This is a genomic window from Pseudomonas sp. EA_65y_Pfl1_P113 (assembly GCF_963970525.1).
In the GTDB taxonomy this organism is placed as follows: Bacteria; Pseudomonadota; Gammaproteobacteria; order Pseudomonadales; family Pseudomonadaceae; genus Aquipseudomonas; species Aquipseudomonas tritici.
On sequence record NZ_CAXAQM010000033.1, the window covers coordinates 1 to 55,806 of the forward strand.

General features: G+C 58.4%; 52 protein-coding genes and 2 pseudogenes. 26 read left to right on the plus strand and 28 right to left on the minus strand.

Going from position 1 to position 55,806, the window contains the following annotated elements; all coding sequences use genetic code 11:
• Window positions 1-218: 218 nt before the first annotated feature.
• Together AACY52_RS22885 and AACY52_RS22890 are read right to left on the minus strand one after the other, a co-directional pair.
• Window positions 219-440, minus strand: a pseudogene (locus AACY52_RS22885) (transposase domain-containing protein); the annotation flags it as partial.
• Between the two features lie 706 nt (window positions 441-1,146).
• On the minus strand, window positions 1,147-1,893 hold the full coding sequence (locus AACY52_RS22890) for a hypothetical protein (RefSeq protein WP_339560808.1): 747 nt from the start codon (window positions 1,891-1,893) through the stop codon (window positions 1,147-1,149).
• 962 nt (window positions 1,894-2,855) lie between these two features.
• Here AACY52_RS22890 and AACY52_RS22895 point away from each other — a divergent pair.
• Window positions 2,856-3,401 (plus strand): sce7726 family protein, encoded by a 546-nt coding sequence (locus AACY52_RS22895; RefSeq protein WP_339560809.1) that lies wholly within the window; start codon window positions 2,856-2,858, stop codon window positions 3,399-3,401.
• Here the strand turns inward: AACY52_RS22895 and AACY52_RS22900 are convergent.
• Window positions 3,398-4,462, minus strand: coding sequence for a hypothetical protein (locus AACY52_RS22900; RefSeq protein WP_339560810.1), 1,065 nt, complete (start codon window positions 4,460-4,462; stop codon window positions 3,398-3,400). The two genes, AACY52_RS22895 and AACY52_RS22900, sit on opposite strands and share 4 nt — an antisense overlap.
• 689 nt (window positions 4,463-5,151) lie before the next feature.
• Here AACY52_RS22900 and AACY52_RS22905 point away from each other — a divergent pair.
• Both AACY52_RS22905 and AACY52_RS22910 read left to right on the plus strand, forming a co-directional pair.
• A complete protein-coding gene (locus AACY52_RS22905; protein WP_339560811.1) occupies window positions 5,152-6,141 on the plus strand; it encodes a hypothetical protein in 990 nt (329 codons plus the stop codon).
• Window positions 6,142-6,599: 458 nt separating this feature from the next.
• On the plus strand, window positions 6,600-7,460 hold the full coding sequence (locus AACY52_RS22910; RefSeq protein WP_339560812.1) for a hypothetical protein: 861 nt from the start codon (window positions 6,600-6,602) through the stop codon (window positions 7,458-7,460).
• A 77-nt stretch (window positions 7,461-7,537) separates the two neighbouring features.
• On the opposite strand, the gene AACY52_RS22915 is transcribed toward AACY52_RS22910, so the two are convergent.
• From AACY52_RS22915 to AACY52_RS22935, 5 genes and pseudogenes are all read right to left on the minus strand, one after another.
• Window positions 7,538-8,443, minus strand: a complete 906-nt coding sequence (locus AACY52_RS22915; RefSeq protein WP_339560813.1) for a bacteriophage abortive infection AbiH family protein — start codon at window positions 8,441-8,443, stop codon at window positions 7,538-7,540.
• Window positions 8,444-8,480: 37 nt separating this feature from the next.
• Window positions 8,481-9,440: a restriction endonuclease gene (locus AACY52_RS22920; RefSeq protein ID WP_339560814.1), complete on the minus strand. Its 960-nt coding sequence runs from the start codon at window positions 9,438-9,440 to the stop codon at window positions 8,481-8,483.
• Window positions 9,441-9,695: 255 nt separating this feature from the next.
• Entirely contained in the window at window positions 9,696-11,141 is a 1,446-nt protein-coding gene (locus AACY52_RS22925) for a hypothetical protein (protein WP_339560815.1), read from the minus strand.
• Between the two features lie 376 nt (window positions 11,142-11,517).
• A pseudogene (locus AACY52_RS22930) lies at window positions 11,518-12,255 on the minus strand (glutamate synthase-related protein); the annotation flags it as partial.
• 28 nt (window positions 12,256-12,283) lie between these two features.
• Window positions 12,284-13,000 carry a LuxR C-terminal-related transcriptional regulator gene (locus tag AACY52_RS22935; RefSeq protein ID WP_339560816.1) on the minus strand — a complete coding sequence of 239 codons (717 nt, stop codon included), beginning with the start codon at window positions 12,998-13,000 and terminating at the stop codon, window positions 12,284-12,286.
• Window positions 13,001-13,141: 141 nt separating this feature from the next.
• On the opposite strand from AACY52_RS22935, the gene AACY52_RS22940 reads away from it, so the two are divergent.
• From AACY52_RS22940 to AACY52_RS22965, 6 genes are all read left to right on the plus strand, one after another.
• Window positions 13,142-13,957: a carbon-nitrogen hydrolase family protein gene (locus AACY52_RS22940; RefSeq protein WP_339417806.1), complete on the plus strand. Its 816-nt coding sequence runs from the start codon at window positions 13,142-13,144 to the stop codon at window positions 13,955-13,957.
• Between the two features lie 92 nt (window positions 13,958-14,049).
• A complete protein-coding gene (locus tag AACY52_RS22945; RefSeq protein ID WP_339417807.1) occupies window positions 14,050-15,375 on the plus strand; it encodes an APC family permease in 1,326 nt (441 codons plus the stop codon).
• A 100-nt stretch (window positions 15,376-15,475) separates the two neighbouring features.
• Window positions 15,476-15,748 (plus strand): type B 50S ribosomal protein L31, encoded by a 273-nt coding sequence (locus tag AACY52_RS22950; RefSeq protein WP_339417808.1) that lies wholly within the window; start codon window positions 15,476-15,478, stop codon window positions 15,746-15,748.
• 166 nt (window positions 15,749-15,914) lie between these two features.
• Window positions 15,915-17,255: an HD domain-containing phosphohydrolase gene (locus tag AACY52_RS22955; RefSeq protein ID WP_339417809.1), complete on the plus strand. Its 1,341-nt coding sequence runs from the start codon at window positions 15,915-15,917 to the stop codon at window positions 17,253-17,255.
• A 128-nt stretch (window positions 17,256-17,383) separates the two neighbouring features.
• Window positions 17,384-17,791, plus strand: coding sequence for an NUDIX domain-containing protein (locus AACY52_RS22960; RefSeq protein WP_339417811.1), 408 nt, complete (start codon window positions 17,384-17,386; stop codon window positions 17,789-17,791).
• Window positions 17,788-18,294 carry a GNAT family N-acetyltransferase gene (locus AACY52_RS22965; RefSeq protein ID WP_339417813.1) on the plus strand — a complete coding sequence of 169 codons (507 nt, stop codon included), beginning with the start codon at window positions 17,788-17,790 and terminating at the stop codon, window positions 18,292-18,294. Before AACY52_RS22960 ends, AACY52_RS22965 begins: the two co-directional genes overlap by 4 nt.
• A 56-nt stretch (window positions 18,295-18,350) precedes the next feature.
• Here AACY52_RS22965 and metR read toward each other — a convergent pair whose 3' ends face one another.
• Window positions 18,351-19,268, minus strand: coding sequence for a transcriptional regulator MetR (metR, locus tag AACY52_RS22970; protein ID WP_049709781.1), 918 nt, complete (start codon window positions 19,266-19,268; stop codon window positions 18,351-18,353).
• Between the two features lie 182 nt (window positions 19,269-19,450).
• Here metR and AACY52_RS22975 point away from each other — a divergent pair, with 182 nt between their 5' ends.
• The 5 genes from AACY52_RS22975 to AACY52_RS22995 all read left to right on the plus strand — a co-directional run bounded on the left by AACY52_RS22975 (window position 19,451) and on the right by AACY52_RS22995 (window position 23,003).
• Entirely contained in the window at window positions 19,451-20,470 is a 1,020-nt protein-coding gene (locus tag AACY52_RS22975; RefSeq protein ID WP_339493592.1) for an alpha/beta hydrolase, read from the plus strand.
• 55 nt (window positions 20,471-20,525) lie between these two features.
• On the plus strand, window positions 20,526-21,179 hold the full coding sequence (locus AACY52_RS22980) for a DsbA family oxidoreductase (protein WP_339417816.1): 654 nt from the start codon (window positions 20,526-20,528) through the stop codon (window positions 21,177-21,179).
• 125 nt (window positions 21,180-21,304) lie between these two features.
• Window positions 21,305-22,225: an arginase gene (locus tag AACY52_RS22985; RefSeq protein ID WP_339427117.1), complete on the plus strand. Its 921-nt coding sequence runs from the start codon at window positions 21,305-21,307 to the stop codon at window positions 22,223-22,225.
• Entirely contained in the window at window positions 22,222-22,602 is a 381-nt protein-coding gene (locus tag AACY52_RS22990; protein ID WP_339417819.1) for a transporter, read from the plus strand. Before AACY52_RS22985 ends, AACY52_RS22990 begins: the two co-directional genes overlap by 4 nt.
• Window positions 22,599-23,003, plus strand: coding sequence for an EamA family transporter (locus tag AACY52_RS22995; RefSeq protein ID WP_339417821.1), 405 nt, complete (start codon window positions 22,599-22,601; stop codon window positions 23,001-23,003). The genes AACY52_RS22990 and AACY52_RS22995 overlap by 4 nt, the downstream gene beginning before the upstream one ends.
• A gap of 25 nt (window positions 23,004-23,028) precedes the next feature.
• Here AACY52_RS22995 and AACY52_RS23000 read toward each other — a convergent pair whose 3' ends face one another.
• A complete protein-coding gene (locus AACY52_RS23000; protein WP_339417823.1) occupies window positions 23,029-23,799 on the minus strand; it encodes a MipA/OmpV family protein in 771 nt (256 codons plus the stop codon).
• A 228-nt stretch (window positions 23,800-24,027) separates the two neighbouring features.
• On the opposite strand from AACY52_RS23000, the gene AACY52_RS23005 reads away from it, so the two are divergent.
• The 6 genes from AACY52_RS23005 to AACY52_RS23030 all read left to right on the plus strand — a co-directional run bounded on the left by AACY52_RS23005 (window position 24,028) and on the right by AACY52_RS23030 (window position 31,390).
• Window positions 24,028-24,732: an MtnX-like HAD-IB family phosphatase gene (locus tag AACY52_RS23005; RefSeq protein WP_339417825.1), complete on the plus strand. Its 705-nt coding sequence runs from the start codon at window positions 24,028-24,030 to the stop codon at window positions 24,730-24,732.
• Window positions 24,725-26,119, plus strand: a complete 1,395-nt coding sequence (locus tag AACY52_RS23010; RefSeq protein WP_049709772.1) for an aspartate aminotransferase family protein — start codon at window positions 24,725-24,727, stop codon at window positions 26,117-26,119. The genes AACY52_RS23005 and AACY52_RS23010 overlap by 8 nt, the downstream gene beginning before the upstream one ends.
• Complete coding sequence (locus AACY52_RS23015) at window positions 26,116-27,024, plus strand: alpha/beta fold hydrolase (protein ID WP_339427115.1); 909 nt, start codon at window positions 26,116-26,118, stop codon at window positions 27,022-27,024. Before AACY52_RS23010 ends, AACY52_RS23015 begins: the two co-directional genes overlap by 4 nt.
• A gap of 85 nt (window positions 27,025-27,109) precedes the next feature.
• Window positions 27,110-28,234, plus strand: coding sequence for a GNAT family N-acetyltransferase (locus AACY52_RS23020; RefSeq protein WP_339437933.1), 1,125 nt, complete (start codon window positions 27,110-27,112; stop codon window positions 28,232-28,234).
• Window positions 28,234-30,003, plus strand: coding sequence for an ATP-binding protein (locus AACY52_RS23025; RefSeq protein WP_339455556.1), 1,770 nt, complete (start codon window positions 28,234-28,236; stop codon window positions 30,001-30,003). The genes AACY52_RS23020 and AACY52_RS23025 overlap by 1 nt, the downstream gene beginning before the upstream one ends.
• Window positions 29,993-31,390: a sigma-54 dependent transcriptional regulator gene (locus AACY52_RS23030; RefSeq protein ID WP_339417834.1), complete on the plus strand. Its 1,398-nt coding sequence runs from the start codon at window positions 29,993-29,995 to the stop codon at window positions 31,388-31,390. The genes AACY52_RS23025 and AACY52_RS23030 overlap by 11 nt, the downstream gene beginning before the upstream one ends.
• A 32-nt stretch (window positions 31,391-31,422) precedes the next feature.
• Here AACY52_RS23030 and AACY52_RS23035 read toward each other — a convergent pair whose 3' ends face one another.
• The 11 genes from AACY52_RS23035 to AACY52_RS23085 form a co-directional block, all read right to left on the minus strand.
• Window positions 31,423-31,761 carry a GlpM family protein gene (locus AACY52_RS23035; RefSeq protein WP_339417835.1) on the minus strand — a complete coding sequence of 113 codons (339 nt, stop codon included), beginning with the start codon at window positions 31,759-31,761 and terminating at the stop codon, window positions 31,423-31,425.
• Entirely contained in the window at window positions 31,761-33,110 is a 1,350-nt protein-coding gene (locus tag AACY52_RS23040; protein WP_339417837.1) for a sigma-54 dependent transcriptional regulator, read from the minus strand. The genes AACY52_RS23035 and AACY52_RS23040 overlap by 1 nt, the downstream gene beginning before the upstream one ends.
• Window positions 33,107-35,008 (minus strand): sensor histidine kinase, encoded by a 1,902-nt coding sequence (locus AACY52_RS23045; protein ID WP_339417838.1) that lies wholly within the window; start codon window positions 35,006-35,008, stop codon window positions 33,107-33,109. The genes AACY52_RS23040 and AACY52_RS23045 overlap by 4 nt, the downstream gene beginning before the upstream one ends.
• Before the next feature lie 107 nt (window positions 35,009-35,115).
• The gene (locus AACY52_RS23050; RefSeq protein ID WP_339417839.1) at window positions 35,116-35,850 is read right to left on the minus strand and encodes an amino acid ABC transporter ATP-binding protein; all 735 of its coding nucleotides are present in this window, start codon (window positions 35,848-35,850) and stop codon (window positions 35,116-35,118) included.
• Window positions 35,847-36,518 (minus strand): ABC transporter permease subunit, encoded by a 672-nt coding sequence (locus tag AACY52_RS23055; RefSeq protein ID WP_339417840.1) that lies wholly within the window; start codon window positions 36,516-36,518, stop codon window positions 35,847-35,849. Before AACY52_RS23055 ends, AACY52_RS23050 begins: the two co-directional genes overlap by 4 nt.
• Window positions 36,518-37,264 carry an amino acid ABC transporter permease gene (locus AACY52_RS23060; RefSeq protein WP_065872525.1) on the minus strand — a complete coding sequence of 249 codons (747 nt, stop codon included), beginning with the start codon at window positions 37,262-37,264 and terminating at the stop codon, window positions 36,518-36,520. Before AACY52_RS23060 ends, AACY52_RS23055 begins: the two co-directional genes overlap by 1 nt.
• A 193-nt stretch (window positions 37,265-37,457) precedes the next feature.
• The gene (locus AACY52_RS23065) at window positions 37,458-38,384 is read right to left on the minus strand and encodes a glutamate/aspartate ABC transporter substrate-binding protein (RefSeq protein ID WP_339417842.1); all 927 of its coding nucleotides are present in this window, start codon (window positions 38,382-38,384) and stop codon (window positions 37,458-37,460) included.
• A 304-nt stretch (window positions 38,385-38,688) separates the two neighbouring features.
• Complete coding sequence (gene glpD, locus AACY52_RS23070; protein WP_339427112.1) at window positions 38,689-40,227, minus strand: glycerol-3-phosphate dehydrogenase; 1,539 nt, start codon at window positions 40,225-40,227, stop codon at window positions 38,689-38,691.
• A 184-nt stretch (window positions 40,228-40,411) separates the two neighbouring features.
• Window positions 40,412-41,167, minus strand: a complete 756-nt coding sequence (locus AACY52_RS23075) for a DeoR/GlpR family transcriptional regulator (protein WP_339417845.1) — start codon at window positions 41,165-41,167, stop codon at window positions 40,412-40,414.
• A 95-nt stretch (window positions 41,168-41,262) separates the two neighbouring features.
• Window positions 41,263-42,768, minus strand: coding sequence for a glycerol kinase GlpK (glpK, locus tag AACY52_RS23080; RefSeq protein WP_339417846.1), 1,506 nt, complete (start codon window positions 42,766-42,768; stop codon window positions 41,263-41,265).
• Between the two features lie 76 nt (window positions 42,769-42,844).
• Window positions 42,845-43,702 (minus strand): MIP/aquaporin family protein, encoded by an 858-nt coding sequence (locus AACY52_RS23085; protein WP_339560817.1) that lies wholly within the window; start codon window positions 43,700-43,702, stop codon window positions 42,845-42,847.
• 327 nt (window positions 43,703-44,029) lie between these two features.
• On the opposite strand from AACY52_RS23085, the gene ybaK reads away from it, so the two are divergent.
• Window positions 44,030-44,500 (plus strand): Cys-tRNA(Pro) deacylase, encoded by a 471-nt coding sequence (gene ybaK, locus AACY52_RS23090; RefSeq protein WP_049709756.1) that lies wholly within the window; start codon window positions 44,030-44,032, stop codon window positions 44,498-44,500.
• Between the two features lie 44 nt (window positions 44,501-44,544).
• Here the strand turns inward: ybaK and AACY52_RS23095 are convergent, their stop codons facing one another.
• Together AACY52_RS23095 and argF are read right to left on the minus strand one after the other, a co-directional pair.
• Complete coding sequence (locus tag AACY52_RS23095) at window positions 44,545-45,654, minus strand: ABC transporter ATP-binding protein (RefSeq protein WP_339417848.1); 1,110 nt, start codon at window positions 45,652-45,654, stop codon at window positions 44,545-44,547.
• Window positions 45,651-46,571, minus strand: a complete 921-nt coding sequence (gene argF, locus AACY52_RS23100) for an ornithine carbamoyltransferase (protein WP_339417850.1) — start codon at window positions 46,569-46,571, stop codon at window positions 45,651-45,653. Before argF ends, AACY52_RS23095 begins: the two co-directional genes overlap by 4 nt.
• Window positions 46,572-47,005: 434 nt before the next feature.
• On the opposite strand from argF, the gene AACY52_RS23105 reads away from it, so the two are divergent.
• A complete protein-coding gene (locus tag AACY52_RS23105) occupies window positions 47,006-49,114 on the plus strand; it encodes a molybdopterin oxidoreductase family protein (protein WP_339437935.1) in 2,109 nt (702 codons plus the stop codon).
• Between the two features lie 77 nt (window positions 49,115-49,191).
• On the plus strand, window positions 49,192-49,530 hold the full coding sequence (gene grxD / locus AACY52_RS23110) for a Grx4 family monothiol glutaredoxin (RefSeq protein ID WP_339417852.1): 339 nt from the start codon (window positions 49,192-49,194) through the stop codon (window positions 49,528-49,530).
• A gap of 154 nt (window positions 49,531-49,684) precedes the next feature.
• Here the strand turns inward: grxD and bfr are convergent, their stop codons facing one another.
• On the minus strand, window positions 49,685-50,155 hold the full coding sequence (gene bfr / locus AACY52_RS23115) for a bacterioferritin (protein WP_065872518.1): 471 nt from the start codon (window positions 50,153-50,155) through the stop codon (window positions 49,685-49,687).
• Window positions 50,156-50,356: 201 nt separating this feature from the next.
• Entirely contained in the window at window positions 50,357-50,575 is a 219-nt protein-coding gene (locus AACY52_RS23120) for a bacterioferritin-associated ferredoxin (protein ID WP_339418292.1), read from the minus strand.
• A 243-nt stretch (window positions 50,576-50,818) separates the two neighbouring features.
• Between AACY52_RS23120 and AACY52_RS23125 the strand changes: the two genes are divergently transcribed.
• Window positions 50,819-51,421, plus strand: a complete 603-nt coding sequence (locus tag AACY52_RS23125; protein ID WP_003172097.1) for a peroxiredoxin — start codon at window positions 50,819-50,821, stop codon at window positions 51,419-51,421.
• A 75-nt stretch (window positions 51,422-51,496) separates the two neighbouring features.
• On the opposite strand, the gene rnt is transcribed toward AACY52_RS23125, so the two are convergent.
• On the minus strand, window positions 51,497-52,168 hold the full coding sequence (rnt, locus tag AACY52_RS23130; protein WP_339418291.1) for a ribonuclease T: 672 nt from the start codon (window positions 52,166-52,168) through the stop codon (window positions 51,497-51,499).
• The gene (pyrC, locus tag AACY52_RS23135) at window positions 52,165-53,211 is read right to left on the minus strand and encodes a dihydroorotase (protein ID WP_339435865.1); all 1,047 of its coding nucleotides are present in this window, start codon (window positions 53,209-53,211) and stop codon (window positions 52,165-52,167) included. The genes rnt and pyrC overlap by 4 nt, the downstream gene beginning before the upstream one ends.
• A gap of 156 nt (window positions 53,212-53,367) precedes the next feature.
• Between pyrC and AACY52_RS23140 the strand changes: the two genes are divergently transcribed.
• The gene (locus AACY52_RS23140; protein ID WP_339418289.1) at window positions 53,368-54,276 is read left to right on the plus strand and encodes an OmpA family protein; all 909 of its coding nucleotides are present in this window, start codon (window positions 53,368-53,370) and stop codon (window positions 54,274-54,276) included.
• Window positions 54,277-54,418: 142 nt separating this feature from the next.
• Window positions 54,419-55,636 carry an argininosuccinate synthase gene (locus tag AACY52_RS23145; RefSeq protein WP_339418288.1) on the plus strand — a complete coding sequence of 406 codons (1,218 nt, stop codon included), beginning with the start codon at window positions 54,419-54,421 and terminating at the stop codon, window positions 55,634-55,636.
• A 56-nt stretch (window positions 55,637-55,692) separates the two neighbouring features.
• On the opposite strand, the gene AACY52_RS23150 is transcribed toward AACY52_RS23145, so the two are convergent.
• Window positions 55,693-55,806: transposase (locus tag AACY52_RS23150; RefSeq protein ID WP_143497295.1), on the minus strand; the 114-nt coding region annotated here is incomplete at its 5' end.

Consider the following 55,806-nt stretch of genomic DNA (forward strand, 5'->3'; position numbering starts at 1 on the left):
CCTGCTCTCGCCGATCAAAGACGTACGGGCAGGAACGGTGGTGGATATCAAGCACAAGAAATAACGGAATGTCGCATCCTGAACGGTTCACCTTTTTTTGAATAGGTGGGGTTTATGGATCAGTTACAGACGTTCAGGAGATAGGGCGAGAATTATGCAGGCCAGCCTCGTCCCGCTTTGCCTTCAGAGTAAGCTTACGGGCAAACCGCTTTGCACGACTAAGCCGGATGCCAACGGTGCTGCAGCAGCTCCGCAATCTCACTGGCCCGTTGCGTCGGCAGGCGCGTCAGCACATCTTTGAGATAGACATGGGGGTCGTGCCCATTGTTACGGGCCGACTGGATCAAGCTCATAATTGCAGCGGCGCGCTTGCCACTGCGCTACGACCCGGCGAAGAGCCAGTTCTTGCGCCCCAGCGGCCACGGCCTTATTTGGTTGTCGGCTAGTCAGGCGCGGCTACCCGAGTCCAACCTCCTAGCGCTGACTGCCGAGCAGGAAATACATGTCTCGATCCGTGCTCGCTGGGCGGTTATGGACATGCTGTTGGCAGTGGCGAGGGACGCCACTGACCCCAACACGGCATTCCAAGCCGCATGGGCGTTACACGGACTTCCAGATAGGGCAGAAGACCCTGGCTTGAGGATGATGCGATTGCCGCCGCCAAGCGTGGGCTGATGGTGGTTAACAGCGTCGGCGGTGCCGTAGAAGAAGGGATGGTTTCCGAAGTCAACGGTGTGCGCATTGAGCTCCCTTGGATGCTCGTCGATAAAGGGTGGCTTCACTGGATTCGAGCTCAGACGGGGATCCAGTACACCCTAAGTCACCTCCGGCCCATGATGCTTGATATCAATGGCTCTCGAAGGCCGAGTGCGAAGATCTATTCCATTGTCACCGACCAGCACGTGATGGATCGCCCTTCAAAGCAGATCGCAAGCACGTCCGTATACAAGATGGCTCAACGTTTTGCTGCAGGTGATCGCTCTGCTTCCAGGGGGGCGGCATTGTGGGCGCTGCGCGTATCTGAGCATCTGTGCGAACATCCCCTGATTGACCTCAATGACTTCCATATTTATCGCCAATGGGGCTATTTCAGAGGCGGTACCCGTGTCCTTCTGCTAGCGAGCGTCTCCGACTGCGGACTGGAACTTATGGTCTTTCCCACTCCAATCTGTAGGAATATCCCGGCTCAGGGTTGTTTAAATTGCATGAAAAAGATTTGGACGTAGCCTCGAAGGGATAATTACCCAGTTTTTCAATGGCTGCCCTATCTCCCTTTTCGATGTTTTTCCGAGTAAGGGTTGCCTGTTTCCCAAAATAGGCAGATTTTGCATGCAAAAGCTCTACCTTGAAAGAAATGAAGTTGATTGGCGCACTTACGATGTGCTCAAGAAATGTTCCGGACTTTTTGTCTGAGTCGTCCAGATTCATTTTAAGATGGATTACCTCGACATCATTAAATACCTTTGCTTTTTTGAACTTCAATTTAATGGAGCTAGTTGTTTCTCCGAGGATTGTGTTGGTTTCTCCTATATCTTGAATGTCTGATTCAATTTCGGGGGGAGTTGAGCCTGTCCAGCTAAATTTATGAATAAAGCTGCCGGTGCATGGGGTTTTTATTTGCATATGACGGAACAGTTCATATATGATCGTGTTACCGTCTGAAGTTACATATCTTAGAAAGCTTGATAGTGGAAGAAAACCGCTAGGGTGCTGAGTTTTCAAATGCCCATTCGCTACACGAAAAACTTGAATGCAGATGTATAGAACGGTCATGGCAACTAGAGCGAGAGCAACCCATGCTTTCTGTGGGTCACTAATTAAAGTTGTCAAACTGACGCCAAGCAGGGTTGCCATCATCGCCAGATAGCCCAGGAACTCTACTAACTTCTTCACGCATGACTCCAATGTCAGGCACAAAAAAGGCGCTAAACTAGCGCCTTTTCATTAATGCATTTGCTGAATTACGATGCGTCGCTACTCATAAAATATCTCCTCTGCTTAGCCAAGTTTCAAAACTTTCACTTCCGCTAGACATCAAGTTTTTTATTGCGTTTACATTGCATCTTCTAGCTACGCATCAATTTTCTCCTTTTTCACCAGCTCGTGTCAACCGGCGCTTGGCCTTACGCCTGGGGCTTGCCGCCTATGCAGGCCCGCATTCCTTGAGACGCCTGCCCCTTGAGAAGCCTAGTCGCTGATGCGTTAAGGTGTGTAGGCAATTCCTACGCCCATCTCATGCTTGTGTGACACCTTCAATCGAGAATATGTATCATCCGTGCCCTCCGCACAGCAACCTGAGTCCGACCTTGCCGCGAATGATCGGCGTCTGGGGCATGGCTCGACAAGCGCTACCTACGCTGAGGCGCCCGCCATAGATGGTTTGATGAGCTCGCTGCAGCGCGCTCGAAGCGGTAATGGAAGGAATCGTGCCACGAATCGTCGCCGTGGATATGACGGGATCTCTTCCCTGTTGGCAGCGATCTTGAGATGCCAGAGGTGTTTGTGGTGAGGCCTAGTCCCCACGGAGGGGCTAGAAAAATCCCAGCTGCTATTTTCCGCAACTTCAGAAGCCGACCTCATCGGCTCGGGAAGCTATCACCCCTGGTGCCGATAGACGGAGCGATTGTCCGCTTACCAACTCTGCGCGAACGCCTTGCCTTGTAAAGCGTGCCCTATAGACTGAGGCCGGCCAGCCTTAGCATGTGAACCTAGGAGAGTCCTGGCTCAAGCTTGGCTGCGCCTCATACCTCTCGCCTTGTGCAAGACAGGCAGCAACGGGGGCCGGCGCTGGAGTGGTCGATGACCGGATGCTTTTTTAGCGTGAGAAGCCTCAACTGTCTGTCTATAATCCGCGCATGTTGAATCCAACCGAAATCCGCCCAATCCTCAAGCAGTGGGTCGCGAAAGCGATGTCCCATGAAGAGAGTGACGTCTTCATCGAGGAGCTGTGCTTCATCGATAAGTCCAGACGCGCCGATCTCGTTCACGCCAATGGGAAGCTGACCGCTTTCGAAATTAAGTCCCATGCCGACACCTTGACACGCTGGGAGGGCCAGCAGCAGGCCTATATGGCGTGCTTTGACGAAGTCTGGCTATGCTGCCATTCAAAGCACTTGGTGAAGGCTCTTGAGTCATGTCTTCCGCATGTTGGCGTACTCGTCGTCGATGACTATTCCGGCATGGCGATGATTCGAAAGGCGAAGCCCAACAAGCTCCAGGATAAATTCCACCTCACAGGATTTTTGTGGCGTAGTGAGTTGGATGCACTCGCGAACCAGCATGGGGTGCCAACGAAAAGTCGCGACCTCATAAAAGAAGTGCGCCGCCAACTCAGCGACGCCCTTCCCATGGATGTGATCAGGTCACATGTATTGGTCAGCCTGAAACAACGTTATCGTTAGAGTAAGTCATCGGCATCGAGGTCATTGAAGCCGTCAGTATCTACGATGGACTGGATCATGGCGCAGATATGTTGATTGATCCTGTATCCATTCCATGTTCCGTTATTCCCGTAGCCGGCTGATGTGGCGACAATTCTGCTGTACTCACGAGTGGCCCAGCAAAAGTCATCACCGTGGTAACCCGGCAGCCCTCTGATTTCTTGGGCGATTTCAATGTATCGCACAAATTCCTTATCCGAACCTTTGCGTCGTTGCCACCATTCCGTCGGCGTGTAATAGCAGGCAAAAGGCAGCACAGGCATGCCTCGTATGTATTCCATCGAGGCGGTTGGATTGGTGGCGGCGTAATCCCCGTAGACAATATCCGAAACTATGCCAGTGGTGTCGACCCTTGCTTGCCATGCAACGTCATAGCACGCAGAGGAGCGGGAGGTATTTGAGGCCGGCTTATCGATAGGAAAGGAGGTGCTCATCAGAACCAGACTCCGTATCTGATAGCTGTTGAGTTGACGCAGGGATACATTGAAATCCGACCCTGAGGCAGTATTGGCCGGAGATGTGGCACCGAAGTCCAAAATCACCGTCGCGGTGTCCGGGCTTTCAAGAGCATCCAGGATCGATAGCAATCTATTCCACGAAGTCGCGGTGGGGTTTTCCGGACAGGTAACCCTGATGGCTATATGGGGGAAGTCGACCTGCAGAGCGAGTGCACTTTGGATGACTGCTCGTTGGGAATCGTCATCAACCCAGGAAACCACCGGTATAACGTTCTGGTTGATGCGTGCCACATCTGAGAAGAAGCGACGTTTGTTCTCAAACGCGGCATGAGGATTGTGCAGGTCATTCGTAGTGATAAAGGCTTCAGCAACGTCCTTGGTCACTCTCGAAACGTCCAAGAAGAAAGGATGTTCAGTCCAGTTCGTCAGGAATGTTTGTAGGTGTCTGTCCTCGTCACCTCGCATGTCCAGCAATGGCACCACTACATCCCGCCTGACGTCTTCCAGGTTTATCAAAGCCTTAACGTCGTTTTGACCAACTCGTAAACAAGCCACGTATTGCATTTTGCGCTCCTTGCATGCTGTGAAAAACGGTTTCGTCGTAATGCTGATGCATAGCGAGTAAATGGCCCCGGCGATCAGTGAGCGTCGACATGCGGTTGCTCACTGCCACTGGCCGACGTCATGCTTCCAGCGAGATGGCAGATGGAGACTGGTAAGATAGCACTTGGCTACTTAATGGTGGCACCTAGCGCCACTCCTAAGACCTCGCTGGTTTTGTGCACAGGGCGATTGCAGGATGCCCAACCTTCCCGTCTCCTTTCTTTGTCTAACCCCCTAGTCTCACATCCATAGGGCAAGCTTACCCTTCGATTTGCCGGTCAGCGTGGAGTGGTGCTTGCGGAATCAGATGTACGCCTCGTATAGCTCTGAGCTCCAGTCCTGCGGATCGAAGGGCCGATTCAGTGGTTCTGTAAACGTCCCGCGTCTCGCTTCTTTCCTGGCAGTCTGCTCGATCGGCCTGATTTTCGAGGGTGTTCGTCAGCCGATTGAGTGTGCAAACGACTCCTTAGCTTCAAGCATTAATCTGCTGATTGCTTCGCTGCCGATCCAGTAGCCAATGCGGCGAAAAGGTTGAAATAGGTGCGTCAATGCTATATATCCAGCTCCGATGAGGGCACTTGGGTCACCCCGGCTGACGCTAGGTCATATCGTGTTTCCTCCCCACCGATTACAGCTATGGGAAGCACACGATGTTTGAGATAGGAAGCCTGCCAGATTGGGACAATATTGCTGGTATTACGAGCGGCGTGCTCGCGCTAGGCGGAGCTCTGCTGGGAGTGATGAAATTCGTCAAGAGGGCTGGGGCAAAAGCCGGTGCTGAGGCGACGGCAGCACGTGAAGAGGCTGCGTCTCACTCGACTTCTGGTAATCAAAGCCCGGTAGTGGCGAATAACACGGGCAACGTCAACGTCAGCTATAACACCACCTACCATAATCACGCGCCAGTAGAGTCGACGCCGCCTAAGTCTGAGCCAGAGTGTGACATTCCAGGGCGTTGGAATCGCCAGCGGGCGATTGAGCTGTGCATGCGGCATCTAAACGCGTCGGATTGGAATGGCTACGATCCTGACCTGGAATTGCCGCTGGAGCACAACGTCATTGATCAGTATTCCTTGCCTTACAGCAATCGTGGGGAAGGGATGGTTATTTTGTTTTACACGAAGACGGAAGGGCATGACTACCACGCATGTGCCCCGCACGTGAGCATTTTCGAATTCGAGAAAGTTGCCAAAGGGTGGAACCTGATTACAGAAGACATCGCCGTCTTCCGGGGAGGCGCTTGGGGTGATCCGCCTCAGGCTAGCGTTCAGCTCATCTCGGGTGAGCGGTACGCCGTGATTTTCCGAGATGGGGACATGCACCAAGGTTGGTGTGTTGAAGCATCAACTATTCTTGCGAAGCTGGGCGACACCTTCACTCGCCTACTCTTCATGATAACGGCACAAAGCGATGCGGACGGTAACGGGTGGTCGAGCGAGCTTACCTTCAAAGACAATGGCGAGGCGTTGCGCGATCTTGAAGTCCGGCGCAAGCCCAATGAAGGCTCCACGAACTTTGTATTTCTTGATGGGCGGGAAGAGCTGAAGCACATGGTGGCCGACTACCACGATAACATCCGCCCGTACGACCTTTTCAAGTTTAACGGCATCTCCTACACACACTCCCCGGCCATCAATTAAAGGCCACGCTCTTCTCCGGAAGGCGAGTGAGAGTGCCGGGCTTGTCTGCGAAATCCTGGACAAAACGGGCTGTCGCCGCCCAGGCTGCATCGAAACTCTCCAGCGCACAGTAGCGCACCCCCAAACCACGCGATCGCTTCTCGATGTCTACGGCAAAGGCCTTGTGTTGGTCTTTCGACGGTACGATGGCAACCATTGCGGCGCAACGACCGGCCAGCCTGGCCCTGTTGTTCCTGCACCAGATACCGCGTGTTCTGAAGTCCTCGGCTGTTGCTGAGTTGTGACGGGCTTATTGTAGCCAAAGGCTATCTGCTAAGCGGGGTGACTCTGCCCGCGCTTGGCTTTGGCAGCTATAGCGGATTGCATAACCCTTGCGTTTTGTCCCGCCTTGGAACTCTTTGTTGGTGATCTGCGCGGGAACAGGCGAAGATTGGAGCTCATAAAAAAGGAGGTGCTAGGTGTCGCTCACAAACAAGGATGTAATCACGGCCTTCATTGAAGACTTCAAGTCGATGCATCGTGACGATCTGCAGCCCGATGTGGTTTGTGATTTTGACGGTGATCCAGCTCCACTGGCCCAGGTCGTAAAAATCGGCGACAAGCCAACCTTGCAGTTCTCCTATCGCTTCGCCGACAGCACCGTGAACGATCACTGCGATTTGTTTTACTGCCTGATCATCGCTGGCCATGAGCTCGCTCATTGGGCGAATGCCCATACCAAGCATCGTGATAAGGACGATCTCGACAGCAAAGCCATCGAGATGTGGGCAGATTTCTTCGGCACCCGACTGGTGTTTACCGCTGTAGCGAGATGCGCAAACATCGCGGGCATCATCCAGCGTTTCTGGACGCCTATCATGGATATTGAAGGTTCGGATGGCCTATTGCCGTCGTACGGAAGGGCTCTGCGTCAGGTTTATGATCGCGTCTTCGTGCCTGCCGGTGAATCGCTGGGATACCCATCGCCTGCTGAGCGTGTCCATATCTGTACCAGTGGAGTCGGTTCGTTTTTTCATCGAAATTTTGGAGTTTTGAACGAGGGAAGGAATCGCTTGGTAATGCAAAGAGTGCTTCTGGAACCGTTCAAAGATGTTCTTAACCAGTTCTCGGAAAGCGTCGATACCCAAGCATATGAAGACCTTGCGTCTCGCAATATAGAGATTCATCTTGGTCTTAAGCAGGGGCAGCCGCTGATTACTCCAGGTATTCGGCCAGAACTCAGCCACTTGGTCGGTACGCATTATCTGGAGCATAGTGAAAGCTTGGCACGCCGGGATGAGATGCGTGACCAGGTTCGTTCGTGGGGCGTTGATATTTAAACTTGGAAACGGTGGCTGTTGCAGCTGATGGGCTCTCATGCCTGAGCAAGCTCCCTCGAACGCCCACGCTGCCAATCCTACAGTTGATCCCATGTTTTGAAACCAATGCGGTTGCTGTACAAGGCCAGTCTCGATACGTTTTCCTTGAGCTCTCTCTCGCCGTCGTCATAGGGTGGGAGAACAAATGTCCAATGAGTAGGGCGGTCACCAAACGTTTGGAGCAGGCTCGAAAAATAGGCGTCATCCACTTCTGACATTGAGTGCCCGAGCACAATCACCTTTTCGATATCAGCAAGACTCTCGAAAAAGCCCGCATTTTCCCGAATGATTTTTTTGCTGGGCTTGAAGGTACTGCTGAAATAATCGTCTAGTATCGAATATGCTTCTAGCAGTCGGTGGTCGGCTGATTCAGGATCAACGCCGTCGTGGAGTGATGGGCGATTTTCATCATCCCATGCGTGCCCTAAGACAATGTCCGAATCTGGATCTGCGGCCTCACCATGGATGTGCAGAATGTTCTCTGGGGGCACGTTGTAGAGGTGGGTCAGGGTGCTGGTGTAATTGAAGGTAAGAAATGTTGCATCGATCTCAAGGTTTACAAGCATACCCAAAACCTCAGTTCTGTTTGGCGTCGGGATAGATCTGACCCAATCCGCGAACTGATGCCGCAACGTATGCGAGAGCCCCGTGGCTATCCGATCCACCTCCAGCTGGAAGTCATGGTGGCCGGAATCGCTCCAGTCGTCAGACGAATACGAACCCAGAAAGCATTCCATGTCCGAGACGACGTTATCGGTGTCCAGGTCAGCAAGGGCCTTTTCTAGATTCGCCCAATTCCCTTCGGCTGGAACGTAGCTCTCTACCCAGTCGTACGTTTCATCATCAGCCTTCGCCAGATACTTTTTGAAATCTGAATAGCCGGTGGGCATGCCGTGGTGCAGGTCGAATCCATTGCCGATTATGTAGAGAGTCTTGGAATTCATGGAGGCCTCCTTGGCTTGTGGGCAGCATGCAGCGGGTTCAATTGAGAATCTTGAGGAATGGCTGCTTGTTGATGATCGCAGCCTGGGACTTTGTCTTCAAAAAGTCCACGAGATCACCTTGGCGCTGCAGGAGCATTACAATTTCCTCCAGCGAGCACAGGAGCATCGTTCTTTGATTCAGAAACTCCGCGCATTGCGTTATGGCGGGCTGGGTAAATCCGCTACTGGAGATGAAGATTCCCGAAGCATCTGCACGGCCCATCACTCTCACCATGTGAGGTGCCAAGTCCTGCACACCCACAGGGTCTTTCAGCCATTTCATTTCTACTACATGGATCCTGTCACCGAAACCGATCACTCCGTCGATCTGCTCCAGCACCGTGGAACCCTCCAGCGGCGTTCGAACAAAGTTTTCTCTGATCTGAATGCCATAAGCTCTAAACAGGTCATTGAGGACGCTTTCGAGGAGCTTCCCACGTTCCTTCGGTGTGTCGTCCATGGCGAACAACCCGAAGAGTCGGGATTTGATGTCATCGATTTCTTTGCGCCTTTTGGTGGCCTGGAGTTGCTCATCGCGATGGCGAGCTTGAACCTGTTCCCGCTCCGCATCTCGCTCATTTTTCATGCGGGTGAAGGCATCCTTCGCATTGACGGCTTCGCGAACGCTTGCTACCAAACCTTTGGCTTTAAGCCTCTCATTCTCCCAGCAGGTCTCGAAACTCTCGAACTGGGTAACCCGCTTAATGATTTCACGCCGGGCCTTGAGGCCACTGTCCTGGCGCCTGTTCAAACGGGTCAGGACGTCACGTGCAATGTCAAATTTGTTGATGGATTGAGAGGTTTTGGCGAGCGTGGAGCGGGCGTCACGCAGGTCAGCTTCATCTACGCCCGCACCTTCAAAAAACAGAATGACGTCTTTCTTGGATTTCACGAGGCGGGGGATAGTCTCAACCAAGAGATCGAAGATGTCGTGCGGGTAGTGGAAGTGGTCAGCCATGACAGATCTCGCAATCCTGATCCAACTGTGGGCTCCGCTGGGAGCCGCCTTCGAAGCATCATGACTCCTGCCAATTACAACGTAAATACCCCCTCTCAGGGTAAGCGTCTGGGGAACTCATCTGCCAAAATTTGAGAGTACAAAGCCACCAGACGCACCCTGACCTGGCAGCAATGTGCCAAATTTGCATATTGCCTCTGTCGTCTGGGATTTATGCTTTGACCAAGTCTGCGGCGAATCCACCTTTAAAAAAAACTAAAGCGGCTCATTGACTCCAGCGACCCTCAACATCGGTCGGATCAGAAGCATTCGAATCAGTTGGTCGCCTGAAGAACCGTAGAGCAGATCTTTGATCTTAAATGCATCTAGCCTTCCTTTTATGTGCTCATGATGCATATCCACAGCAACCTTGAGCATTATATTTTGAAGGATTTTGGAGGCTGCTGGAGCTAACCCGTCATGTTGCGAGTCATCACCTTCGATAAATTTTTCGAGCACTTCAGGCAGTGAAGGGAGTGTTTCGAATAGTTGGCGATAGTGCGCAACGTTCCGGTGAATCAGGTTGAATACAATTTGTCTGCGGGGTTCTAAGATCTTGAGGAAGTCGCTAATGCTTTGAAGGGGTAAGGCTTCAAATGCGCTATGAATTTCTTCCAGGATTTGTGCGACGGCTTTGTCGGCATGCACGAGGTAAATTTTCTTCTGCAATTGCTCCAGCGCCCTTGCGGCGGATCCTGAGTGGATCATGTCGTGAAGTGAAACCCCTTTATCTAGAAGCAGTGGGCTTAGATCTGGCTCGGATACTACAGTGATAGAGTTGACTGCTCTGTCCTCAGTCGGGTCGATAAAAGTTCTAATGTAGCTGTCTACTTTTCCTTGTTGGTTTGGGGTTTGGTTTTCGCTTTGGGTTATGGGCGTGACCGTTCCCAAATCGATCCCGAAGCTCAGGCAAGAGAAGAATGATATATAAGCATAAGCCCGATAGGTGGTCTTGCAAAACCCGACGGCGATTACATGGCCAAACTCGTAGGGATTATCTCCAACTACTGACGAAGGCTCTCTCCCATCCCACCAGACTCTTTCAGCAGGCCAGTGTTCTGGATTAGCCACCAAGTCCAGTTTCAACATATCTTTGAATGCATCAAGTCCAGCTTGGCGAGCTTGTGCTGGGAAGAAGTGGGCAAAGCTGGTGAGCGCGAGGTATCCAACTGACTGAAGAAAATCAACTCCTCCAAAGTTTAAATGTATAGTGGGTCTCTCTGATTGAATATGTTGTTGGATAGTACCAGCGCCCTCAATTTTAAATGTCCACTCAGCGCTTTGATTATGAGCGATCCAGCGCTGTAGAGTCTCACGATCCGTGGCCATCATCGGATACTTTCCACCTTCTCCCACGAGCTTGGGATCGAATGGGGGAGGCAGGTCGAGCTCAATATCGGCTCCTAGCAGTTTGTACTTGGCGCCACCGCTTTCAAACATGAAGGGCTTCGGGCCGTCTTCGCGATCCGGGCGTACTTCCAAGGCCGCGTTCATCATCGCGAGTTGCCGTTGTAGCCGGGTTACCAACTTACCTAAAAGCCTATTGTGAACTTCGCAGTAGATACGGCGATTCGTTCTGCGACCTCCCAGGGCTGCTGGGAATATATGTTCTGCCGAGTCGGCCAACTCGCCACAGATGATGCAGGTTTTCGGTTTGCTCATTGTCGCCCCACAGCGATGCAGTACCTGCTCAATATCTCTGTGTCAGCAGAAACGCGCAAGGCGGGGCGTCCATCGCGAGCTCATTTGGGCTTCCATGGTGATCGTTTGCAACGATCGCTGGAGTGACGATGGGCGTCGTTTGAGGTGCAGGGATTATTGGGTCTGAAGCGCGAAATTGAGCAAGGTCGGAGGATTTGGCGTCGGAAGCGGTGGTGGGATGATGGAGCGGAAGAGTCAACAGTATGGATTTCGGGGCTAGCGGAGTGTTGACTTGGCGGGACAGGGAGAGGACTGTAAAGAGGCCTTATGCTGTAGGGCTCTGGAAGGGAAAAAGTTTGAAGAAAATCAGATCAACGTATTGACAGTATAAGTTTAGGCTCATCTTGATTTCGATCATGCGCACTTGTGGATTCTGCGCCTGCACGGCGAAACGTTCCGGGTCGAAGCGGCCGTCACTGGTGCGGCAGCCGAAATAGCCGCTGCCCAACTCCCAGGTCAGGTCGCCGCCGTTCTCACGGTGGTAGGAGCTGATACTGCCTTCGCCGGTGTCATGGGCGAAGTTGCCCAGTTTGGCACCTTGGTTCAACGCGCGAATTGCGTTGGCGCTCAACGAACCAAAGCTCATTGCCGAGATATTGAACACCGACGCCGAGTACGGTTGCGTGCACTGTGGGCCGCCAACCATCACGCGAAACGCGCTGGGGTCGCTGAGCGGCGCGGGGCGCATGGAGTGGCCGATGAATTCGAAACCTGACTGGTACACGTCGATCAAGGTGCCGAAGGGTTTGTCGGCAGATTCATTCTTGGCGCGCGAATACACCAATGAACGCTGGGCCCGGGAGAAGGGCAGGGCGTCGCTGTCGGACTCCAGCAGGTACTGGCGGATTTCCGGGCGGATGGCTTCTACCAGGTAACGGATATTGCCCAGGATCGGGTAGTTGCGGCGTACGGCGTGGGGGCTTTGCAGCAGGTCGAAAATCCCGATCAGGCTCAACACCCCGGTGACCACCGTGATCGGCCACAGCCATTCATGTTCGATAAAGGGGAGGCTGGCGAGGGTGAAAATGACGCACACGGCAAAGAAAGCGTAACGACTCAGTAGCGACAGGCTCATACGGGTTTCCTGAATTCGGACTCATCGGCTAGGCGTTTTGCGCCTGTAGAAAGATCGAGAACAGCTCTGACTGGGATTTGATCCCTAGCTTGCTGTACATGTGTTTCTTATGGACTTTCACGGTTTCAACAGAGATTTCCAGCTTACGAGCGATTTCTTTGCTGGAGCAACCGCTGAGCATCAAACGGCCCACATCCAGCTCGCGGGCGGTGAGTTGCGCGCCCCACTCATCATTCTGGACCGGCGGCTGCGGGGCGCTGACCTGGTGCAGTTCAAAGGGCAGGCGCTGGCGCAGCAGGCCCAGCACCCAGGGCTGGATCAACGACAGCAGGGCAATCTGCGCCGGGTCAAAGCGCTGCCTGGAGCCCAGTGACAGGCACAGGGTACGCCCATCCGGCTGCTGGCAATTAAATTGGATTTCATCAGCCACCACGTTCAGGCGGAAGTAGCGCTGATAGTACTCGGTGAGTTCGAAGTGCTCCGGCGCCACTTCGGCCAGGCGCAACAGCCCGGTGCGCGAGTGTTCACGGCTGGCGATGTAGAAGGGGTCGAGCAGGTACAGGCCGTTGAGGTAGTCCTGGAACAAATGATCCGGTGTGCCATCGACGCCTGGGCATTCGGCGAATACCAGCGGGCGGTGTTCGCTGCTGAACAGCAATACCACCCAACTGTCGAACGGCACGTATTGGTCCAGCAGGCGGACAAGCTGGGTCCAGAAATTGGGCTGGTCCAGGGCGTCTATCATTTGCCCCACCGAACGGTGTCAGGCGATGTCTTGCAATGACATGGTCATTGTTCTACCCCTATCGGGTTACCCCCGCCGCGTGATTCCCTGGCCGGTTGCGCCTGCGCATACTGCGGCACGTACACAGAACAAGGAATACCCATGAAGGTCGAATTTGCCCAGTTGGCGGGCCGTGATAACGGTACAGCTTACAACCTTGAGCGGGCCTTGGCGGCGATCGCTGCAGCGGCTGCGGACACGCAACTGATCGTCTTCCCGGAAACCCACCTGATGGGCTTCCCCAGCGCCGAGACCGTCGCTGACATCGCTGAGCCGCTGGACGGGCCTACCGTGCAGGCCGTGATCCAGGCCGCCCGCGCGCGCCATATCGCCGTGGTGATCGGCATGGCCGAAAGCGACGACGGCCAATTCTATAACACCACCTTGCTGATCACCCCCGAAGGCATCGCCCTGCGTTATCGCAAGACCCATCTGTGGGCCTCGGATCGCGGTGTATTCGCCCCAGGCGATCGCTACGCCACTTGCCTCTGGAACGGTGTGCGCGTCGGTCTGTTGATCTGCTACGACATTGAGTTCCCGGAAACCGCCCGAGCCAATGCGCAACTGGGCGCCGAATTGCTGATCGTCACCAACGGCAACATGGACCCGTACGGCCCCACGCACCGCACCGCGATCATGGCGCGCGCCCAGGAAAACCAGGCGTTTGCGCTGATGGTCAACCGAGTGGAAGAGGGGGATGGCGGATTGTTGTTTGCCGGTGGCAGTGCGCTGGTGGACCCGTTTGGTACCTTGCTGTTTGAAGCCGGGCGCGACGAAGGGCAATTCACGGTCGAGCTGGATCTCGACCAATTGGCAGCGGCGCGAAAGGACTACCGCTACCTGGATGACCAGCGCTTGAAGTTGCCGGGTGAGGTGATCGAGCACACTGACGGCACGCGCGAACTGCTGATTCCTTAAGCCCGCTCACTACGATCGACATAAGAAAAACGACAACGGCTTCATCGACTTAAGTTCTGCCATAAATCTAATAATTTCGCGGAGAATCGCTCATGGCTCATTTGCAACGCACCCTGTCATTAGGGTCGGTGGTGCTGTTCGGCATCGCCTATATGACGCCGATCATTGTGCTCGGCACCTTCGGTATCCTGGCGCAATCCACTGCGGGTATGGTCCCCGCCGCTTATCTGGCAGCGCTTGTGGCGATGTTCTTCACCGCCATGAGTTACGGGCGCATGGCCTCGGCGTTTCCGGTCGCCGGTTCCGCCTACAGCTACGTGCGCAAAGCCATCAGCCCGAAACTGGGGTTTATCGCCGGCTGGGCAGTGCTGCTCGACTACCTGTTCCTGCCCATGGCGATTTGGCTGATCGGTGCGGCGTACCTCAACTCAGCGTTCCCAGCGCTGGCGCAGTGGATCTGGGTGTTGGCGTTTATCGGCATCACCAGCGCCATCAATATCGTCGGCCTCAAGCTGGCGAACGGCATCAATGCCTTGCTGATGCTGGTGCAGTTCCTGGTGTTGATTGCGTTTGTGGCGCTGTGCATCCACTACATCGGTGGTGATGCTAGTAAGCCTCTATGGACGACCGCTCCGTTCTTCAACGGCCAGATGCAACTTCCGCTGATCATGAGCGGCGCGGCCATCGCTTGCTATTCATTCCTGGGCTTTGACGCGGTCAGCACCCTCACCGAAGAAACCCGCGACCCGCGCCGCACCATCCCACGAGCGATCATGTTGATCACCCTGATTGGCGGGCTGATTTTCGTGGCGGTGTCCTACTTTGTGCAGATCGCGCACCCGTCTTTCGAATTCACCAATGTGGATTCGGCGGCGTATGAAATCGCGCGCAACATCGGTGGCGACTTGTTTGTGTCGATCTTCCTGATCGGCCTGATCGTTGGCCAGTTCGCCTCGGGGCTGTCGGCCCAGGCCAGTGGTTCGCGCTTGTTGTTTGCGATGGGCCGCGACGGCGTGTTGCCCAAGTCGTTCTTTGGCTCCCTGCATGCGCGCTTTGGCACACCGGTCAACAGCATCCTGTTGTGCGCGGTGGTGGCGCTGCTGGCGTTGAAGCTGGACGTGACCACGTCCACATCGTTTATCAACTTCGGCGCCTTCCTGGCGTTCAGTCTGGTGAACCTGTCGGTGATCTTCCATTACTGGATCGGCGCCAAGCAACGGGGTGTGCGTGAGCTGATCCTGTTCCTGGTATTCCCGGCCATCGGCCTGCTGGCGGATTTATGGCTGATGGTCAGCCTCGATCACCTGGCGATTTACCTGGGCTTGGCGTGGTTGGCGATCGGGGTGGTTTACCTGGGCTTCCTCACCCGCGGTTTCTCTCGACAGCCACCGGAAATGGACTTCAAGGAAGCCGCATAGAAGCTACAGGCCTATCCTTATTGCAATCGGTTCTCGTTTGGGCGCATGATTTATGTTACTGTATAACGCATCAAAAGCACCCAGATGCCCCGGAGGCCTTATGAAAGCTGGTATCCATCCCGACTACCGCACCGTGCTGTTCCACGACACCGCCGCCGACGTGTTCTTCCTGATCGGCTCCACCGCCGACAGCGACCGCACCCACACCCATAGCGACGGCAACTCTTACCCCTACATCCCGCTGGACGTATCCAGCGCCTCGCACCCGATCTACACCGGCCAACAGCGCAAGACCCAGGTCGAAGGCCGGATTGCCGGGTTCAACAAGCGTTTTGCTTCGTTTGGTTCGAGCCCGAAAAACGCTGAAGCGTGAGGCATGTTGGTTTCCCCTCGAAGGCTGCTCTGGTTTCCGGAGCGGCTTTTTTATGCGTTGATGTCGGAAAGCTATCACCTTTTACCAAACCTACTAAACTACTCAGTAATGGCCAGGAAGGCACACCCCAACCTAAGGACCGCACACCGACGATCCGAGGTGTCTCATGGGAGAGTCAGTTACGTTCACCGATACCGACCGCGCCGTGGTGCTGTTGATTGATGCGCATCCGGAGGTTCTCCACAGCCTCACGCACCTGTTGCGTCTGGAACCTTTCGACCTGCACAGCGCCACTTGCGCTGCCGAAGCTTTGGTCATCCTGGCCAGCCAACCCGTCGACCTGGTGATGAGCGCCGCGCGCCTGCCGGACATGGACGGTGCTTCGCTGCTGGCTCATGTCCACCAGCGCTATCCCCACACCGTGCGCATTCTGCTGACAGGCGAGACCGACCTGACGCTGATCGTCAAAGCCATCAATGAAGGCGAGATCTACCGCTACCTGAGCAAACCCTGGAAAGATGAGGAGTTACTGCTGGCGCTGCGCCAATCCCTGGCCCACCAGCATTCCGAGCTTGAACGCCTGCGCCTCGAACAACTGATCCAGCAGCAGAACGATGAACTCAAGCAGCTCAACGCCACCCTGGAAAAACGTGTGGCCTCGCGTACCAGCGAGCTGCAACAGACCGCCGACATGCTCGACCTGGCCTACGAAGAACTCAAGCACAGCTACGCCACCGGCACGGAGGTGTTCTCGCTGTTGGCCAACCTGCGCCTGCCCCGCGCCAAGCAGACCAATCGGCAAATCATCGAACTGGTACGCACCTGGTGTGTGGCCCATGGTGTGGACGAGGCCAGCAACCGTGACCTGACCATGGCCGCCGCGCTTTACAACATCGGCAAGCTGAGCTGGAGCGACAGCATGATGGCTTCACCCTCGGACCTGCTGCACGGCAGCGACCGTGAACGCTATCGCGCCTACGCCACCCAGAGTGAATCACTGCTGATGACCCTGGACCCGATGAAGGATGCCGCGCGGCTGATCCGCCATCACCAGGAACGCTGGGACGGCAGCGGCTTCCCTGACCACCTCAAGGGTGAAGCGATTCCCGCCGGCTCCCGTCTGCTGAAACTTGCGGTGGATTTTATTGAGCTGCAAAAAGGTCTGATCCTGGAGCGGCAGATGAACAGCGACGAGGCGCTGCTGTACATCCGCAAATACGCTGGGCGGCTGTATGACCCGGTGATGGTCGAAGATTTTGTAATGGTCTGCGCCATCTACCTCAAAGACGTGACCTTGGGCGACCCCAGCGTCAAAGTCCTTGGCACCCGCGAGTTGGAGGAGGGAATGGTACTGGCGCGCAACCTCAATGCTGACAACGGCATGCTGTTGCTTAACGCCGGCAAGGTGTTGAACCTGCCGTTGGTGGACAAGTTGATTGCGTTCGAGGCCATGGAAGGCGCGCGCTACAGCTTGTTTATCAAGGAGCAAACTGCGCCCCCCGGCTGAGCGCGTTAAAGGATGTGGGAGCTGGCTTCAGTCAAACCGCTATCGCAGGCAAGCCAGCTCTCACATTGATTGCGGTGTGCCCGGGCGCATGTGATCCTTACGGCTTTTACCGCCAAGGACGACTTTTCATGACCTCCACGATCCGCATCGCCGCTGCCCTCCTGATCGGCGCTGACGGCCAGACCCTGCTGGTGCGCAAGCGCGGCACCCAGGCCTTCATGCAACCCGGCGGCAAGATCGACGCTGGCGAGCAACCCGCCGAGGCCTTGGCTCGTGAGTTGCACGAAGAGCTGAACCTGCGTATCGAGCCGAGCGAAGCCGTGTACCTCGGGACGTTCACGGCGCCGGCCGCCAACGAGCCGGGGTTCACCGTGGAAGCCGAGTTGTTCCAGGTGCAGATCGACGTTGTGGTAACCCCCGCCGCCGAAATCGAAGAGGTACGCTGGATTGACCCTGCCGGCGACGGAGGCCTGCAGTTGGCGCCCTTGACGCGCGATTTGATCCTGCCATTTTACCGCTCGTCCCTGAACGCATGATGGTTCGCACGCTGGGGACGCATGACGCCGAGGCCTATCGTGCATTGATGCTTGAGGCCTATGGCGCCTATCCCCAGGCGTTCACCTCCAGCGTGGCGGAGCGTGCCGCGATGCCGTTGAGCGGGTGGGAAAAACGCTTGAGCAGTCCGCTGGACCGGCTGCTCGGTGCTTTCGAAGGGGATGAACTGGCCGGCATTGTCGGCCTGGCGTTTGAAGCGCGAGAGAAAGCGCGGCACAAGGTGACGCTGTTCGGCATGTATGTGAACGCGGCCCACCAGCAAAAAGGGCTGGGCCGTCAGTTGGTCGAGGCGGCATTGGAAGAAGCGCGCAAACAGCCGCGCCTCAAGGTGATCCAGCTGACCGTCACGGCCGGTAATGACGCGGCGTTTGCCTTGTACCAACGCTGCGGTTTTATCCAATACGGCCTGGAGCCATTGGCGGTGCGCGTCGGCATCGAATACTTCGACAAGATCCACATGTGGCGCGAACTGGAAGATCACTGATGTTCAATGTGGGAGCTGGCTTGCCTGCTCCCACACGGGATCGCAGTGTTCTTAAGTCAGCGAACCGCACTCACCCCATCCAACGTTGAAAACGACGTGTCCTTGGCCGTCAGCAAAAAATCGCGCATATACGGCGCGTCCAGCATGTCCGCGCGAATCCCCGCGTACAGCGTCGCAAACAAGCCTTTCTCGCCCAGGCGCTTGGCCTTCACGTAGCCGCGCGAGCTGTATTCATGCAGCGCCCAATGCGGCATGCCGCACACGCCACGTCCGCTGGCGACCAGTTGCATCATCATCACTGTCAGTTCCGAGGTGCGCACTTGAGCGGGTTCCACGTCGGCCGGTTCCAGGAAGCGGGTGAAGATGTCCAGCCGGTCGCGTTCCACCGGGTAGGTGATCAGCGTTTCGGTCAGCAGGTCTTCCGGCACGATGTACGCCTTGTTCGCCAGCGCGTGCTGGTTGGCCACTGCTAGCATGGCTTCGTAGGTGAACAGCGGCACATAAGTGATGCCCGGCAGTTCCAGCGGGTCGGAGGTCACCACCAGGTCGAGGTCGCCGCGCGCCAGGGCCGGTAGCGGCGCGAAGGCGAAACCGGACGCCAGGTCCAGCTCGACTTCCGGCCAGGCATCGCGGAACTGGTCGATGGTCGGCATCAGCCACTGGAAGCAGCTGTGGCATTCAATCGCCATGTGCAAACGCCCCGCAGTGCCGCCGGCCAAGCGCGCGATGTCCCGCTCGGCGCCGCGCAGCAAGGGCAGGGTTGCGTCGGCCAGTTGCAACAGGCGCAAGCCGGCGCTGGTGAAACGCAGCGGCTTGGTCTTGCGCACGAACAATTGCATGCCCAGGCGCTCTTCCAGCTCTTTGAACTGGTGGGAAAGCGCCGATTGCGTCAGGTGCAGGCGTTCTGCGGCTTCGACCAGGCTGTCAGCCTCGCGCAGGGCGTGCAGGGTCTTGAGATGGCGGATTTCGAGCACGGGCTCTCCATGAGGAAAATTTGTAACGAAGGCGGATAGCGTGAGTTTGTCTCATGTTGAAGCGCGTGTCGACCATGACCGCCGGGCACTCTTCATCAAACTGTCATGGAAGTGTGGCAGCGCGCTTGAACAAACTTCATCAGACTCGCGTTCTACTGGGGTTCTGCGTTTCGGTGTTTTTCATGCGCGTGTTGTTTTTACTGGCCGTTTTACTGTTCGGCCTGCCGTCTTTTGCGGCTTCTCGATGTGACGTCAATGTCCCGACCCAAACGGTCGACCTGGCTCAGGTGAGCATCGCTTACCAGAGCATCGGTCGTGCGTCCGACCCTGCCTTGTTGCTGGTGATGGGCCTGGGCGGGCAGTTGATCCACTGGCCGGACGAAGTGGTGGTCGCCCTGTGCCAACAGGGGTTCCGGGTGATCCGCTACGACAACCGTGACGTCGGCCTGTCGACCTGGCGCCAGGCGCCGGCGGGCGCCAACCTGACCTTTGAGGTACTGCGATACAAGCTCGGCTTGCCGGTGGCGGCGCCGTATACGCTGACCGACATGGCCGACGACGCCTTGGGCTTGATGAACGCTTTGCAGGTCCAGCAATTCCATGTGCTGGGTGCGAGCATGGGCGGCATGATCGCCCAGCACCTGGCGGCCATGGCGCCGCAACGGGTCGAGAGCCTCACGTTGATCATGACCAGCTCTGGCGCCGAAGGCCTGCCAGCGCCGAATGCGGCGCTGGTGCAATTGTTATCACGGCGCGGTGCGCCCAATCGAGAAGTGGCGCTGGAGCAGCAGGCGGACCTGTTGGCGGCGCTGGGCAGCCCGAATGTGAAGGATGATCGCCAGGCGTTGCTGCATCAGGCGGCGCTGTCCTACGACAGAGCGTTCAACCCAGAAGGCGTGAAGCGCCAGATCATGGCGATCCTTGCCGAACCGAGCCGGGTGCCATTGCTCAACCAGTTGCGCGTGCCAACCCTGGTCGTGCATGGCACGGCCGACCCGCTGTTACCGGTGATGCACGGCGTGCACTTGGCGGCGCATATCCAGGGCAGCCAGTTGAAGCTGATTCCTGGCTTGGCCCATCGTTTTCAAGAGGCGTTCAAGGCGCCATTGCTGGCGGCGGTGTTGCCGTACCTGCAAGCGCATCGTGAAGATGCCGCGCACTGGGCGCAGATTGACCCGGTCGCGCCTTCGAAGCTGCTGTGACATTGGTGTATCGTGCAACCTTTGCGGCCCATTCAAGCCAGCGAGGTTGCCTGCCATGAGTACTCCCCTGAAAATCGATTTCGTCAGCGACGTGTCCTGCCCCTGGTGCATCATCGGCCTGCGCGGGCTGACCGAAGCCCTCGACCAGCTTGGCGCCGAAGTACAGGCCGAGATCCATTTCCAGCCGTTCGAGCTGAACCCGAACATGCCCGCCGAGGGCCAGAACATCGTCGAGCACATCACCGAAAAATACGGCTCCACCGCCGAAGAATCCCAGGCAAACCGTGCGCGAATCCGCGACATGGGGGCTGCGTTGGGCTTTGCTTTTCGCACTGATGGTCAGAGCCGTATCTACAACACCTTCGACGCCCACCGCCTGCTGCATTGGGCCGGGCTGGAAGGCTTGCAGTACAACCTCAAGGAAGCGCTGTTCAAGGCGTATTTCACTGACGGCCAGGACCCGTCCGATCATGCGACGCTGGCGATCATCGCCGAAAGCGTTGGCCTGGATATCAAACGTGCGGCCGAGATTCTCGCCTCCGATGAATACGCCGCCGACGTCCGCGAACAGGAACAGCTGTGGATCTCCCGTGGCGTGACCTCGGTGCCGACCATTGTGTTCAACGATCAGTACGCCGTCAGCGGTGGCCAGCCAGCCGAGGCATTTGTGGGCGCGATTCGGCAGATCATCAGCGAAGCCAAATCCTAAAGCCAGGCACAGATCAAACTGTGGGAGCGAGCAAGCCCGCTCCCACATGGGTTACTCGCTGTCCTCAAGACAAACGCTGGCCCGTCCCTTGCATTGACCCCCTAAAGCCTTAGGGGAACACTGCCTTGAACATTCTTGACCTCGACCACAGCCTCACCGGCCAGGCGCCGATTGCCCGGCGTTTGGCCAGCGGCCGTGCCACGCGTATCGACCTGCTGGACCTGGGCCCCAAGCTGCGCCTGTGGTCTACCGAAAAAACCTGGAAGCGCTTCGCTGAACGCCTGGCCCTGCGGCCTCGGCCTAAGGATGCGCGGCCGGAAATCCTGTTTGTCGGCTCCGGCGATTATCACCACCTGACGCCGGCGTTTCTCGCCGACTTGAAAGAACCCATCAGCCTGATCCACTTCGACAACCACCCCGACTGGGTACGCTTTGCGCCCAAGCGTCACTGTGGCTCATGGGTCAACCGTGCGCTGAAAATGCCGGCGATCAAACGCATCGTCACCCTCGGCCCGTGCAGCGATGACCTGCATAACCCACAACTGCGTGGCGGCAACCTCGGGGCGCTCAAGCGCGGGCACTTGCAGCTGTTTCCCTGGCAGCATCCGCCGTCGAAAGTCTGGGGCCGGGTGGGGGATGGCGCCGGCCATCAGCAGCGCGAAGACCACCTGCATTGGCGCAACCTGGCTGAGCTGGACTGGGCCGCTTTCCTCGATCAGATGATCAGCAGCCTGCCCACCGAAGCGATCTGGATCACCCTCGACAAGGATGTGCTGGCCAGCGAAGACGCGGCCACCAACTGGGACCAGGGCGGCATGCGCTTGACCCACCTGCTGCAAGCCCTGCGGGCGTTGGCGGCGCGCAAACGCATCATCGGTATCGACGTGTGCGGCGAGTTCGCCACACCGGTGTTCAGCAATGCGTTCAAGCGCTGGGAGGCCAAGTCCGACCAGCCACCGCCCGAGCGCTGGAGCGCAGAGGATCTGCAGCGCAATGCGGCGACCAATGAAGCCCTGATCGACCTGTTTGAGGAGCTGTTTGCGTGACGTTGACTGTGGTGTTGCTGGTGGCGTTTTCCATCGTGCTCGATGTGGTCGGCCAACTGTTTTTCAAGCTCGGCCTGGACCGTTTACCGGAGCTGGACGGCGGTTTCCGCCTGAACGCGTTCTGGGGCCAGGTGTTTAATGCGCCGTTGCTTTGGGCTGGGATCGGCGCCTATGTCGTCGAGTTTTTCGTCTGGCTTGAAGCCCTGTCGCGTGCGCCTTTGAGCCTGTTGTTTCCAGCGGCGGCGCTGGCGTATTGCGGGGTGGTACTGGCGGGCAAGGTAGTGCTGGGCGAAACCGTCAGCCGCCGCCGTTGGATGGGCACGCTGGTGATTACGCTGGGTGTGATGTTGGTGGCCATTGCAGGGAGTCAGGCATGAGTACGCAAACGATGAATACCGGATGGCTGCACGGGCGCTTCGGCACCGTGGTGTTGTGGGCCTTGCTGATCTGTACCGAAAGCGCTGGCCAGTTGTTTACCAAAGTGGCCGGTAATCAATTGGGGCAGATGGATTTCAACTGGCAGTGGCTGGGTGAGGTGGCCCGCAACCCAGGCATTCTGGCGGCCATAGCCTGCTACATCGGCGCGTTCTTCGTGTGGATGCTGATCCTGCGGCGCAGCAGTCTGTCCCTGGCGTTCCCGCTGAGTTCACTGGTGTTTGTGGTGGTGTTGCTCGGTTCGTGGCTGGGGCTGGGGGAACATATCAGCCCGCTGCACTGGGTGGGGGTGGCGGTGATTATTGGCGGGATTGCGCTGTTGGCCGAAGGCGAAGAGAACTGAGGTTTCTCTCACTCTCTCGTAGGAATTAATCGAACTTGTAACTGATCGCCGTCTGCACCTGGCCCTGGTTCACGTCGCCGGTTTGCTTGACGATGCTGCTGTCCGCCGCTGAGCCCACCAAATGCACCCAACTGGCACTGGTCAGCAGCGACCATTTTGCGTCCAGCGGGAACTCGAAACTCTGGGTCAGCGTGACGTTCTGGAAACCACCACTGGCGTTGTACGGGCGAATCCCGGAGGCCGCGGATTCATTGGCATCTACCCCGAAATACGTCTGGGTCTGGCGCGCGTCGGCGAAGTTCGCCGCCAGGCCGGTGCTGCCGATAATCCCGCCGCCCAGTGGGTACCCGAGTTCGCCACCGAGCTTGCCCAGCGCGCCGCTTTGCGAATGCCCGCCGCCCACGGCCTGGCCCAGCCGCGCATAAATGCGCCAGAAGTCGGCGGGCGCGTACTGGATGAAGCCGCCTACCTCAGCCATGTCCGATACATTGCGCAAACCTTGCAGCGAGCCATTGGAGGTGCGTCCTTGCAGGTAATTGATATAGGGGCCGGCAGTGAGACCGTTGGTGTTCAGCGCGCTCCAGGTCAAGCCGTCATCGGTGCTCAGGCTGACACTGCCCCAGTCCAGATCCAGGTACGGCACGGGCCGTGTTTCATAGCGGCTGCCGGTGGGGTCGTGGGGCTGGTAGCTGAAGCCCGCGCCCACTTCGCCGGTGATTGCATCGGCCAGGACCGTGCTGGAGAAGCCACACAGCCCCAGTAAACCGGCGAATACAGCAGAAGTAGCCTTGAGCATGGAGCCGTTTCCTCGTCTGGACAGGCACGCATGAACGCGCGAAGGGCCACCTGTACGCAAGCACTCATCTTGTTTGTAGCAAGCTACAAAAATTGTAGTTTGCACGATACATATTGCTTTGGAACATCAGGTAAAGCCCCGGCCCTGCTGGGCGCCGGCCAGTTGGCACACTCTCTGCTCTACCCCTTGTGCAAGCGCACTGAGCGCGCCCTTACAAGGTAAACGTAGATGATCCACTGGCATATCGTGTGTGACTTCGACGGGACCATTACTCCCACCGATGTCATCGACAACGTCCTCCAACGCTTCGCCGGCCCCGAGTGGGAAACCATCGAACAGGAATGGCTGGATGGGCACATCGGTTCACGCGAATGCCTGAGCCGCCAACTGGCGCTGATCAAGGCGACGCCCTCCGAACTGCTGGCGTATTTCGACAGCGTGGAGATTGACCCGGACTTCCCGGACTTCGTCGATCACGTGATCGGCCTGGGCGCGTCCATCGAAGTGGTCAGCGACGGCATCGAGCAGGGCATCGCGCGGATCCTCTCGCGCAACTACGTGAGCTTGCTGCCGATCCTCGCCAACCGCCTGCGCCAGGTCGACCAGAACAGCTGGCGCATCGACTTCCCGTACGCCAGCGACGCCTGCCGTGCCGCGTCCGGCAACTGCAAGTGCAAATCCACCCCACGCCACAAGCGCGTGCTGGTGATCGGCGACGGCAAGTCCGACATGTGCGTGGCCTCCACCGCCGACTTTGTCTTCGCCAAGGGCAGCCTCGCCGACTACTGCGGGGCCAACAACATCCCTCACGCGCGCTTCGACAGCTTTGCCGAAGTGCCTGCATTGCTGGCGCTGCTGCCACAAGGCATCGCCGCCAACGCCACCACCTTCAACACCTCTTCCGACAATCAGGAACTCTTCCACCATGTCTGATATCCGTATTGCTACCGCCGAAGACCAGATCCTTCTGGATAAAGAAGCCAAATACTGCTCCTACGGCGACACCGTTCACTACATCGAGCCGCCGCGTATTTTCAGCCGTTGCGAAGGCTCCTACGTGTGGGACACCGAAGACCAGGCCTACCTCGACCTGCAAATGTGGTACTCCGCGGTCAACTTCGGTTATGCCAACCCGCGCCTGAACAATGCGCTGAAACAGCAGATCGACACCCTGCCGCAAATCGCCAGCCAGTACCTGCACAAGGGCAAGATCGAGCTGTCGGAAATGATCGCGGTGGACGCCAAGAAGAAGTTCGGCCTCGACGGTCGCGTGCACTTCAACGTGGGCGGTTCGCAGTCCATCGAAGACTCCCTGAAGGTGGTGCGTAACGCGTCCAACGGCAAGAGCCTGATGTTCGCCTTCGAAGGCGGCTACCACGGCCGTACGCTCGGCGCGTCGTCGATTACCTCGAGCTTCCGCTACCGTCGCCGCTACGGCCACTTTGGTGAACGCGCCAACTTCATTCCGTTCCCGTACCACTTCCGCGGCCCTAAAGGCATGACCAAGGAAGAATACGGCAGCCAATGCGTGCAGCAATTCGCGCGCTTGTTCGAGACCGAATACAACGGCGTCTGGGACCCAAAAACCAATCAGTGTGAATACGCAGCGTTCTACGTCGAGCCGATCCAGGGCACCGGCGGCTACGTGATCCCGCCGATGAACTTTTACCGCGAACTCAAGCACGTGCTGGATCAGCACGGCATTTTGATGGTCTCCGACGAAATCCAGATGGGTTTCTATCGCACCGGCAAACTGTGGTCGATCGAGCACTTCGACGTGCAGCCGGACGTGATCGTCTTTGGCAAGGCGCTGACCAACGGCCTCAACCCGCTGGGTGGCATCTGGGCCCGTGAAGAATTGATCAACCCGAAGATCTTCCCACCAGGCTCGACCCACTCCACCTTTGCCTCCAACCCGTTGGGCACGGCGGTAGGTCTGGAAATGTTCAAGATGACCAACGAAGTCGACTACGGCGCAATGGTCATGGCCAAGGGCAAGTTTTTCCTCGAAGGCCTGCAAGACCTGCAGAAACGTTTCCCGATCATCGGCGACGTCGACGGCCTGGGCTTGGCCCTGCGCTGCGAAATCTGCGGCCCGGACGGTTTCACGCCAGACAAGGCGACCCTGGACTACATGGTCGAAGAAGGCATGAAAGGCGACATGGTCGTAGATGGCCAGAAACTCGGCCTGATCCTCGACGTAGGCGGTTACTACAAAAACGTGATCACCCTGGCACCGTCCCTGGAAATCAGCTACCCGGAAATCGAACTGGGCCTGAAGTTGCTTGAACAACTGCTGGTGCGGGCGACCAACCGGTGAGCCAGGCAGAGATCGACCTCGGTGAAGGTTCTGCCGGTTTCGTTCTCGGTGAAGGTCCGGTCGGGGTCCTGTTGATCCACGGCCTGACCGGCACCCCGACGGAGTTGCGCCAGGTCGCCAAGGGCCTCGCCAAGGCGGGCAATTGCACGGTGTATGTGCCCACCCTGGCCGGGCATTGCGGTGACAACAGCGACCTGCAAGCCACTGGCTGGCGCGACTGGTACGAAGGGGTGCGCAAGACCTTCGTCGGTGTGAAACAGCGGCACGAGCAGGTGTTTGTCGGTGGTTTGTCGATGGGCGCGGTGATGTCGATGTACCTGGCGTCGGAGCATCCAGGCCAGGTCGCCGGCTTGCTGATGTACTCCACCACACTCAAGTACGACGGCTGGAGCATCAGCAAAATGGCGTTCATCACGCCGTTGCTGATCCGTATTCCATTCGGCGTGCGCCTGTTCCGCTTTACCGAGAAACCGCCCTACGGCATCAAGAACGAACGCCTGCGGGCCATCGTTGAACGGCAGATGAAAGAGGGCGAAAGCAGCGAAGCGGGTTTGTTGACGATGGAGGGCGTGACCGTGCGTGAATTGCACTGGATGAACGCCGTGGTCAAAAAGCGCATGCCATCGATCAACGTACCCGCGCTGGTGTTGCATTCCATTGAGGACGACATCACCAGCCGCTGGAACGCCGATTACGTGGAGCGCCACTTGGGCGGGCCGGTGACCAAGATTCTGTTGGACAACTGCTACCACATGATCACCGTCGACCTGCAATACCGCCGGGTGATCGAGTTGAGTGCCGAGTTCATCGAACAGCACACGCATTATGTTCTGCCAAATCGGGTCGTTGTGGGAGCTGTCGAGCTTAAGCGAGGCAGCGATGCAGGCGCCTCGGTCTATCAGTGAAACCGAGGTGATGCTATCGCAGCCTCGCTTAAGCTCGACAGCTCCCACATTGGATCGGCGTTCGCCAAAGAAATAAGGGGAATACGTGATTACCACCCAAGCCTTTCCAACCATCCGGGCCATCCAGCGCAGTGCCTGGAACGACTGTTTCCCGGGAGCCCTGGAAGACTGGGACTATTACGTCGCCGTGGAAAACGCCGCTATCGATGATTTTCAGTGGCGTTACCTGGCGGTCTACGAAAATGGCACGCTGGTGGCAGTGGCCGCCGCGTTCATTACTCATTATCGCCTCGACGCCACGGTATCGGGCGCCGGCAAGCGCCTGACCGAGCGTGTAGAACGGCTGTGGCCCGGGCTTTTGCAGTTGGGGTTGTATGCCCTCGGCTCTCCGGTGGCCGAACGTTGCGACGTGGGTTTCGCCAGTGGCGTGGCGGATGCGCGCCGCCCGATGATGCTCAAGCACCTGCTGGAAGCCGCGCGCCGGGATGCCGATGACGTTGGTATCGGCCTGGTGGCGGTCAAGGACGCGCCAAGCACAGACCCCTATTGGCTTGAGACTTGCCGGGCTGCAGGCTTTCAAAGCATGCCGAGCCTGCCCACCGGCGTGTTGCCGCTGCCTTATGGATCGGTAGATGCTTACCTCGGCTCGCTGGGCAAATCCACCCGCAAGGACCTGCGCCGCAAACTGCGCGCGCCGGGGCCGCGGGTGGAGTGGCGGCGCAATATCGACGACGTGCTGCCCGACGTCATGCGCCTGTACGAAGCCACGCTGACACGCGCCGAGTTGCAGTTCGAACGGCTGCCTGCCGGCTACTTCACCGGCGTGCTCGAACGGCTTGATCAGCGCGCGGTTTGTGTTCTTTACTGGGTAGACGAGCGGCTGGTGGCGTTCAACCTGATGCTGGTGGACGAACAACGGCTGGTGGACAAGTTTTTCGGGCATGACGTCGAGTTCACCCGCGACTACAACCTGTACTTCCGTAGTTGGCTGACTAACGTCGACTACTGTATTCAGAATAATATTGCGTTGTATGAGTGTGGGCAGGCCGGGTATGCCAGTAAGCTGCGCCTGGGCTGTGAGTTCCAGGGTAACCGTGTGTTTTTCCGCCACCGCAACCGGCTGGTCAATGGCCTGCTCAAGCTTGTAAAAGTGTTTATTCGACCGGACCGTTCCGACCCCGCCATGGCTGCTGCGATAAGCGAAACCTGATGATCACCAAGACCCGCCAGAAAGCCCGCCCCTTTGCCATTTCGCGCTGGAGCGTCCAGCGCAAGCTGGTGCTGGCGTTCTGGTTGGTCAGTGTGATCCCGACCATGATCGCGGCGGAGTTGGCCGCCACTACGTTGTCGCAGATCTTCGACAGCAACGTGCGCATCTGGCTGCAGGAATCCACCAAGATCGTCAAGGACGAGATCGGCGATATCCTTCATGACAACGCGCGCATGGCCAAATTGTTCCTGCGCTACACCAGCCCGCCTGAGAACAAGCAAGCCGCCAAACACGACCGGCTGACCGCCGACATTGCCGATGCCACTGATATCGACGTGGTAGCGTTGATTCGCACCAGTGACCAAAAAGTCGTGTTCAGTACCGCCGCATCCGACATCGTCAAGCAGATCAGCCTGGCCAAAAATACGGTGTTGCAGACTGTGCAGGTGGAGGGCGTGTCCACCGGCATCGTGGTCTCGACGTTCGATACCTCGCAGGACGGCGTTGATTACGAGCTGCTGGTCGGGACTTACCTGGACAGCAGTTTCCTCACCAGCGTGGCCGATGTGCATTCCCTCGACCTGCGCCTGTACCTGGCCAACCCGGACGGTTTCTCCGAGATTTTCTCGACCCAACGGTTTGAGGATCACCCTTCGCGCATCCCCAAGAGCGTTGAAACCGCGATGCGCGCCACCCGGCAGCCCAGCGAGCAGTTCACCAATAACTACAGCGGTTTGTACTGGCCGATCTTCAATGATGCCGGTGACTTGCAAGGCGTGATTTTCAGCGGCCTGCTGCGCCACACCAGCCTGGTCGGGCTGGTGAACCAGAGTAATCTGTTCGTGCTGATCTTCCTGCTCAGTTCGGCGCTGTCGTTGGCGGCCGGGGTGTTGGTGTCGCGACGCCTGACCAAGCCTTTGCGCGACCTGTCCCAAGGTGTTAACGCGGTGATTTCCGGCGACTACGCGCACCGCGTGGAGGTCAGCGGCGGCGACGAGCTGGCGCAGTTGAGCAGCACCTTCAACCACATGACCGAGCGTCTGGGCGAGTTGCATCACCTTGAAGCCCAGTTGCGTCGGCGTGATCGCCTGCATGCCTTGGGTGAAGTCGCCATGGGCCTGGCTCACGAGATCCGCAACCCGCTGGGAATCATCAAGACGGCGACGCAACTGCTGCACCGTCGCGCTGACCTGGCGGAAACCGACAAGCGTCACCTGGAATACGTGATCAGTGAAGTCAGCCGCATCAATGACCTGATCACCGAGTTTCTCGACTTTGCCAAGCCCAACCCACCGTTGCGCGTGCTGCAGCCAACGCGACCCTTGGTGGAGGAAATCCTCGGCTTCTGCGGCCCGGAATTGGCCACCCATAACATCGATGCACACATCGACGACCAGGCGCCGGGGGCGACGATCTACGCGGATGCCAAGCAGCTCAAGCAGGCGTGCCTCAACCTGATTCTCAACGCCATCGACGCAATGCCCGAAGGCGGACGCCTAACTCTGGGCATTCGCGCCGTGGGCGAAAATACGGTGATCAGCATCGCCGACACCGGCCAGGGTATTCCGGCGGAAATGGTCGAGCGTATCTTCACGCCATTCGTCACCACCAAGGCTTCCGGCACCGGCCTGGGCCTGGCTAAAGTCTATTCGATTATGGAAAGTCACGACGGCAGCATCGAATGTGCCAGCGAGAAAGATGCCGGCGCCACGTTCAGCCTGTACATTCCGGCAATGGGCGAAGACGACGAGGACAGTCATGACGCATAACATTCTGGTAGTCGACGACGAACCCAAGCTCTGCGACCTGCTTGCCTCGGCCCTGGGCCAGAACGAGGTGCAGGTGTTTGTCGCCGGCAACGGCCTGCACGCGCTCAAGGTGCTGGAGCAGGAAGACATCGACCTGGTGATCAGCGATTGGCGCATGCCCGGCATGGACGGGCCGGCGCTGCTGGCCGAGATCAAGGTGCGCTACCCGCACGTGCCGGTGATTGTGATGACCGCCTACAGCACGGTGAAAAACGCCGTGCAGTCGATGCGCAACGGCGCCTACGACTACATCGCCAAGCCGTTCGATATCGACGAGCTCGACATCACCGTGGCCAAGGCCCTGCAATTTCGCGACATCATGCGCGACAACGCACGCCTGCGTGCCGAGCTGGATGAGCACGCGCAGTTCGACAGCCTGGTGGGCGACAGCCCGGCGTTTCGCAAGGTGCTGCAAGCGGTGGACTCGGTGCGTGACAGCAGCGCCACCATCCTGCTGACGGGTGAAAGCGGCACCGGCAAGGAAATGGTCGCCCGCGCCATCCACAAACACGGCTGCCGGGCTGACAAACCGTTCGTGGCGGTCAATTGCGCGGCGATCCCGGAAGGCTTGCTGGAAAGCGAAATGTTCGGCCATCGCAAGGGCGCGTTTACCGGCGCCGTGGCTGATCGGGTAGGGCGCTTCCAGCAGGCCGACAAAGGCACATTGTTCCTGGATGAAGTGGGCGATATGCCCCTGGCGTTACAGGCCAAGATCCTGCGCGCCTTGCAGGAGCGGGTGATCGAGCCGGTGGGCGACCCCCGCGAGCGCAAGGTGGATGTGCGGGTGATCGCCGCTACCAATAAGAACCTGCTGGAGGCGGTGGCTAACAAAGAGTTTCGTGAAGACCTTTATTACCGCCTCAACGTGTTCCCGATTCCTTTGCCGGCCTTGCGCGAGCGTGTGGAGGACATCGCGCCCCTGGCTCGCCACTTCGCCCACACCCTCAGCGCCACGGCCGGCAAGCGCATTACCGGTTTCAGCGCCGAAGCGTTGCAGGCCATGGCGGCGTATCACTGGCCGGGCAATATTCGTGAGCTGCAGAACTGCGTGGAGCGCGCGACCATCGTGGCCGCCTCTCCCGTGATCGAAGATATCGACCTACCGGGTTATTTGTTTGCCTCGAAGCCGAGCGAGGGCGGCTTAGCGGCGATCCTCAGCGAGGGGCCGGGGATTCCCCAGGACCTGGATGCGGCGCTGGCGGAGGTGGAGAAGGCCTACATTCTGGCAGCGTTGCAGGAGAGCAACGGCGTGCAGGCTGCGGCGGCGGCGAAGATCGGGATTTCGGAGAGGAGCTTTTGGTATCGCTTGAAGAAGCTGGGGATTCAAGTCGACAAGATCGTACGCTGATCCCCTGTTAGCTACATTTCGACCGTGTTTTGTCAGGAATGGACGCGTACCCAGATGCTGACCAGGACGGTTGCGGCCATCAACCACGCTACCGCCGCTACGGCTAAAGAGGCCTCCAACCGCATCCGATCCACCACCACATACAACGTCGCCAAATACACAAAATACGGAATGATCGACCACATTCCGAACAGGATGGTGGTCTTCAAATCGTCCACCGAGCGGCCCTTGCCGACGATGTAATGCGCGATCAACGCAAAGGTCGGAAACAGCGGTACCAACCCTGCGATGTAATAGTTCTTGGTCTTGGCCAGCGCCGCCAGGATCAGCACCACCGCCGCGCCCAGGGCGGCTTTCAAGAATAGATCCATCAGTGGCTCAACCCGTACTTTTTAACTTTATCGAACAAGGTGGTCTTGGCCATCCCCAATTCCTGGCTGGCCTGGGTCAGGTTGCCGCCACTGCGTTGCAAGGCATCGTTGAGCAGGTTGCGTTCGAAGGCCTCCACCGCCTCGGTAAAGGCCAGGCCATGGTTGCCGCCGCTGGCGCCGCTTTTCTTGAAGGCGGGCAGGCCCAGGGCGAAGCGTTCGGCGACGTTGCGCAGTTCGCGCACGTTGCCGGGCCAGTCGTGGCTCATCAGGTTCGACAGGGTCTGGTTGTCCAATTCCGGCACGGCCCGGTCGAAGCGCAAGGATGATTGCTGCAGGAAATGTTCGAACAGCTGCAGGATGTCTTCGCGGCGTTCGCGCAGCGGCGGCAGTTCAAGGGTCACCACGTTGAGGCGGTAGTACAGGTCGCTGCGGAACTGACTGGCACGGCTCAATTCGTCGAGGTCGGACTTGGTGGCGGCTATCACCCGGCAATCCACTGCCACGCTCTGGTTCGAACCCAAGCGTTCCAGGGTGCGTTCCTGCAGCACCCGTAGCAGTTTGATCTGCAGGTTGATCGGCATGCTTTCCACTTCATCAAGGAACAACGTGCCTTCGTGGGCGTGCTCGATCTTGCCGATGCGGCGCTTGCCGGCGCCGGTAAAGGCGTTGGCTTCGTGGCCGAAAATCTCGCTTTCGAAGAGGTTCTCCGGCAAGCCGCCGCAGTTCAACGCGACGAACTGGTGCGAATGGCGCCGGCTGAAATCGTGCAGGCAGCGCGCGACCAGTTCCTTGCCGGTGCCGGTCTCGCCTTCGATCAGCACGTTGGCCGAGGTGTCGGCGACGTTGGCGATCAGCTCGCGCAGGTTCTGCATGGCGGGCGAGCGGCCAATGATGCGGCCCTCGAGGGCGTCGCGCTCGGCCAGCTGACGGCGCAACGACCAGACTTCCCGCGCCAGCCCGCGCTGCTCCAGGGCGCGACGGGCGACGTCCACCAGGCGTTCGGGGGAGAAGGGTTTTTCCATGAAATCGTAGGCGCCGTTGCGCATCGCGCCGACCGCCATGGAGATATCGCCATGCCCGGTAATCAGCACCACCGGCAGGCTTTTATCCAGGGCCTTGAGGCGGGTGAGCAGCTCCAGGCCATCAATGCCCGGCAAGCGGATGTCACTGATCACAATGCCCGCGAAGTTCTCGCCGATGCGCTTCAAGGCTTCTTCGGCACTGCCCACGCCGACGCTGTGGATGTCTTCCAGTGCCAGGGCTTGCTGGCAGCCGAGCAGTACATGGGGGTCGTCTTCGACGATCAGCACGGTGAGGTCGTCTTTAGGGACTGTAGCGTCTGTATTCATGTCGACTCAGCTTTTTGAGCACCCGCCAGCGGCAGGCTCAGGACAAAGGTCGTTCCACCACTGGCCGGATGCTCCACGGCAAGGTTGCCGCCAGTGGCCGCCGCGAGGCTGGCGGAAAGCGTCAGGCCCAAGCCCAGGCCTTGCTCGCCGGGTTTGGTGGTGAAGAACGGTTCGAACAAATGTTTGCGCGCCTCGGCGTCGATGCCGTGGCCGTTGTCGCGTACGTGCAGGCGATATTTGCCCTCGCTGCTGCTGCCGTCCAGCCACAGCTCGGGGGCAGGTTGGGCCTGCATGGCGTCGAGGGCATTGCCGATCAGGTTGACCAGGATCTGCTCCAGGCGCGTCTGGTCGATTTGCAGTTGGGCGGGGACAAAGTCACGGTGCACGCTCAGCGACAGGTCGTCCAGGCGCGCGCCCAGTACCTGGAACGCGGCGTCCACGGCTTTGGCGAGGTTGGCTTCGCCCTGGTCATCGCCGCGCCGGGCGAAGGAGCGCAGGCTGGCGGTGATGCGGCCCATGCGGTCGATCAGTTCATTAATGGTCTTGAGGTTGGCGCTGGCGGTGTCGAGGGCGCCGCGCTCGAGGAAACGCACCGTGTTGCCGGACAAGGTGCGCAAGGCGGCCAGGGGCTGGTTCAGTTCGTGGGCGATGCTGGTGGACATCTGGCCGATAGCCGCCAGTTTGCCGGCCTGCACCAGTTCATCCTGGGCGCGGCGCAGGGTTTCTTCGGCCTGGCGGCGTTCGCGGATCTGGCCCTTGAGCCGTTCGTTGCTGGCGCGCAGGTCGGCGGTGCGTTCGGCAATCCGACGCTCCAGCTGGCTGTTGGCTTCCTGCAGGGCTTCCCGCGCGGCGAGGCGGGTGGCGATGACTTTGCGCCGCTCATTCCAGGCAATCAGCAAAAACGCCACCAGGCCAAACGCGACCGCCACCAGGATGCCCTGGTTGATGGCGGCGCGACGCAGGTCGTTGAGCGGGGTAAGCAGGGTGAAATTCCAGGGTGTGTCATTAAGCGGACGGGTTTGCGCCAGGTAGCTGACTTCGCGCTGGTCGTTCACCACTTCGTTGTTGGCTGGGAACGTCAGTTTCTCGGTGGCTTCATTGAGGCGCTCGCGGGCCAGGGGTTCCAGCTCGTTCAATGTCGCCCAGTAATACTGCAGGCTGTGGGCCAGGCGATCCTTGGTGTCATCGCTCAGCGGGCGCACGGCCTTGAGGCGGCGGGCCGGGTCGCTGGAAAGGATAATGATGCCGTTCTCATCGCTGACGAAGGCCTCGAGGCGCGCGCGTTGCCAGCGTTCCTCCAGGGCTTCGAGGCGCACTTTGACCACGGCGACGCCGATGATTTTGCCGTGTTCTTCCAGGCCGTGGGCCAGGTAGTAGCCAGGTTCGCCGTTGGTGCTGCCGATGCCATAGAACCGCCCGGGCTGACCACGCACGGCGTTCTGGAAGTAGGCACGAAAGGACAGGTCTTCACCCTGGTAACTGTCGGCATCGCGCCAGTTACTGGTGGCCAGCACGCGGCCGGTGGTGTCCATCACGTAGATGGCCCGACTGCGACTGCGTCGGTTCAGGCCTTCGAGGTAGTCGTTGACGGTCTTGCGGGTTTCCTGGGTTGGGTCGGCCAGCAGTTTGGAGACGCTGGACTCCAGTTCCAGAAGGCTGGGCAGGTAGGTGTATTTGCTTAGTTCGCTTTCGACGGTGCGGGCATGCAACTCCAGTTGGCGTTCGCCGGTATCGCTGAGGGTGCGGATGCCGTAGTACTCACTGATCCAGAAGCCGATATAACCCAGGCTGATCATCAGGGCGATGATCAACGGCGGCAGGAACAGTTGGCGTATCAGGCGTGGTTTCACGGCAAGTGATGGCGGTGCGGCGCGAAATTGGTTGGGGTCGCATTTCATCACAGATGCCTTGGGTCAACCAGCGCTTGCCTGCCTGTACGGTCCATTGTGGGAGCGGGCTTGCTCCCATAATGGATCCGGTTTCTACAGTGAAAGCGCTGTAATGCTTAGTGCTGCAGGATTTTCTCAAGGAATTGCTGCGCGCGTTCGGAGCGGGCGCTGATGTCGCCGAAGAATTCTTCTTTCGGGCAGTCTTCGATGATCTTGCCGGCGTCCATGAAGATTACGCGGTCGGCCACTTTGCGGGCGAAGCCCATTTCGTGGGTCACGCACATCATGGTCATGCCTTCGTGGGCCAGTTGCACCATCACGTCCAGTACTTCGTTGACCATTTCCGGGTCGAGGGCTGAGGTGGGTTCGTCGAACAGCATCACGATCGGGTCCATGGCCAAGGCGCGGGCAATAGCCACACGTTGTTGCTGGCCGCCGGAAAGCTGACCCGGGTGCTTGTGGGCGTGCGCCGACAGGCCCACACGCTCAAGCAATTGCAGGCCCTTCTTGGTGGCTTCTTCCTTGCTGCGACCCAGCACCTTGATCTGCGCGATGGTCAGGTTCTCGGTGATGGTCAGGTGCGGGAACAGTTCGAAGTGCTGGAACACCATGCCCACGCGTGAACGCAGTTTTGGCAGGTTGGTTTTCGGGTCGGCGATGGAGGTGCCGTCGACCACGATGTCGCCCTTCTGGAACGGTTCCAGCGCGTTGACGCACTTGATGAGGGTGGACTTGCCCGAGCCGGACGGCCCGCACACCACGATCACTTCGCCTTTTTTGACATCAGTGCTGCAATCGGTCAGCACCTGGAAGTCGCCATACCACTTGTTGATGTTCTTGATCGAGATCATACGGCAAACCTTTTTTGCAGACGCTTGACCAGCAGCGAGGCGGAAAAGCTGATGATGAAGTAGACGACACCGGCAAAGATCAGGAACTCATTGGAGCGGCCGATGATGTCGCCGTTAGAGCGGGCGGAGTTGAGGAAGTCCACCAGGCCCACGGTGTAGACCAGCGAGGTGTCCTGGAACAGGATGATCGACTGTTGCAGCAGCAACGGGGTCATCTTGCGGAACGCCTGGGGCAGGATGATCAGGCGCATGGTCTGGCCATAGCTCATGCCCATTGCCTGTGCCGCCGCCATCTGGCCCTTGGGGATCGACTGCACGCCGGCTCGCACGATTTCGCAGAAGTACGCGGCTTCGAACATCATGAAGGCCACGACGCAGGAGGCGAACGCGCCGATTGGGGTGTCTTCGCCGGTGATCCAGCGCAGCACGAACGGCACCGCCAGGTAGAACCAGGTGATCACCAGCAGCAGCGGGATCGAGCGGAAGTAGTTCACATAAGCGCCGGCGAGGCGCGACAGCAGTTTGCTGGACGACAGGCGCATCAGCGCCAGGACCGTACCCAGTGCGATACCGCCGACCACGCCCATGACCATCAACTGCAAGGTCATGACCATGCCGTTCCACAGGCCCGGGATGGCGGGGATGATGCCGCTGAAATCGAAGTCCATTATTTACCCCCCACGGAGATCAGGCCGGGCACCGCGACTTTCTTCTCGACCATGCGCATCAGCAGCATCAGGCTCATGTTCAGGGTGAAGTAGATCAGCGTGGCCAGGGTGAAGGCCTCAAACAGGTTGGCCGAGAACTCGGCGGTCTGCTTGGTTTGTGCCAGCAGTTCCATCAGGCCGATCAAGGACGCCACGGAGGAGTTCTTGAAGACGTTGAGGAATTCCGAGGTGAGCGGCGGAATGATGATCCGGTAGGCTTGGGGCAGCAGCACGTTCCAGTAGATCTGCGGCAGCTTGAAACCCATGGCACGTGCAGCTGATTCCTGGCCACGCGGAAGTGCCTGAATACCGGTACGTACTTGCTCACACACTCGGGCGGCGGTGAACAGGCCCAGGCATACGACGACGCTCAGGTAAGCCGAAGTGGTCGGGTTGAGGTCTTGTTTGTACCAGTCTTGCAGGTTCTGCGGCAGCAGGTCGGGTATCAGGAAATACCAGATGAATAGCTGAACCAGCAGCGGCACGTTACGGAACAGTTCCACATAGCAGGTCGCAATGCCCGCTACGAGACGGTTCGGCACGGTGCGCATGACGCCCAGAATGGACCCCAGCAGTAAGGCGATAATCCATGCCACGACAGCGATGGCGATGGTCCAGCCCAAGCCGGCGATGTACCAGTCGAGATAAGTCTCGCTGCCCACGCCGGTGGACTTGAAGAACACGCTCCAGTCCCAGTTGTAATTCATTAGGGTCTCCCCCGAAATCGATCGATGTACAAGCACCCGCTTGGGGAAGATCCTTTCCCGCCTGACGGTGAACGCCAGGCACACACGATCGGCTCGAAAACCGCCAGGTCGAGTGTTCCAATTTATTGCCAGCAGGTAGTAACAGACGCCTGAGGGAGGGTTGGCTCCCTCAGGACATAAGCTTAGTCAGGTATTAGATTTTTACGTCAGGCGCTGGCTTGTCGCTTGGGTTAGCGATCAGCTCCTTAACCTTGTCGCTCATCGGGAAGTTCAGGTTCAGGCCTTTTGGTGGGATCGGGCTCTCGAACCACTTGCTGTAGATCTTGTTGATCTCGCCGGATTTGTACAGGGCGACGATGGCGTCATCGACAGCCTTTTTGAAGGCCGGGTCGTCTTTACGCACCATGCAGGCATAGGCTTCAAAGGACTGTGGAGTACCGGTGATGACCCAGTCGTCCGGCTTCTTGGCCTTGGCTTCTTCACCGGCCAGCAGGGCGTCGTCCATCATGAAGGCAACGGCACGGCCGCTTTCCAGCATCTGGAAGGATTCGCCGTGGTCTTTGGCGGAGATGATGTTCATGCCCATTTGCTTGTCAGCGTTCATCGATTTGATGATGCGCTCGGACGTGGTGCCAGCGGTGGTCACGACGTTCTTGCCTTTCAGGTCAGCAAAGTCGGCGTAGCTCGGCTTGCCATCCTTGTCTTTCTTGACGAGCAGACGGGTGCCGATTTCGAAAATGTTGACGGTGAAATCAACTTGTTGGGCGCGTTCGGCATTGTTGGTGGTGGAGCCGCACTCGAGGTCCGCGGTGCCGTTCTGGATCAGCGGAATACGGGTTTGCGAAGTGACCAGGTTGTACTTGGCCTTCAGGTCGGGTTTGTTCAGGTCTTTTTTCAGTTGCTCTACGACGGCCAACTGAATGTCGTGGGAGTAGCCCACTGGTTTGCCCGAACCATCCGCGATGTAGGAAAACGGAATGGAGCTGTCGCGGTGAGCGAGAGTGATGGTGCCGGAGTCGTTGATCTTTTTCAGCGTGCCGGTGAGTTCGGCGGCGAAAACTGGAGTGCTGATCAGAGCAGCAGCGATAGCTGCGCCCAGAATATGGGGAACGATGCGCATCAATACTTCCTCGACATTTGTTTTTTTTATGAAGCCGGCTAAACGGCTCTCTTGTACAGCGAATGCCCGTGACGGCTCCTGAGGCGTCTCAGGCAATCGTCCAAGAGTGTAGAGCATGAGTCGTGCCAGACCAGCGTTAAAAGCTTAAAGCTTTGATTTTTATGAAAATTAACTTTATGTGTCGGAAAAAATCTTAGTTCTGGATCCGGCAAACCGAATAGGGTTGGCTGTCGCGTTCGGAAAACCGAATGCAAAACAAAGCCCCTGGACCTCACGGTGCAGGGGCTTTGTTCGTTATTGGCAGTCAGGCCGCTTCAATCTTGCTGCGGTTCTGCTCGACCTTGGACAGATAACGCTGCACGTTCTCCTGTTCTTGCGCAGTGGTGAACAGGCCCAGCTTGGTACGACGCCACAGTATGTCTTGAGCCTGGGTCACCCATTCTTCAGCACACAGGTAATCGACTTCTCGGGTATACAGGCCGCCACCCAGGTGCTCGCCCAGGTCAGCCATCGATTGCACGCCTTCCAGCAAGCGCCATGTGCGGCTGCCATAAGTAGTGGACCAACGGCGGGCGATTTCACTCGGCACCCAGTCGAATTTGCTGCGAATGGCTTCGGCCAAGGCTTCTGGCGTGGTCATGTCCTCGCCGCCAGGCAGGCTGGCCTTGGCGGTCCAGCTTGGGCGCATCTGGGTGAAATACGGCGCCAGTTGCGCCATCGCCGATTCGGCGAGCTTGCGATAGGTGGTCAGCTTACCGCCAAACACCGACAGGATCGGTGCCTCGCCCGTGCCGCCGGACAGCGCCAGCGTGTAGTCGCGGGTAATGGCCGACGGGTTGTCCGACTCGTCGTTGCACAGTGGGCGAACGCCAGAGTAAGTATGGAGGATGTCGTCGCGGCTCAGTTGCTTCTTGAAGTGTGCGTTGACCACCTGGAGCATGTAGTCGGTTTCACCTTCGGTGATCGCAACTGCAGCCGGGTCGCCCGTGTATTCGCGGTCGGTGGTGCCGATGATGGTCAGGTGGTTCAGGTACGGAATGGTGAAAACGATGCGCTGGTCTTCGTTCTGCAGGATGTGCGCGTGGGCACCTTCGTAGAGTTTCGGCACGATCAGGTGGCTGCCCTGGATCAAACGGATGCCGTAGGGCGAATCCAGTTTCAAGTCATCCTTGATGAACTTGGCCACCCATGGGCCAGCGGCGTTGACCAGTGCGCGGGCACGGATCGAGAACAGGCTGCCATCGGCGCGTTCCATGTTCATTTCCCACAGGCCCTTGCTGCGATGGGCGCTGACGCACCGGGTCTGGGTATGGATGTGCGCGCCTTTTTCGCGGGCGGCCATGGCGTTTAGGACGACAAGGCGGGCGTCATCGACCCAGCAATCGGAGTACTCGAAGCCTTTGGTAATTTCGCTTTTCAGTGGGCTGTCCGGGCCGAACTTGAGGCTTTTCGAGCCGGCGAGCTTTTCGCGCTTGCCGAGATTGTCGTACAGGAACAGGCCGGCACGGATCATCCATGCCGGACGCAGGTGCGGGCGGTGCGGCAACACGAAACGCATCTGCTTGACGATGTGCGGGGCCTTGGCCAGCAGCACTTCGCGTTCGGCCAACGCTTCGCGCACCAGGCGGAACTCGTAATGTTCAAGGTAGCGCAGGCCACCGTGGATCAGCTTGCTGCTAGCGGAAGAGGTGTGGCTGGCCAGATCATCCTTTTCACAAAGGAAAACCGACAAACCGCGACCGGCTGCGTCTGCTGCAATGCCGACGCCATTGATTCCGCCGCCTATAACGGCAACGTCATAGACTTCGGCAAGCGGTGGAGCAGGCAAGGTAGAAGGGTTCATCGGCTGGCCTCGCGATCTTTTCGTATTGGAATTCGAACATTAATGTTCATTTGCGAAAATAGTAGCGGATAAACGCGCGCGCAGCCACCTGACTTCGATTGAAAAAACTCATCGAAGGGCGGGTAAAGGAAAATTTGTGAACATAACCGCTGATAGTTCCCACGCGGAGCGTGGGAACGAGAACCTAGACGACTTCCAACTGAACCTTATGCTCATTCAACAACTGCACCAGCGCCGGCACCGGCTGCTGATCGGTCACCAGACAATCCACCAGACTGATCGGCCCCAGGCGAATCATGGCGTTGCGCCCGAATTTGCTGGAGTCGGCCGCCAGGATGACCTTGCGCGCATTGGCGATAATTGCCTGGGAAACCCGCACTTCCTGGTAGTCAAAGTCGAGCAAGCTGCCATCTTCATCGATACCGCTGATACCCACCAAGGCAAAGTCGACCTTGAACTGGTTGATGAAGTCGACACTCGCCTGGCCCACCACGCCGCCGTCACGGCGCACATTACCGCCCGTCAACAGCACGTCGAAGTCGTCCTTGGCGCTGAGCATGGTGGCGACGTTGAGGTTGTTGGTGATGATTTTCAGGTGGTTGTGGTTGAGCAGCGCACGGGCGATGGATTCGGTAGTGGTGCCGATATTGATGAACAGCGAGGCGTGATCGGGGATTTGCGCCGCGATGGCTTCGCCGATGCGCTGTTTCTCGTCGCGCATCTGGTCGGCACGCATGGCGTACGCGGTGTTTTCGACACTGGAATCGTAGGCCGCGCCGCCGTGGTAGCGGCGCAGCAGATTGGCGTCCGCCAGTTGGTTGATATCGCGGCGGATGGTTTGCGGGGTGACAACGAATAGCTGCGCCATTTCCTCGATGCTGACATAGCCGCGTTCGCGGACCAGTTCGAGGATTTGTTGTTGGCGGGGAGGCAGATTCATGGGGCGTCCTTTGGGCTGCCATACAAAAGTGGCCCATGATGACGCAGGAATCCGCTCCCTGCCAGTTACAACCCTATATGGATCCGGCGCTTGGCTTATTCAGCGCCTTCGTGCGGTTCCCAGTCGCGGGTACGGCTTACCGCTTTTTGCCAGCCGGCGTAGAGCTTCTCCTTGGCGACTTCGTCCAACTGGGGTTCGAATTCGCGTTCGATCACCGCCTTGCCGCGCAATTCATCCAGGCTGCCCCAGAAGCCGCAGGCCAGGCCTGCCAGGTACGCGGCGCCCAATGCGGTGGTCTCGCGCATTTGCGGGCGCTCGACCTGGGTGCCGAGGATATCGGCCTGGAACTGCATCAGGAAGTTGTTGGCGACCGCGCCGCCGTCCACACGCAAGGCTTTGAGGCGTTCGCCCGAGTCTTGTTGCATGGCGTCAAGTACGTCGCGGGTCTGGTAGGCAATCGACTCCAGGGCCGCACGAATGATGTGATCCACGCGTACGCCGCGGGTCAGGCCAAACAGGGCGCCGCGGGCATACGGGTCCCAGTACGGCGCGCCCAGGCCGGTGAACGCCGGGACCAGGTACACGCCGTTGCTGTCCTTGACCTTGCTGGCGAAGTATTCGGTGTCGGTGGCATCGGCAATAATCTTCAGCTCGTCACGCAGCCATTGCACGGTGGAGCCGCCGTTGAACACGGCGCCTTCCAGGGCGTAGGCCACTTCGCCACGCGGGCCGCAGGCGATGGTGGTAAGCATGCCGTGCTGGGATTTCACCGCTTTGTCGCCGGTGTTCATCAGCAGGAAGCAGCCAGTGCCGTAGGTGTTCTTGGCCTGGCCTGCTTCAACGCACATCTGACCGAACAGTGCAGCCTGCTGGTCGCCGGCGATACCGCCGATAGCGATGCCGCTTTTGGTGCGGCCGTAGATTTCCGACGACGACTTCACTTCCGGCAGCATTTCGCGCGGCACGTCGAGGATCTCCAGCATCTTCGCATCCCACTCAAGGGTGTGGATGTTGAAAAGCATGGTGCGCGAGGCGTTGGTGTAGTCGGTGACGTGGGTTTTGCCGCCGGTAAATTTCCAGATCAGCCAGCTGTCGATGGTACCGAACAGCAGCTCGCCGTTGCGCGCACGCTCGCGGCTGCCTTCGACATTGTCGAGGATCCACTTGAGCTTGGTGCCGGAGAAGTACGGGTCGGTGACCAGGCCGGTGGCGTCATTAATGTATTGCTCATGGCCGTCGCGCTTGAGTTGCTGGCAAATCTCGGTGCTGCGGCGGCATTGCCAGACGATGGCGTTGTAGATTGGGCGACCGGTGACTTTGTCCCACACCACGGTGGTTTCACGCTGGTTGGTGATGCCGATGGCGGCGACCTGATCATGGTGCAGGCCGGCCTGGGCCAGGGCCTCGACCATCACCGCGCTCTGGGTGGCGAAGATTTCCATCGGGTCATGCTCGACCCAGCCCGGCTGTGGGTAGTGCTGAGTGAACTCACGCTGGGCGGTGCAGACCACGTTGGCGTCACGATCAAAGATGATCGCGCGGGAGCTGGTGGTGCCCTGGTCAAGGGCGATGATGTAGTTCTTATTCTGAATATCGGTCATGTCGAATGCCTTGGGAAATAAGAAAGTCGGTAGTCAGCCTGGCTGCAAAAGAGCAGGAGCGGCCAGGCTGGCGTGATCAGGAAATACGGGTTTTGCCGTTGACAGCCGTGTCAGGTGTTTCTTCAGCTATAGCAGGTGCGGCGCTTGGCAGGTGACGGGCAATCAGCCCGCGATACGCTGCAGCACCTAGGCATGCGCCAACAATCGGCGCGAAAATCGGTACCAGGAAGTAAGGAATATCGCGGCCACCGGTAAAGGCCATTTCACCCCAGCCGGCGAAAAAGGTCATCAGCTTGGGCCCGAAATCCCGCGCCGGGTTCATCGCGAAGCCGGTCAGCGGGCCCATGGCACTGCCCATCACGGCGATCAGCAGGCCGATCAGCAGCGGGGCCAGCGGGCCGCGTGGCAGGCCGTTGTTGTCATCGGTGAGGGCCATGATCACGCCCATCAGGATCGCGGTGATGACCATTTCCACCAGGAAGGCCTGGGCGGTGCTCAGTAGCGCATGGGGGTAGGTGGAAAACACCGACGCCAGTTCCAGGCTGGCTTGCGTGCCACGGACCATATGGTGGGTTTGTTCGTAATCGAAAAACAGGTTGCTGTAGAGGGTGTACACCAAGGCGGCCGAGCAGAAGGCGCCGGCGATCTGGGCGAGGATATAGAAGGGCAGTTTACGTTTGTCGAAGTCGGCGAAAATGCACAGGGCAATACTGACGGCGGGGTTCAGGTGCGCCCCGGAAATGCCGGCGCTCAGGTAGATCGCCATACTGACGCCCACCCCCCAGATGATACTGATCTCCCACAAGCCAAAGCTGGCACCCGCGACCTTGAGCGCAGCGACACATCCCGTACCGAAGAAGATAAGAAGCGCAGTCCCCAGGAACTCGGCCATACATTGGCTCGAAAGTGAAGGCTGTTGAAGAGCAGTTGTCATGGAAAACCTCAGTTGTTGTTCTTGTCTGGCGCACAACCTCAACGGGTTATTGCGCGATTTTCACCGTGGCAAGGATCCCCATCCCGGACACGGCTTACTGCTTGAATACTGCGGAGCTATTCCTACAGTATTCGGAAACGAAAAAATATAGACAAGAATGACCGCTGTCAAAGGTCGAAAGTGAACGGTCAGTCACTTTCAAACTATTGGTCTGGTGAATGATCACGCTTGTCATCTTGCGTGTGTACCTTAAAAGTGGGCGTACTAGAGCCTTTTGCGTGGGCTTGGCCTAGAATCGGCCATCTGTTTGCAATGCCCGGAGACACCATGACGCCTGCATTGGATTTGTTGAAAAAAGTTCGCGCCGAACATCGTATCCACAGTTACGAACATGACCCCAAGGCGGCTTCGTATGGGCTGGAGGCCGCGGAGAAGTTGGGCCTCGACCCGGCGCAGGTGTTCAAGACCTTGCTGGCGAGCAGTGAGAAAGGCGAATTGTTGGTGGCGGTGGTGCCGGTCGTCGGAAGTCTCGACCTGAAAGGGCTGGCGCACGCTGCCGGGGTGAAAAAAGTCGAAATGGCCGACCCGGCAGCGGCGCAGCGCTCTACGGGTTACTTGTTAGGCGGCATCAGCCCGCTGGGGCAGAAGAAGCGGTTGCGCACGTTTATCGATGTGACGGCGCAGCCGTTCGCGACCATTTTTGTGAGCGCGGGTAGAAGGGGGCTGGAAGTGGAATTGCCAGCGGCGGTGCTGGCTGAGCATACCCAGGCTAAATTCGCGCCGATTGGCCGAGCCTGAATCTATTTTGCAGCGCCTGAAGTCAAGCCGGTTTCGTCAGTTATTCAGTGCGCAGGGCTGTAGCGGCGTACGCCGGATTCGACTTTAGGGATTTGCGCCGCCGTACTCCCTGACGCCTGAAATAACACCAGATGCTCAGCCGCAACCCGAATCCCCACATCCGCTCCCACCTGATGGTCGGCGTGGCTGGGGAAAATCGACTCCAATTGCGCGCCCGTCGGAAGTTGCAGGCGGTACAAGGTAGACGCCCCCAGGAACGTCTTGCCGACGATCTGCGCTTTCAGCGCGCTGTCTGGCGCGTAGACGATGTCATCCGGGCGCAGCAGCACATCCACCGCACCACCGGTAGGCCAGGTGTAGGCGCGGTTGCCGCGTAGCTCGCCGAGTTCGGTGCTCACGGATTCCGGCGAACTTAACTGGCCACGAATGAAGTAACCCTGGCCGATAAAGCTGGCGACATATGGTGTCTGCGGTTCGTGATAGAGGTTGTAGGGCGTGTCCCACTGCTCAAGGCGGCCCTCCTTGAAAACACCGACCTGGTCGCTGACCGCGAAGGCTTCTTCCTGATCATGGGTCACCAGAATCGCACTGGTGCCGCGTGCCTTGAGGATATCCCGCACCTCGTGGCTGAGCTTGCGTCGCAACTCGCCATCCAGGTTGGAGAAGGGTTCGTCCAGCAATAACAATGCCGGCTCCGGCGCCAAAGCACGGGCGAGAGCGACGCGTTGTTGCTGGCCGCCGGAAAGCTCATGAGGAAAGCGCTTGCCCAGGTTTTTCAGGTTCACCAGTTCCAGCAACTCAGCGACCACGCGGTCTTGTTGCGGGTGCTTGCGAATGCCGAAGGCGATGTTGTCAGCCACGCTGAGGTGAGGAAACAGTGCGTAGTCCTGGAACACCATGCCGATGCGGCGTTTCTCCGGCGCCAGAGTGAACCCGGCACTGGAGATCACTTCGCCCGCCAGGCTGATTTCACCCTCGTGCACCGGCTCAAACCCGGCAATGGCGCGCAACGTTGTGGTCTTGCCGCAGCCCGAAGAGCCTAACAGGCAACCGATATCGCCGGCATTCAGGTGCAGGTTGAGGTTCTGCACCACCCGTTGATCTTGATAGCCGCATGCCAGATTGCGTAGGTTCAGCAGTAATGGCTGGCTCATGCGTGGTGGTACGACGGCGGGACGAGGAACTCGAGCAGGGCTTTTTGCGCATGCAGGCGGTTCTCGGCCTGGTCCCAGGCGACCGAGCGCGGATCGTCAAGCAGGTCAAGGCTGATTTCTTCGCCACGGTGCGCCGGCAGGCAGTGCATGAACAACACGTCGGGCGCGGCCAGGTCGAGCAGGGCGCGGTTCACTTGATACGGGGCGAACTGGGCCAGGCGCTTGGTGGTTTCGTCTTCCTGGCCCATGGAGGTCCAGACGTCGGTGCTCACCAGGTGCGCGCCGATCACCGCGTCACGCGGGTCGCGAACCAGGGTCACGCGGTCACCGGCCTGCGCCAGGAAGCGCGCATCAGGTTCATAGCCTTCCGGGCAGGCAACGCGCAATTGGAAGTCGAATTGGATCGCCGCTTCTATATAACTGTTGCACATGTTGTTGCCGTCGCCGATCCACGCCACGGTCTTGCCCTGAATCGAGCCACGGTGTTCGAGAAAGGTTTGCATGTCGGCCAGCAACTGGCACGGGTGCAGGTCATCGGACAGGCCGTTGATCACCGGTACGCGGGAGTTGGCGGAAAATTCGGTCACGGTACTGTGGGCAAAGGTACGGATCATCACGGCGTCGAGCATGCTCGACATCACCTTCGCGCTGTCGGCGACCGGCTCGCCACGCCCTAATTGGGTGTCGCGCGAGGACAAGAAGATGGCCTGGCCACCCAGTTGAATCATGCCGGCTTCGAAAGACACGCGGGTGCGGGTTGATGACTTCTCGAAAATCATCCCGAGCACGCGGTTTTTCAAAGGCTCGAACAGTACGCCGCGGTTACGCAGGTCTTTAAGCTCAATGCCTCGACGGATCACGCTGACCAGCTCTTCGGGCGTGCAATCCATCAGGGAGAGAAAGTGCCTTGCGCTCATCATTAACTACCTTTTTGCAACAGACCGCAGATACTCAAAGCCTTGTTTATTGTGACAACGGGCGAGACCTGCGGCGAAAGCCGCACGGGGCGACGAAATAGGGGAAGGCGCGATCTTATAATTAAATGTCGCGTCTTACCAATAGGGCTACGGTTTTAAAGGGCGTTCAAGCAGGGCGCCAAGGCGCTTTTGAAGATGAATTCCAGACAGCAGCGGGCCATTTGTACACTGGCGTAGCAACCTTTTGCAATGCGCGGGGGCGGCTGCAGGCCAGGCTGTGTCGGTTTCAGGGCGAGCGTGTGAGGTTTCTGAAACATTTGCTCATGCTTAGCCATGGCCTGGCCTGATGCTTGTCGATTCACGAGGCGAACGTTGGTGGCGCGCTTGCCGGTCGCGGCCCATAGTTGGACCAAAGCCCTTATAAGAGACTGGCGATGACCAAGACTCTCCACCACCGTGCCTGCCATCTGTGTGAAGCCATCTGCGGCCTGACGCTGGAAACCACCCGAGCCGACGACGGCAACTTGGTGATCACCTCGATCAAGGGCGATGCCCAGGACAGTTTCAGTCGTGGGCATATCTGCCCCAAGGCCGTAGCGCTGCAGGATATCCAGAATGATCCTGACCGCCTGCACCAGCCCATGTTGCGGGTAGGTAGCGAATGGCAGCCGATCGCGTGGGACGAGGCTTTCGCGCTCGTAGCCGAACGGCTGGCGGGCATTCAGGCGCGTCACGGGCAGAATGCGGTGGCGGTGTATCAGGGCAACCCCAGCGTGCACAACTATGGGCTGATGACCCACAGCAACTACTTCCTCGGCCTGTTGAAGACGCGTAATCGGTTTTCCGCGACCTCGGTCGACCAACTGCCCCATCACCTCACCAGCTATCTCATGTACGGCCACGGCCTGTTGCTGCCGATCCCGGACATTGATCACACCGACTTCATGCTGATCCTGGGCGGCAACCCACTGGCGTCCAATGGCAGCATCATGACGGTGCCCGACGTGGAAAAGCGCCTCAAGGCGATCCAGGCGCGGGGCGGTAAAGTGGTGGTGGTCGACCCACGGCGCAGCGAGACGGCGGCGATGGCTGATCAGCATCTGTTTGTGCGCCCAGGCGGTGATGCGGCGCTGTTGTTCGGGGTGCTCAACACCTTGTTTACCGAGAACCTGACCCGCGACAGCCATTTGCCGGTTGAAGGCCTGGAGGATGTACGCCGCGTGATCGCCGGGTTTACCGCCGAGGCCATGAGTCGTCAGTGTGCGGTGCCTGCCGAGCAGATCCGCCAACTGGCACGGGACTTTGCCGCAGCGGATAAAGCGGTGTGCTACGGGCGCATGGGCGTATCAACCCAGGCGTTCGGCACGCTGTGCCACTGGCTGGTGCAACTGATCAACCTGGTGACTGGCAATCTCGACCGTGTGGGTGGCGCCTTGTGCACGACGCCCGCAGTGGATCTGGTGGCGTCGACCGGTGGCGGGCATTTCAATCGCTGGCAGAGCCGGGTTTCCGGGCGTCCGGAGTACGGTGGCGAGTTGCCGGTGTCGGCCCTGGCGGAAGAAATGCTCACTGAAGGCGAAGGACAAATCCGCGCGTTAGTGACAGTGGCCGGTAATCCGGTGTTGTCGACCCCTAATGGGCGGCAATTGGAGCAAGCCTTGGAAGGCTTGGAGTTCATGGTCAGCGTCGACCTCTATATCAACGAGACCACGCGGTATGCCGATTTGATTCTGCCGTCCACGTCAGCGTTGGAAAACGATCACTACGACACGACCTTCAATATGTTTGCGGTGCGTAACGTCACCCGTTTCAACCAGGCGATCTTGCCCAAACCCGAGGGTGCGCTGCATGACTGGGAAATCTTCGTCGGGCTGGCCAAGGCCTTTGCGGCTCAGACCGGTGCCACACTCAAGCCGACGATGCCGCCGGCGCAGATGATCGATTTCGGGCTGCGCGCGGGCGCGTACGGTGATGGCTCCAGCCACAAATTATCGGTGGCGATGCTGGCCGACCATCCCCATGGCGTGGACCTTGGGCCGCTTCAGCCCAACCTTGCCGCGCGTCTGAAAACCGTTGATGGCAAGGTGCAGGCGGCGCCGGCAGTTATCCTCGCCGACCTGGTGCGGTTTGCCGCGCAGCCGGGTCCTGTGGTCGACGAACTGTTGCTGATCGGCCGTCGCCATGTGCGCAGCAATAATTCCTGGATGCATAACTATCACCGGCTGGTGAAGGGCAAGCCGCGTCATCAATTGCTGATGCATCCTGACGACCTGGCCAGCCGGCGTTTACTGGATGGCCAGCGGGTGCGGGTGAGTTCTAGGATTGGCATGATCGAGGTGGAAGTTGTCTCCAGCCTGGACATGATGCCTGGTGTCGTCAGCCTGCCCCACGGCTGGGGCCATGGTCGCCCGGGCGTCCAGATGGGCATCGCCAGCGCGCAACCCGGAGCGAGCGCGAATGACCTGACCGACGAACGGCAATTGGACGAGTTGTCGGGCAATGCCGCGCTCAATGGCGTTCCGGTCCAGGTAGCAGCCGCCTGAGCACCGCGCTGGAATTTTGCGTTACAATGCGCCACCGTGCCGACCTGTGAGTCGCAAAGTTCCAGCCGAGGTGTTCCATGGATATCATCGAAACGATCAAAGAGCAGATTGCTGCCAACACCATTCTGCTTTACATGAAGGGCGCGCCAAACGCTCCTCAGTGCGGTTTCTCCGCGAAGGCGTCGCAGGCCATCATGGCGTGTGGCGAGAAATTCGCTTACGTGGATATCCTGCAAAACCCTGAAATCCGCGCCAACCTGCCGAAGTACGCCAACTGGCCTACGTTCCCACAACTGTGGGTCGCCGGTGAGCTGGTCGGCGGTAGCGATATCATCACTGAAATGGCCGCAGACGGTTCGTTGCAGGCGCTGATCAAAGAGGCAGCGGTGAACGCCGCGGCCAAGGCTGACGCCTGATCTGCAGGAGCCGGCTTGCCGGCGATTGGCCCCACAGCCTGGCGTCGTACTTTCGGACGCTATCGCTGGCAAGCAGCTCCTGCAATCTGCCGTTCAATAAAAAGCCCCGCTTCTCGTAAGAGAGCGGGGCTTTTTTGTACCTGTTACCTGAGGGTTATTCACCCATCTGCGATTGCAGGTAGTTTTCCAGGCTGACTTTGTCGATCAGGCCCAGTTGGGTTTCCAGCCAGTCGATATGTTCTTCCTGGTCTTCCAGGATATCTTCCAGCAGTTCACGGCTACCGTAGTCGCCGGTCAGTTCGCAGTGAGCAATGGCGGCCTTGAGGTCGCTGTGGCTCTTGCGCTCAAAACCAAGGTCGCTGCTGATCATTTCCTGGGTGTGTTCGCCGATGTTCAGCTTGCCCAGGTCCTGCACGTTCGGCAGGCCTTCCAGGAACAGGATGCGTTTGATCAGCGCGTCAGCGTCCTTCATGGCCTTGATCGATTCTTTGTATTCACGCTTGCCCAGCTTTTCCAGGCCCCAATCGTCGTACATACGCGCATGCAGAAAATACTGATTGATCGCGACCAGTTCATTGGCAAGGATTTTGTTGAGTTGCTGGATGACTGAGATGTCGCCTTTCATGACTGGGGTCCTGCCCTGTAATAGCTGTATATAGAGCGGAGTTTGAGCGGCGCAATCCCTAGTGTCAAACCTAAGTTATTGAATAATAAATGAAAATTAATCGGAATAAGAATGTTTGTGTTCCGCGTCTTGGCGCTAACTAATTGAATTCCGGGCATAAAAAAACCGAACACTAAGTCCGGTTCTTTAAAACACGCCAAATCAGGCGTGTGTAAATTCTGCTGAATAGGGGAGCGCGGCCTGGGCTGTCTGCAGCTGCGTCAGGGTTTCCCGTACCACTTGCTTGGCGAGGCAAGCACATTTGCCACACTGGCTGGCCACACCGGTGGTTTCACGTACTTCCTTGTAGCTGCAGCAACCTTCGTAGATTGCTTCGCGGATTTTTCCGTCGGTGACGCCAGTACAGAGGCACACATACATAAGGGAGAACCATCGCGGGTTAAGGCTTAAGTGCGATGGATCTTAATGTTAACGAGAATGATTGTCAAAGTAGATTCGTCGGTTATTTGCTGGCATCGCGCCCGCACTGACGAACGGTTTTTTCAGTGTATGATGGCCGGTCTTCACGAAGCGTGACTGCGTCACAGGGCTGTCGCTTATAAACGGCAGACTCAGGGCCGGTCCTTTTACTTCAATCGTCACCCTTACATCAGGAGATACCCAATGAGCGTACTCGTCGGCAAACAAGCCCCGGATTTCGACGTTCCAGCCGTTCTCGGCAATGGCGAAATCGTTGACAGCTTCAAACTGTCTGAAGCCATCAAAGGCAAATATGGCCTGGTATTCTTCTACCCGCTGGACTTCACCTTCGTCTGCCCTTCGGAGCTGATTGCTCTGGACCACCGCATGGACGACTTCAAGGCGCGCAACGTTGAAGTGGTAGCCGTTTCCATCGACTCCCATTTCACCCACAACGCCTGGCGCAACACCGCCATCAACGATGGCGGCATCGGCAAAGTCAAATACACCATGGCTGCCGACATGAAGCACGACATCGCCAAGGCCTACGACGTTGAGTCCGAAGGCGGCGTAGCGTTCCGTGGCGCATTCCTGATCGATGACAAGGGCGTTGTTCGTTCCCAGATCATCAACGACCTGCCACTGGGCCGTAACATGGAAGAGCTGATCCGCCTGGTCGACGCACTGCAATTCCACGAAGAGCATGGCGAAGTCTGCCCTGCCAACTGGAAAAAAGGCGACAAAGGCATGAATGCTTCGCCAGAAGGCGTTGCGGCTTACCTGACCGAGAACGCTGGCAAGCTGTAAGCCAGTTTCACGGTGAAAAAAACCGGCCTGAGAAGGCCGGTTTTTTTATACGCGGGAAACGGCTGTAGTGAGATTTCAGTCGTTGAAGTCTTCCCAGCCGCCCATCTGCTTCCAGCGGTTGACGATGCCGCAGAACAGTTCGGCGGTTTTCTCGGTGTCGTAGCGGGCCGAATGGGCCTCACGACCGTCAAAGTCGATACCGGCTGCCTGGCAGGCTTTTGCCAACACCGTCTGGCCATAAGCCAGGCCGGCGAGGGTCGCGGTGTCAAAGCTGGAGAACGGGTGGAACGGGTTGCGCTTCATGTCCAACCGCGTCACGGCGGCGTTCAGGAAGCCCAGGTCGAAGCTACTGTTATGGCCGACCAGAATCGCGCGCTTGCAGCCATTGGCCTTCAACGCCTTGCGCACGCCGCGGAAGATATCGGTCAGCGCCGCTTCTTCACTCACCGCCATGCGCAGTGGGTGATCGAGCTTGATCCCGGTGAACTCCAGGGCGGCCGCTTCGATGTTGGCACCTTCGAACGGCTCGACACGGAAGAAGTGGGTGTGTTCCGCGAACACAAAACCCTGTTCATCCATGCCGATGGTGGTCGCGGCGATTTCCAGCAGCGCGTCGGTGGCGCAATTGAAACCACCGGTTTCTACGTCGATGACTACTGGCAGATAACCGCGAAACCGCTCGGCCATCGGGTGACGGGAACCGCCACCACTGTGCTCATGTTCGTCGTCGTAATGGTCTTCACTCACTTGCTTTCCTCCAGCAGGCGCCAGCGCAGTGTTTCACCGGCGCGCAGCGGGATAACAGTCAGCTCGCCAAACGGCAGGCTGGCAGGGACGGTCCAGTCTTCACGAACCAGGGTAATGCGGTCGGTATTTACCGGCAGGCCGTAGAAGCGCGGGCCGTTGAGGCTGGCGAACGCTTCGAGCTTGTCCAGCGCGTTGCGCTGTTCGAACGCCTCGGCGTACAGCTCGATGGCAGCGTATGCGGTGTAGCAACCGGCACAGCCGCACGCCGCTTCTTTGGCGTGCTGGGCGTGTGGGGCGGAATCGGTGCCGAGGAAGAACTTCGGGTTGCCGCTGGTCGCAGCATCCAGCAAGGCCACCTGGTGGGTGTTGCGCTTGAGGATCGGCAGGCAATAGAAGTGCGGCCGAATCCCGCCCACCAACATGTGGTTGCGGTTGTACAGCAGGTGATGCGCAGTGATGGTCGCGCCGACGTTGCCCGAGGCCTCGGTGACGAACTGCACAGCATCGGCGGTGGTGATGTGCTCGAACACGACCTTCAGGGTCGGGAACAGCTCGACCACACGGCGCATGTGTTCGTCGATGAAGATCTTCTCGCGGTCGAACACGTCCACGTCGCCACGGGTGACTTCACCGTGGATCAACAGCGGCATGCCGACTTCGGCCATGGCTTCGATGGCTGGCAGGATCTTGTCGATACTGGTCACGCCGGAGTCGGAGTTGGTGGTCGCGCCCGCCGGGTACAGCTTGGCGGCGTGCACGAAACCGCTGGCCTTGGCCTCGAGAATTTCTTCGGGCTGGGTGCGGTCGGTGAGATAAAGCACCATCAACGGTTCGAAGCGACTGCCGGCCGGCCGTGCAGCGAGGATTCGCTGTCGATAGGCATCGGCTTGCTCGGCGTTACGCACCGGAGGTACCAGGTTAGGCATGATGATGGCGCGGCCAAAGGTACGCGCTACATCGGCCACGGTGTGGGGTAACGCAGCACCATCGCGAAGATGAATATGCCAGTCGTCGGGACGCAGCAGGGTCAGGCGGTCGGACATTGGGGATTCCAGGCGGGTCAATCTGGTGGGAATGCTACCGGAAAAGACTCTTGCAGGCACTCGCTATCAAGTTTTGCAGGAGGCAACCGATAGCCTTTCGTATGCCTTATCGATGTATGACGCTTTGAAGTGTTGTAGAAACCAGTGGAGCCTCCCGTGCGCCAGCATTATCTAGCCCTGCTCAGTGTGTTCGCCAGCCTGCCTGCGATGGCCCTCACGTTCCAGACACGTCTGGAGAATATTGAGTGGAAGGTAGAAGGGGACCAGTTCGAGTGCCGCCTGACCCAGCCGATCACCGACTTCGGTTCGGGTGAGTTCGTGCGCCGGGCTGGCGAGCAGGCGACGTTTCGTCTCAAAGCCTATAACGGCTCGCTGGGTGGGGGCTCGGCCACGTTGCTGGCCGCCGCCGCCCCTTGGCAGCCGGGGCGAGGTGATATCAACCTCGGCGCCGTGCGTGCCGGCAGTGGCGACGTGTTGTTCAACAGCTCCCAGGCCCAGGCTGGGCGCTTGTTCAATGGCTTGCTGGAAGGGCGTAGCCCGACCGTTCGCCATTACGGACGTGAAGGCGGCTACTCGGAAATCCGCCTGTTGCCGGTCAAATTCAACAAGGCTTACAACGACTACCAGGTGTGTACTACCAAGCTGTTGCCGATGAATTACGATCAGGTCAAACAGACCGAAGTCGGATTCCCAGGTGGCGGCATTGAGCTGGACGCGGCGGCCAAGAAGAAACTCGACGTGATTCTCGCGTTCCTGAAAGCCGACCCCACCGTCAACCACATAGAGCTCAATGGCCATTCGGACAATAGTGGCAACCGCCTGACCAACCGTGATGTCTCGCGCCGCCGCGCCTTGGCGGTGATGGACTACTTCAAGGCCAATGGCATCCAGGAATCCCAGGTCACCCTGCGCTTTCATGGCGAAAGCTACCCGCTGGCGCCCAATACCAATGCGGCTAACCGGGCGCGCAACCGTCGGGTCAATATCCAGCTGGAGCGCGTGGCAGCCCCCGAGAAACCGGCGCCCCAGGCAGCCGGCCCGAGCAACCCTGCGCACACGTCATGAAGTGGCGGCATAAGGTGCGACCATCGGTCGCTCGCTCGACATAATCTGTCGCTTTATCTTCATTTGCTGTCGCGCCCCTGTAAATTCACGGTTTTGATCGGTAGAATCGATGCCTTTCCGTACAACCCCGTGGAGTGATGGCATGGCCGACGTAAACAAGGTCGTTCTCGCGTATTCCGGCGGCCTGGACACTTCGGTGATCCTCAAGTGGCTGCAGGATACTTATAACTGTGAAGTGGTGACCTTCACCGCTGACCTGGGTCAGGGCGAAGAGGTCGAACCTGCACGTGCCAAGGCGCAAGCCATGGGCGTGAAAGAGATCTACATTGATGACCTGCGCGAAGAATTCGTCCGCGATTTCGTTTTCCCGATGTTTCGCGCCAACACTGTCTACGAAGGCGAGTACCTGCTGGGTACTTCCATCGCACGTCCGCTGATCGCCAAGCGCCTGATCGAAATCGCCAACGAAACCGGCGCCGACGCCATTTCCCATGGTGCTACCGGCAAGGGCAACGACCAGGTGCGTTTCGAACTGGGCGCCTATGCGCTCAAGCCTGGCGTGAAAGTGATTGCTCCTTGGCGTGAATGGGACCTGCTGTCCCGTGAAAAGCTGATGGATTACGCTGAAAAGCACGCGATCCCGATCGAGCGTCATGGCAAGAAGAAGTCCCCGTACTCGATGGACGCCAACTTGCTGCACATCTCCTATGAAGGCGGCGTGCTGGAAGACACTTGGACCGAACACGAAGAAGACATGTGGAAATGGACCGTCTCCCCAGAGAACGCTCCTGACAAAGCCCAATACCTGGAACTGACCTACCGCAACGGCGACATCGTCGCGCTGGACGGCGTCGAAATGACCCCGGCCACCGTACTGGCGACCCTGAACCGTATCGGTGGCGAACACGGCATCGGCCGTCTCGACATCGTCGAGAACCGCTACGTGGGCATGAAGTCCCGTGGCTGCTACGAAACCCCGGGTGGCACCATCATGCTGCGTGCCCACCGCGCCATCGAGTCCATCACCCTGGACCGCGAAGTGGCTCACCTCAAAGACGAGTTGATGCCCAAGTACGCCAGCCTGATCTACACCGGCTACTGGTGGAGCCCTGAGCGTCTGCTGCTGCAACAAATGATCGACGCTTCCCAGGCCCATGTGAACGGCGTTGTGCGCCTGAAGCTGTACAAGGGCAATGTGATTGTGACCGGTCGCAAGTCCGATGACTCGCTGTTCGACGCCAACATCGCCACTTTCGAAGAAGACGGCGGCGCCTACAACCAAGCGGACGCAGCAGGCTTTATCAAGTTGAATGCATTGCGCATGCGCATTGCGGCCAACAAAGGTCGCTCGTTGTTCTAAGTTTGCGTGCGCTGTGAAGAATGGCCCCTTGTACAAGGGGCCATTTTTTTGGTTCTTCACGGATTGCCGGGAAAGACGCTCTTGATCTTCATGAAGAAGAACTCGCTGTCCCGGTAACCGTACGCCATTCGTTTGATGACCTTTATTCGATTGTTTATTCCTTCCAACTG

What these genes read in the sequence shown, in the direction of transcription:
- AACY52_RS23060 (WP_065872525.1), bottom strand. Translation starts at nt 37,264, where the DNA reads ATGAATTACAACTGGGACTGGAGCGTGTTCTTCAAGTCCACCGGCGTG.
- AACY52_RS23040 (WP_339417837.1), bottom strand. Translation starts at nt 33,110, where the DNA reads ATGAATACAGACGCTACAGTCCCTAAAGACGACCTCACCGTGCTGATC.
- AACY52_RS22940 (WP_339417806.1), top strand. Translation starts at nt 13,142, where the DNA reads ATGAAGGTCGAATTTGCCCAGTTGGCGGGCCGTGATAACGGTACAGCT.
- AACY52_RS22905 (WP_339560811.1), top strand. Translation starts at nt 5,152, where the DNA reads ATGTTTGAGATAGGAAGCCTGCCAGATTGGGACAATATTGCTGGTATT.
- AACY52_RS23105 (WP_339437935.1), top strand. Translation starts at nt 47,006, where the DNA reads ATGACCAAGACTCTCCACCACCGTGCCTGCCATCTGTGTGAAGCCATC.
- glpD (WP_339427112.1), bottom strand. Translation starts at nt 40,227, where the DNA reads ATGAACCCTTCTACCTTGCCTGCTCCACCGCTTGCCGAAGTCTATGAC.
- AACY52_RS23030 (WP_339417834.1), top strand. Translation starts at nt 29,993, where the DNA reads ATGACGCATAACATTCTGGTAGTCGACGACGAACCCAAGCTCTGCGAC.
- AACY52_RS23065 (WP_339417842.1), bottom strand. Translation starts at nt 38,384, where the DNA reads ATGCGCATCGTTCCCCATATTCTGGGCGCAGCTATCGCTGCTGCTCTG.
- glpK (WP_339417846.1), bottom strand. Translation starts at nt 42,768, where the DNA reads ATGACCGATATTCAGAATAAGAACTACATCATCGCCCTTGACCAGGGC.
- AACY52_RS22960 (WP_339417811.1), top strand. Translation starts at nt 17,384, where the DNA reads ATGACCTCCACGATCCGCATCGCCGCTGCCCTCCTGATCGGCGCTGAC.
- grxD (WP_339417852.1), top strand. Translation starts at nt 49,192, where the DNA reads ATGGATATCATCGAAACGATCAAAGAGCAGATTGCTGCCAACACCATT.
- AACY52_RS22965 (WP_339417813.1), top strand. Translation starts at nt 17,788, where the DNA reads ATGATGGTTCGCACGCTGGGGACGCATGACGCCGAGGCCTATCGTGCA.
- AACY52_RS22980 (WP_339417816.1), top strand. Translation starts at nt 20,526, where the DNA reads ATGAGTACTCCCCTGAAAATCGATTTCGTCAGCGACGTGTCCTGCCCC.
- AACY52_RS22915 (WP_339560813.1), bottom strand. Translation starts at nt 8,443, where the DNA reads ATGAATTCCAAGACTCTCTACATAATCGGCAATGGATTCGACCTGCAC.
- AACY52_RS23025 (WP_339455556.1), top strand. Translation starts at nt 28,234, where the DNA reads ATGATCACCAAGACCCGCCAGAAAGCCCGCCCCTTTGCCATTTCGCGC.
- AACY52_RS22945 (WP_339417807.1), top strand. Translation starts at nt 14,050, where the DNA reads ATGGCTCATTTGCAACGCACCCTGTCATTAGGGTCGGTGGTGCTGTTC.
- AACY52_RS22920 (WP_339560814.1), bottom strand. Translation starts at nt 9,440, where the DNA reads ATGGCTGACCACTTCCACTACCCGCACGACATCTTCGATCTCTTGGTT.
- AACY52_RS23145 (WP_339418288.1), top strand. Translation starts at nt 54,419, where the DNA reads ATGGCCGACGTAAACAAGGTCGTTCTCGCGTATTCCGGCGGCCTGGAC.
- pyrC (WP_339435865.1), bottom strand. Translation starts at nt 53,211, where the DNA reads ATGTCCGACCGCCTGACCCTGCTGCGTCCCGACGACTGGCATATTCAT.
- AACY52_RS23125 (WP_003172097.1), top strand. Translation starts at nt 50,819, where the DNA reads ATGAGCGTACTCGTCGGCAAACAAGCCCCGGATTTCGACGTTCCAGCC.
- AACY52_RS23075 (WP_339417845.1), bottom strand. Translation starts at nt 41,167, where the DNA reads ATGAATCTGCCTCCCCGCCAACAACAAATCCTCGAACTGGTCCGCGAA.
- AACY52_RS23050 (WP_339417839.1), bottom strand. Translation starts at nt 35,850, where the DNA reads ATGATCTCGATCAAGAACATCAACAAGTGGTATGGCGACTTCCAGGTG.
- AACY52_RS22900 (WP_339560810.1), bottom strand. Translation starts at nt 4,462, where the DNA reads ATGCAATACGTGGCTTGTTTACGAGTTGGTCAAAACGACGTTAAGGCT.
- AACY52_RS22925 (WP_339560815.1), bottom strand. Translation starts at nt 11,141, where the DNA reads ATGAGCAAACCGAAAACCTGCATCATCTGTGGCGAGTTGGCCGACTCG.
- AACY52_RS22995 (WP_339417821.1), top strand. Translation starts at nt 22,599, where the DNA reads ATGAGTACGCAAACGATGAATACCGGATGGCTGCACGGGCGCTTCGGC.
- AACY52_RS22955 (WP_339417809.1), top strand. Translation starts at nt 15,915, where the DNA reads ATGGGAGAGTCAGTTACGTTCACCGATACCGACCGCGCCGTGGTGCTG.
- AACY52_RS23095 (WP_339417848.1), bottom strand. Translation starts at nt 45,654, where the DNA reads ATGAGCCAGCCATTACTGCTGAACCTACGCAATCTGGCATGCGGCTAT.
- bfr (WP_065872518.1), bottom strand. Translation starts at nt 50,155, where the DNA reads ATGAAAGGCGACATCTCAGTCATCCAGCAACTCAACAAAATCCTTGCC.
- AACY52_RS23035 (WP_339417835.1), bottom strand. Translation starts at nt 31,761, where the DNA reads ATGGATCTATTCTTGAAAGCCGCCCTGGGCGCGGCGGTGGTGCTGATC.
- AACY52_RS22975 (WP_339493592.1), top strand. Translation starts at nt 19,451, where the DNA reads ATGCGCGTGTTGTTTTTACTGGCCGTTTTACTGTTCGGCCTGCCGTCT.
- AACY52_RS23085 (WP_339560817.1), bottom strand. Translation starts at nt 43,702, where the DNA reads ATGACAACTGCTCTTCAACAGCCTTCACTTTCGAGCCAATGTATGGCC.
- AACY52_RS23055 (WP_339417840.1), bottom strand. Translation starts at nt 36,518, where the DNA reads ATGGACTTCGATTTCAGCGGCATCATCCCCGCCATCCCGGGCCTGTGG.
- argF (WP_339417850.1), bottom strand. Translation starts at nt 46,571, where the DNA reads ATGAGCGCAAGGCACTTTCTCTCCCTGATGGATTGCACGCCCGAAGAG.
- AACY52_RS23010 (WP_049709772.1), top strand. Translation starts at nt 24,725, where the DNA reads ATGTCTGATATCCGTATTGCTACCGCCGAAGACCAGATCCTTCTGGAT.
- AACY52_RS22895 (WP_339560809.1), top strand. Translation starts at nt 2,856, where the DNA reads ATGTTGAATCCAACCGAAATCCGCCCAATCCTCAAGCAGTGGGTCGCG.
- AACY52_RS22935 (WP_339560816.1), bottom strand. Translation starts at nt 13,000, where the DNA reads ATGATAGACGCCCTGGACCAGCCCAATTTCTGGACCCAGCTTGTCCGC.
- AACY52_RS22950 (WP_339417808.1), top strand. Translation starts at nt 15,476, where the DNA reads ATGAAAGCTGGTATCCATCCCGACTACCGCACCGTGCTGTTCCACGAC.
- AACY52_RS23000 (WP_339417823.1), bottom strand. Translation starts at nt 23,799, where the DNA reads ATGCTCAAGGCTACTTCTGCTGTATTCGCCGGTTTACTGGGGCTGTGT.
- ybaK (WP_049709756.1), top strand. Translation starts at nt 44,030, where the DNA reads ATGACGCCTGCATTGGATTTGTTGAAAAAAGTTCGCGCCGAACATCGT.
- AACY52_RS23045 (WP_339417838.1), bottom strand. Translation starts at nt 35,008, where the DNA reads ATGAAATGCGACCCCAACCAATTTCGCGCCGCACCGCCATCACTTGCC.
- AACY52_RS23005 (WP_339417825.1), top strand. Translation starts at nt 24,028, where the DNA reads ATGATCCACTGGCATATCGTGTGTGACTTCGACGGGACCATTACTCCC.
- AACY52_RS23120 (WP_339418292.1), bottom strand. Translation starts at nt 50,575, where the DNA reads ATGTATGTGTGCCTCTGTACTGGCGTCACCGACGGAAAAATCCGCGAA.